Source organism: Aeromonas encheleia (genome assembly GCF_900637545.1).
Lineage (GTDB): Bacteria > Pseudomonadota > Gammaproteobacteria > Enterobacterales > Aeromonadaceae > Aeromonas > Aeromonas encheleia.
Genome location: NZ_LR134376.1, coordinates 277,501 through 334,354 on the forward strand (window position 1 = coordinate 277,501; position 56,854 = coordinate 334,354).

Here is a 56,854-nt window from a genome sequence, read left to right on the forward strand (position 1 = left end):
GGGGGGACGGAGAAGGCTAGGTGGGCCAGGCGACGGTTGTCCTGGTGAAAGTGCGTAGGCGGTATCTCTAGGCAAATCCGGAGATGCAACGCTGAGACACGAGACGAAGCCACTACGGTGGTGAAGCCATTGATGCCATGCTTCCAGGAAAAGCCTCTAAGCTTCAGATTACAAGTCATCGTACCCCAAACCGACACAGGTGGTCGGGTAGAGAATACCAAGGCGCTTGAGAGAACTCGGGTGAAGGAACTAGGCAAAATAGAACCGTAACTTCGGGAGAAGGTTCGCTCTTGACAGTGAAGTCCCTTGCGGATGGAGCAGTTGGGAGTCGCAGTGACCAGATGGCTGGGACTGTTTATCAAAAACACAGCACTCTGCAAACACGAAAGTGGACGTATAGGGTGTGACACCTGCCCGGTGCCGGAAGGTTAATTGATGGGGTTAGCGCAAGCGAAGCTCTTGATCGAAGCCCCGGTAAACGGCGGCCGTAACTATAACGGTCCTAAGGTAGCGAAATTCCTTGTCGGGTAAGTTCCGACCTGCACGAATGGTGTAACCATGGCCATGCTGTCTCCACCCGAGACTCAGTGAAATCGAATTCGCCGTGAAGATGCGGTGTACCCGCGGCTAGACGGAAAGACCCCGTGAACCTTTACTACAGCTTGGCACTGAACATTGAACCTACATGTGTAGGATAGGTGGGAGGCTTTGAAGGCGTGACGCCAGTTGCGCTGGAGCCGTCCTTGAAATACCACCCTTGTATGTTTGATGTTCTAACGCAGGGCCCTGAATCGGGCTCGCGGACAGTGCCTGGTGGGTAGTTTGACTGGGGCGGTCTCCTCCCAAAGAGTAACGGAGGAGCACGAAGGTTGGCTAATCCTGGTCGGACATCAGGAGGTTAGTGCAATGGCATAAGCCAGCTTAACTGCGAGACGGACAGGTCGAGCAGGTACGAAAGTAGGTCATAGTGATCCGGTGGTTCTGAATGGAAGGGCCATCGCTCAACGGATAAAAGGTACTCCGGGGATAACAGGCTGATACCGCCCAAGAGTTCATATCGACGGCGGTGTTTGGCACCTCGATGTCGGCTCATCACATCCTGGGGCTGAAGTCGGTCCCAAGGGTATGGCTGTTCGCCATTTAAAGTGGTACGCGAGCTGGGTTCAGAACGTCGTGAGACAGTTCGGTCCCTATCTGCCGTGGGCGTTGGATGATTGAAGGGAGTTGCTCCTAGTACGAGAGGACCGGAGTGAACGAACCTCTGGTGTTCGGGTTGTCACGCCAGTGGCACTGCCCGGTAGCTAAGTTCGGAATCGATAACCGCTGAAAGCATCTAAGCGGGAAGCGAGCCCTGAGATGAGTCATCCCTGACCCCTTGAGGGTCCTAAAGGGCCGTTGGAGACCACAACGTTGATAGGTGGGGTGTGTAAGCGCGGCGACGTGTTGAGCTAACCCATACTAATTACCCGTGAGGCTTAACCATACAACACCCAAGAAGTGTTCTGGGCCTTGTAGCAGATGAAGAACTACTTACTTAATTCAGTGATAGTGACCAAGCTAAGCGCTTAGTCGTTATTCACGTCAGCTTTCCGAGATTGAAGTTTTTGCCTGGCGGCCATAGCGCCGTGGAACCACCTGATCCCATGCCGAACTCAGAAGTGAAACGCGGTAGCGCCGATGGTAGTGTGGCATTCGCCATGCGAGAGTAGGACACTGCCAGGCACCTAATTAGACGACATTGTGCGCAGTACGATGTTGTGCCGAGAGGATGACACCTCGCTGAAACGGCAGACGATTTAGCAGAAGCTAGCCAAATTGCGGAGCGGTAGTTCAGTTGGTTAGAATACCGGCCTGTCACGCCGGGGGTCGCGGGTTCGAGTCCCGTCCGCTCCGCCAATGATTAAGAAGCCCAGTCGAAAGACTGGGCTTTTTTCATGCCTGTAATTTGCCAAATCTCCCCGATCTTACCCTCAGCTGCCTTGCCTCGGCGGCCTGTTTGCATCACCCCAGAGCCTTGGAGTGAGACAACTACAGGGGTTAGGAGCAACCAGCGTTACCCAGAAGCATTCAAGTCGATGCGGTTAAAAGGGGAGGGCTCTATGGAGGGGGCCATGCGCATTGACATAGTCTGCAGGCCTTGGGGCTCAAGCGATCTAGTAAAATTGCAGAGTGGCAATATGAGCGGTTCTGGGCAGTGTGCAAACCAAAGTCTGGGTAAGTTTCACCGTATAACTACAGAGCATAATGCTCTAGAAAGGTCGTCAGATGGTCGGCTAGCCAAGGACAGGGTCAGCCTGATGGTGCCCTACATGTGGTTTTAATGGCTGGTTAAGGCCGCCGCGATCAGCATGCCAGTGAAAGAATTAACGGGGATGGGGCGTTCTGGTTGCCTGGTCGAGCGGCAATAATGGCATGGCGGTGTGGGATCGGTGGTTATAGCGACGGAGCTGCTAACCCCTGATGCCAGGCATAAAGAAAAGGGGACGGCGGTTGCCGTCCCCTCAAGTCATCTAGTCCAGTCCATGAACTGCCATGCTCCCTGCAATCCCTGACTCTATCCTGTCCTTCGGATTATCCCCTTCCCAATCCGTTGAGGTGTCCTGTGGCCATCCTAGCCTGGCAATCGCTCCTGATTGCTTCACCTTCTCCATCCTGGAGGTGTCCGTTACCACATCCCGTGGTGTTCCTTGCGTCTTCCTGACAGATAACCACCCTGGTCATCTCGCTTCATCCTGAAGCCATTCCTTTCGCCTCCGGCGAGGTTCCTTTCATCCTGAAGAGCGGTAATCCGTACCACTCTGCCTCGTCCCGAGGTATCCACCACCGCATCCTGCGGTTGTCCTGTCGATCCTTGTGATAACCATCCGGGTTATCAGCCTCATCCTGAGGTGTTCCCTTTATGCGCTACCTCTGCATCCTGCCGAACCAGCGCCGTCCTTGTGAGACCCATACTAAGGCAATCGTGAGCAGGAACAAGGCGCGGAGCACCATAAGGCGTCGCCCACTACTGGATAGTTATTGCACAGAGAGGATTAGTTTTCTTATATATCATGATGTTAGTTAGTTTCTTAAGAAAGCATAACGCTCCCGGGATGGCTTCACGTACGGTTCAACACTGAGGGGTCTTACAGGGGGAATGGCGGATCTCTCACAACCAGATTGAGGGAGGAAAACGATGGTACAGAGTGCTCAATCAGGGGTGTAAGAGTTAAAAATTAATTGAACGAATATGCCTGAAAAGCATACAAAAAAGCCGAGACGAGGCTCGGCTTTTCATTATCAATGACAGAGTGCTATCAGCTGACCCGGGTACCCGGCGTCGGGTAGGCCTTGCGCAGTGACTCGGGGGCAAGAACTTCCAAGTTGCCACTCATGTTGTTCAGCCAGGAGCGGAACTCGGGCGTATCTTGCACCTCGGTCTCTACCACCACGCTGCGTTTGTCGTAGCGGGTCATGCGCGGGTTGTGGCCCGGGATCTGCCCATCTATCAGGGTCGGGCAGTTGGCATCGATACGACCAACGAAGCGGATCGGGCCGCTGACGTCCTGATAGCCCTGATCGCGGATCAGCTTCTGGATGTTGAACTCCTTCGGCTGGGTGGCGCTGAAGTTGGTCAGTTCCACGTTCTTGATGTGATCGAACGGGATGCCATACACCTTGGGATCCAGCTCGGACAGGGTGCAGAGCAGGGTCGGGCCATCCGGCTGGTTCAGGATACCGAGCGGATTGATGCGGTCATAGCACAGCCACACGGTACGTTCCTTGATGACACGCTGGATCTCGGCACTGAATTTGCGACCACGCCACAGGGCGTCGCGGATCAGGGTGCTGCGACGGATCTCCGGGTTGCCGGCAAAGGGACGAGGAGACTGATGCACGCTCTCGAGCCAACGTTCCGCCAGCTCGCTCTGGCTGTCGCGGATCACCTGGCCGGCCTTGTCGACCAGCGGGTTCAATTCGGTCAATACGCTCGCCGGCAGCAGCTGGCTCGCCTGGTCACTCCAGGTTTTCAGCGCCACTGCCAGGGAGAGCGGCATGATGTTGGCAAAGTCATTGAGACCATGGCGCTCAAAGCACCAGCCGTGCGGTTTGCTGCGCTCGTCCGAGGTGAGGTCGAACAACCCCATGCCGGACATCTCTTCCAGATCCCGTTGCACGGTACGCAGACTGACGTGTATGCCTTCTTCTTCCAGTTTTACCTGGAGTTGGCTGGCGGTCAGCTTGTAAGGGCGGTGCGGGATGCAACGCGCCAAGGTCAGTTGTCGTAACAGCTTCTTACTCATGGTGCATGCCTTCACTGGTTTAGCGTTGAGTGTATCCTAGCCATGACTTGCGACAGTATATGTCGCAAGTTTTGCTGCGACAACTGTCGCCATTTTCATACAAGATGAGATAACCAATTGATATAAATCATTAAATCGATATTGAAAGGGGTTGTTTGAGGCCTGTTTTTAGCCAAAAAAAGATGGAGTGCAGGGTTGCCCTTGTCGGCTGGGGGATAAAAGAGGCTGGAAATGGAGGGAGGGAGATGCGGTGAGGGCAGAGCCCTCACCGCTACGGGGCGTTGCTTCAGACCAGCCAGGACCAGGCAGACTTGGTGATGGCGGCACCCACCATGTAACCGAACACGGCAAGGGCCGCCAGGCCGGCGATCAGCTTCTGAGTACGGTAAGGACGCTTGAGCGCCATGACGCCTAGCCCGATGTAGAGCACCAGGGCGATCAGCTTGGCCATCAGCCAGGGTTGCTGGCCCGGGCTCATCTGCAGGGTCACCGCCAGCACCAGCCCGAACAGCAGTAGCAGGGTGTCGTTGATGTGGGGCAGGACCTTGAGCCATTTCTGTTGCAGGCGCGGGCTGCCGCCGAGGGCAAGGCACCAGCGATAGAGGAACAGCAGCACGCTGATCAGGGCCAGGGTCATGTGCAGGTGTTTGAGCAGGGGGTAATAGGCAATCATATTGCTTCCTTGTCGTTGTCGGGCAGACCGCTGTTCCAGTTGTGGGCGTGGGTACGCTCCTGTCCTTCCTGATCGTCTTGCAGCAGATCGGAGAGGATCTCCCGGTATTGCAGGCTCTTGTTGATATAGGTGTGCTCGTCGTCCAGATAGTTGACCTGCTCCCGCAGCAACCGGTTGTCATACTGCTTGAACATCTGGCCGGCGCGCCAGGCCTGGTTGGCCCGGAATCCCAGCTGGGTCAGGGCCTCCACCCCGAGATCCACGGCTGAGCCCAGGGTTTCCCGGTGCACGCTGTCGACCCCCTGGCGCAGGATCTCGTGGGCGTGGGGTCTGTCCTGGGCGCGCGCCAGTATTTTAAGGTGCGGGAAGTGTTTCTTCACCATCTCGATGACGGCGATCGAAGTGGCCGGATCGTTGACGGAGAGCACCAGCAGCTTGGCCTTGTGGGCGCCGGCGGCGTGCAGCAGATCGAGCCGGCTGGCATCGCCATAGAAGACCTGATAACCGTACTTGCGCAACATCTCGATCTGGCTGGCATCCTGCTCGAGTATGGTGGTGCCGATGCCGTGGCCATGCAGCAGACGGCCCACGATCTGACCGAAGCGGCCGAAGCCGGCGATGATGACGGGGTGTTCGACCAGCTCGGGCTGCTCGTGTTGCGGCACGTCGGCCTGGTTGCGGTAGTCAAACCAGGGCTGGATCACCCTGTCGTTGAGGATCAGCAGCAAGGGCGTCAGCGCCATGGAGAGTGCAACCACCAGGGTCAGCAGCGAGATGGTCTCGCTCGGCAGCACCTTGTTCTGGGTGGCGAACGAGAACAGCACGAAGGCAAATTCCCCCCCCTGCGCCAGCGCCAGCCCGAAGGTCCAGCGTTGGCCGGGCGAGATGCGGATGATGAGGCCCAGCGCCATCAGCACCAGCCACTTCAGGACCATCAGGCCGATCACCAGGGCCGGAATGAGCAGGGGATGCGCGGCAAACAGGCCGAAGTCGATGCCGGCCCCCACCGACATGAAGAAGAGGCCGAGCAGCAGCCCCTTGAACGGCTCTATGTCCGCCTCCAGTTCGTGGCGATACTCGCTGTCCGCCAGCACCACGCCGGCGAGGAAGGAGCCAAGGGCGGGGGAGAGCCCCACCGACTCCATCAGCACCGCGATGGCGATGACCAGCAGCAGGGCGGCGGCGACGAAGATCTCCCGCATGTGGGACTGGGCGATGGCGCGAAACACCGGCCGCATCAGGTAATGGCCGCCCAGCACTATGCCGGCGATGGCGGCGACCACCAGCAGCCCGTGCTGCCAGCCCGCCAGATCCGGGTTGCCGTTATTGACCACAGGGTTGATGGCCAGCAGCGGCAGGATCGCCAGTATGGGGATCACTGCGATGTCCTGGAACAGCAGCACCGCAAAGGCGGAGCGCCCGCTCTCGCTCTGCATCAGCTTGCGCTCCTGCAGGCTCTGCAGGACGATGGCGGTAGAGGAGAGCGCCAGGATGAGGCCGATGGCGAGCCCCTGTTGCCAGGGCAGACCGATGAGGCAAGCCACCCCGGTCAGGGCGGCGGTGGTGAGCAGTACCTGCAGGCCACCGGTGCCGAGGATGGGCCCCTTGAGCTGCCACAGCAGGGCGGGCTTGAGCTCCAGCCCGACCAGGAACAGCATCAGCACTACGCCGAACTCGGCGAAGTGCATCACATCCTTCTGCTCACCCACCAGGCCCAGCAGGAAGGGGCCTATGATGATGCCCGCCAGCAGGTAGCCGAGCACCGAGCCCAGCCCCCAGCGCTTGGCGAGCGGCACGGCGAGCACCGCCGCCGAGAGATAGATCAGCGCATCGAACAGCAATCCATGTCCCATTAGTCGGCCCTCCCTTCGAACCTGGCTGTCCGGCTCTGCTCATCGAGTCGGCAAAATAGCTGAGCGTGTTTCATGAGAGCACCTCCAGCAGGTCACGCAGATAGGCGCTCTCGCCGAGCTGGGCGGGGGTCAGTCGCTCGTCGCGCAGGGCGCACAGCAGTTGACGATAATCCTGCCCGCAGCGGTACAGCGCCTGGGGATCCTTGAGCTTGTGAAAGGAGTGGAGCACGAAGGGCGGTAGCCAGCTCATGCCGCACAGCTGCGCCGTCTGTTGGAAGGGCAGCAGGAAGTCGAGCAGCGGCCGGTTGTTGTAACCCGCGCTGCAGTAGGATTCGGGGGCACCGCCTGTGGTGATGGCGCTCAGCCACTGCTTGCCTGCGAGCGCATGGGCCTCGGGGCCATAGGCGTAGCCGTACTCCAGCACCAGATCCATCCACTCCTTCATGATGGCCGGGCAGGAGTACCAGTAGAAGGGGTGCTGGAAGACGATGAGATCGTGCTCCATCAGCAGCGTCTGCTCGCGCTTCACGTCGATGAACATGTCCGGGTAGCGATGGTAGAGGTCGTGTACTGTGACGCCATCCAGGCCTTCGATCGCCTGCAGCAGCTGTTTGTTGGCCCTGGAACTCTGCAGCGCCGGGTGTGAGAAGATAACCAGAATGCGTTTCATGGGGTCATAACCTGAGAGGAGACTCTTGTCCGCGAAAAGAAGATGCATCGAGCAGCGACGTTATCAAGAAGTGCCTGTTCCCGCCAGTGTCAGGGCGGATGGCGGCGGGCGTGTCGCCCGACAGAGGCGGTTCTTTTGGCACCGCTCAGCCTGGCCCAGTGTGTCATGTCCCATCCCCTATCTCATCCTCTTTTGATCTGCCGCAGGGGGGAGGCTTGACCCTCCCCCAGGGCCAAGGGTTACCATAGGCCTCCTTTGATTACTGAGTCATGTCATGGTTCTGACCCGTCGCCAACTCGCTCGCGCCCGCCGCTGGCTCCCCCTGTGGAGTCTGCTGATGGTGTTGATGTCGTTTGGCAGCCGGGCGGCGACCGATCTCTGCACCCTGACGCCCCATTGCAGCCAGAGTGAGCGCACCCTGGAGAAAGCCATGCCCTGCGGCAGCTTCACTTCGGCGCTCGCCATGACGGTGCTCACCGGCGGCGACCTGACGGTCGCCGTGCTGGAGCCGGACGCTCCGCGTTTCATCTCCCCCTCCCTGTTCATGCCGGACGCGCCGCTCGAGCGGCTCGAACGCCCCCCTCGCCAGTTCCGTTGAGTCGAGTCCCCCTGTTTTTTGGGTATTTCTTCTTATCTGAGGTGAGTTATGTACAAGTCCCTGTTACTGGCCGTGCTGGCCGGTACCGTCAGCTTCTCTGCCCTGGCGGCGGAGCAGATGACCGTCTACAAGTCCCAGTATTGCGGCTGCTGCAAGACCTGGATCAAGCACATGGAAGAGAACGGCTTTGAGGTCAAGGTCGTCGAAACCGAGCAGCTCGATCCCATCAAGCAGCAATACGGTATCACCCCGCAGCTGGCGTCCTGCCACACCGGGGTGGTGAACGGCTATGTGGTGGAGGGGCATGTACCCGCCGCCGACGTGCAGAAGCTGCTCAAGGAAAAACCGGCGATCCGCGGCCTGACCATTCCGGGCATGCCCCAGAGTGCGCCTGGCATGGATATTCCGGGTCAGCCCTATCAGGTGCTGAGCATCAGCGAGGAGGGCGCGACCAAGGTCTGGTCGAGCTACCCCGGCTGACGCACCCTGGTCATGAGCAGACACTACTCCATCATGTGAGGCACACCTGAGCGAACCCGTGTCGCTCATGGCCAGCACGAGAGGGCCGTCATCGCAGGATGGCGGCCCTTTTCCGTGGTTTTTGGCCGAATGTTTGGGGATCACTTGCAACCCAGAGCGACAAGGGGCAGATTGATCGCCAATTTATGATCACGGGGTTGAGAGCCAGATTTGCTAGCCTCGTTACCACGCAAACAGGGTGACCGGCAGCAGAGCGATCGTCAGTTTATGGCGCTAATACCCGGCCGCCTACCCTGCTACCGCGCAAAGGATGCGACATGTTCACCTTTTCCCGAGGGCTTCTGCTGCTGGCTTGCCTGGCCGCCGTTCCCTGTTCCTATGCCAATGAAGAGTCCGCCATGCCGACAAGCGAAACCCCTATCCAGCCGCCCGTGGCCGCCAAACACCCGCACTCCATGAAGAAACATGGGGATGTCCGGGTCGACAACTACTACTGGCTGCGGGATGACGAGCGCCAGAAGCCCGAGGTGCTGGATTATCTCAAGGCCGAAAACGCCTACACCGAGGCCATGCTCAAACCGACCAAGCCACTGCGCGATCAGCTCTACAAGGAGATGGTGGCCCGCATTCCCCAGCAGGATGAGTCGGTGCCCTATGTGAAGAACGGCTACCGCTACCAGACCCGCTACGAGCCGGGCAAGGAGTACGGCATCTACTCCCGCACCAAGCTGGGAGAGAAGGACGCCAGCCTGATGCTGGACAGCAACCAGCGCGCCGAGGGGCACGAGTTTTACTCTCTGGGCGCGCTGGAGGTGAGCCGCAACAACCGCTGGCTGGCGGTGGCGGAAGACTTCCTCTCCCGTCGTCAGTACCAGATCCAGTTCCTCGATCTGGAGAGCGGCAAGTGGGCGAGCGACAAACTGGAAAACACCTCGGGCAACCTGGTGTGGGCCAACGACAGCAAGACGGTGTTCTACGTGCGCAAGCACCCCAAGACCCTGCTGCCCTATCAGGTCTATCGCCACGAGCTCGGCTCGGACCCGGCCAAGGATCAGCTGGTCTATGAGGAGAAGGATGACACCTTCTATGTCAGCCTCTACGCCACCACCTCGGAAGACTTCATCGTCATCGCGCTCTCCAGTACCACCACGGGGGAGGCGCGGCTCATCGACGCCAACACCCCGACCCAGGCGCCGCGGCTGTTCCTGCCCCGTCAGGTGGATCACGAATACAGCCTGGACCACTACCGTGGCCGCTTCTACGTGCGATCCAACAAGGATGGCAAGAACTTCGGCCTGTACGAGACTAAGGAGAGCCCGGTGGATCGCTGGAAGGCGGTCATAGCCCCCAATCCGGACGTGCTGCTGGAGAGCTACGCCCTGTTCAAGGATTGGCTGGTGCTGGAGGAGCGCAGCAAGGGGTTGACCCGGCTGCGTCAGGTCAACTGGCAGAGTGGCGAGCAAAAAGAGATCGCCTTCGACGATCCCGCCTATGTCACCTGGCTCGCCTTCAACCCGGAGCCGGAGACCAGCGAGCTGCGCTATGGCTACTCCTCCATGACCACCCCCTCGTCCACCTATGAGCTCAACATGGACAGCGGCAAGCGCACCCTGCTCAAGCAGCAGGCGGTGGCGGGCTTCAAGCCGGCGCTCTATGCCAGCGAGCGGCTGTGGGTGACGGCCCGCGACGGCGTGGCCGTGCCGGTGTCGCTGGTCTATCGCAAGGATATGTTCAAGCAGGATGGTCAGAACCCGCTGCTGGTGTATGGCTACGGCTCCTACGGCGCCAGCATGGATCCCGACTTCAGCACCTCTCGCCTGAGCCTGCTGGATCGCGGCTTCGTCTACGCCATCGCCCACATCCGGGGTGGCGAGGAGCTGGGTCGCGGCTGGTATGAGGATGGCAAGCTGCTTAAAAAACAGAACAGCTTCCACGACTTCATCGACGTGACCGAGGCGCTGGTGAGCCAGGGCTATGGCGCCAGGGAGCAGGTCTACGCCATGGGCGGCAGCGCCGGCGGCCTGCTGATGGGGGCCGTCATCAATCAGGCGCCCCAGCTCTACCGTGGTGTAGTGGCTCAGGTACCGTTCGTGGACGTGGTCACTACCATGCTGGATGAGTCCATTCCGCTCACCACCGGGGAGTACGACGAGTGGGGCAACCCGAACCAGAAGCGCTACTACGACTACATGAAGGCCTACAGCCCCTATGACCAGGTCAAGGCGCAGGCCTACCCGAACCTGCTGGTCACCACCGGGCTGCACGACTCCCAGGTGCAGTACTGGGAGCCGGCCAAGTGGGTCGCCAAGCTGCGGGAGCTGAAGACCGACGACAACAAGCTGCTGCTCAGCACCGACATGGATGCCGGGCACGGCGGCAAGTCGGGCCGCTTCAAGGCCTATGAGGACATAGCGCTGGAGTTTGCCTTTATTCTGGATCTGGCCAAGCCGAAGGCATGAGAAAAGGCTAAGCGGTTGTTGCTGAACGCGACTCTGGTGCCTGGGACGGCGCCGATCCGCAGATGAGAACAGGCCGGTGAGGGCAACCCACCGGCCTGTGTTTTTATCTCGCAGCCAAACCCATAAGCCACCAAGCTTGAGGCCCTTGCCAGCCAAGGGCTGCAAAAGAATCTCCCCTCCATTTTCCCTCTGCCTGCATGAACAGATCCAATTAATCCATGACCTATTAATTGATGATCCAGTTCAAATTTCTCGCTATTTAAATCCAGCATTTTGCCATTTTGTTTGATTTATGTTGGCACTATGTGCCTAATCAAGGGGTTACCACTTTTGATCCGACCCTTTTCTGGTCGAATCGCCCTCGATCGGCATGACGCTGATTATCTCACCGCAGGATGATGGTGGCTTTGGGAAGAGCCGTTGGCGCTCGACCCTTTCCTCATATGAGGTCATATAGGCGGACCCAGTCTTGATGCGGGTCCGTCTCATATTCACCCGGGAATCGGGTGAGATAAATCAATGAAAAGGATGGAAAACATGAAAGGATTATCCTTGGCGTGCGCCTTGTCGGCTGCCCTGGTTGGCGTCTCCTTCGGCGGCCAGGTCCAGGCACAGGAACGCTTCGTGACGATCGGTACCGGCGGTCAGACCGGGGTCTACTACGTGGCGGGTCAGTCTATCTGTCGTTTCCTCAATCGCGGCGCCGCCGATCACCAGATCAAATGCAACGCCCCGGCCAGCGGCGGCGGGGTGGCCAACGTCAACGGCATCCGCAGTGGTGAATTCAACTTCGGCATCATGCAGTCCGACCACCAGTACAAGGCGATGAAGGGGCTGCCCCCCTTCCAGGCCGAGGGGGCCATGGACGACATGCGCGCCGTCTTCTCCCTGCAGAGCGAGGTGTTCACCATACTGGCCCGGCGCGACGCCAAGATCGCCAGCTTCGACGATCTGAAGGGCAAGCGCGTCAACATCGGCAACCCGGGCTCGGGCCAGCGCGACACCATGGAAGAGATCATGGCGGTCAAGGGCTGGCAGAAGAGCGACTTCGGGCTGGTCTCCGAGCTGAAGCCGGCCGAGCAGGCCTCGGCGCTGGGTGACAACAACATCGATGCCATGAGCTACTTCGTCGGTCACCCGAACGGGGCCATCCAGGAGGCCTCCACCACCACGGACGCCGTGCTGGTGCCGGTGACCGGGGCCGACATCGACAAGCTGCTGGCCGAGAAGAGCTACTACACCAAGGCCGAGATCCCCGGTGGCCTCTACAAGGGCAGCGACCAACCGACCCCGTCCATCGGCGGCAAGGCGGTGCTCTCCACCAGCGCCAAGGCCGATCCGGAAGTGGTCTATCAGCTGGTCAAGTCGGTGTTCGACAACCTGGATCGCTTCAAGCGTCTGCACCCGGCCTTCGCCGATCTGAAGGAAGCCGACATGATCAAGGTGGGTCTCTCAGCCCCGCTGCATGAAGGCGCCGCCCGCTATTACAAAGAGCGCGGCTGGCTCTGATCGCAGGCTCAAGGGCCTCTATCGTCTCTTCGACACCCGTCTGCCGCCCTGCCGCGGTAGCGGGTGTCGTGTCGTTGTACTCGTAGGCACAAGTTAACCCTATGCAAGAAAAACAACTCTCTACCGAGGAACTGATCGCCCAGGACGTGGGCGCTCGGCTGCCGCTCGGCCTCATGGGCTGGCTCATCACGGGGCTGGCGCTGGCCTGGTCCCTGTTCCAGCTCTGGATCGCCTCTCCGCTGCCCTTCATGCTGGGCTTCGGGGTCCTCAACGATACCGAAACCCGCGCCATTCACCTTAGCTTCGCCCTGCTGCTGGCCTATCTGGTGTTCCCGGCCTTCCGGCGTTCGCCCCGGGATAGGGTGCCGCTCGGCGATATCGCCCTCGGCCTGATCGCCGCCGGTGCGGCCGCCTATCTGTTCGTCATGTATGAGGCCCTGGCCCAGCGCCCCGGCAATCTCACCACCTCGGATCTGGTCACCGCCTGCATCGGTATCCCGCTGCTGCTGGAGGCGACGCGCCGTGCCCTTGGGCCCGCCCTGGCGGTGATCGCCCTGGTGTTCCTCGGCTACAGTCTGGCCGGTCCCTGGATGCCGGGGCTGCTGGCCCACCGCGGGGTGAGCTTCACCGCGCTGGCCAACCACCAGTGGATCACCACAGAGGGGGTGTTCGGCATAGCGCTCGGGGTCTCCACCAGCTTCGTGTTCCTGTTCGTGCTGTTCGGTGCCCTGCTGGAGCGGGCCGGCGCCGGTCACTACTTCATCCAGCTCGCCTTCAGCCTGCTCGGTCACCTGCGCGGCGGGCCGGCCAAGGCGGCCGTGGTCGCCTCGGCGCTGACCGGGGTCATCTCCGGCTCCTCCATCGCCAACGTGGTCACCACCGGCACCTTCACCATCCCCATGATGAAGCGGGTCGGTTTCTCCAAGGAGAAGGCGGGGGCGGTCGAGGTGGCCTCCTCGGTCAACGGCCAGATCATGCCGCCGGTGATGGGGGCCGCCGCCTTCCTGATGGTGGAGTACGTGGGCATTCCCTACGTCGAGATCATCAAGCACGCCTTCCTGCCGGCGACCATCTCCTACATAGCGCTGCTCTACATAGTGCATCTGGAGGCGCTCAAGCTCGGCATGGAGCCCATCGGCAACCACCAACCCAAGCCCTGGCTGCGCCGCCTGACCGGTTTCGCCTTCGGCGCCGCCCTGATCAGCGGCCTGTCGATGGCGGTCTATTACGGTCTGGGCTGGCTCAAACCGGCGCTGGGTGACTATGCCCTGCCGGGGGTCGCCCTGCTGCTGGTAGCCGCCTATCTGGGACTGCTCAAGATAGCGGCCAGCAATGAGCCGCTGCCCGCCGAGGATCCGGATCAGCCGCTGACCGAGCTGCCCAACACCCGCGCCGTGCTGCTATCTGGCCTGCACTTCCTGCTGCCGGTGGTGGTGCTGGTGTGGTGCCTGATGGTGGAGCGACTGTCGCCCGGGCTGTCGGCCTTCTGGGGCACCGTCATGCTGACCATCATACTGCTGACCCAACGGCCGCTGCTCAACTGGCTGCGCACCGACGGCAAGCACCACTACGGCTCGGCCCGCGATGGCCTGGTGGATCTGAGGGAGGGCCTGGTGGCCGGTGCCCGCAACATGATCGGCATCGGCATCGCCACCGCCACCGCCGGCATCATAGTAGGTGCCGTCTCCCAGACCGGGGTTGGCCTGGTGCTGGCGGATCTGGTGGAGTTCCTCTCCATGGGCAACCTGCTGCTGATGCTGCTGCTGACCGCCCTGCTGAGCCTGATCCTCGGCATGGGGCTGCCCACCACCGCCAACTACATAGTGGTGTCCAGCCTGCTGGCGCCCGTGGTGGTGACGCTCGGCCAGCAGAACGGCCTGATAGTGCCGCTCATCGCGGTGCACCTGTTCGTGTTCTACTTCGGCATCATGGCGGACGTGACCCCGCCGGTGGGGCTGGCGTCGTTCGCGGCGGCGGCCGTCTCCAAGGGGGATCCCATCAAGACCGGGATCACCGCCTTCTACTACAGCCTGCGCACCGCGGCGCTGCCGTTCCTGTTCATCTTCAACACGGATCTGCTGCTGATCGACGTGGACTTCGCCCACGGTGTGCTGATCTTCATGGTGGCCACCGTGGCCATGCTGATCTTCGCCGCCGCGACCCAGGGCTGGTTCCTGGCGCGCAGCCGCTGGTACGAGAGCGTGCTGCTGCTGCTGGTGGCCTTCACCCTGTTCCGTCCCGGCTTCTGGATGGACATGGTGCACGATCCCTACAGCGACACGGCGCCGGCCCAGTTCGCCCAGACCCTGGGGGAGGTGGAGGCGGAGAGCACCCTGCGGCTGCGGATCCAGGGGGAGGATGCGGTGGGCAAGCTGCGCCAATCCACAGTGCTGCTGGCGGTGCCGGCCGGTGCCGATGGCGAGGCCCGTCTCGCCAGCCTGGGGCTGGCCCTGTACGAGCAGGATGGCAAGACGCTGATCGACAGCGTCACCTTCGGCAGCCCGGCGGCGGCGGCCGGCATGGAGTTCGATCAGGAGATCCTCTCCGTCAAGGCGCCCACCGAACGCTGGCACAAGGAGCTGATGTGGTTGCCTGGCTTCCTGCTGTTTGCGCTGGTGGTCTGGCTACAGCGGCGACGAACCTTGCGTTAATCAACACCCACAATAAAAACGGCGCCTCGAAGGCGCCGTTTTCAATTCTTGGGGCGTTACTCTGGCTGCTGTTCTTGCAGCAGACTCAGGTTCTGCTGTTCCAGCGGGCTCAGGCCCAGCTGCTCGCAGGCTTGCTCGAAGCTGATCCCCAGATGACACATCATGATGTCGATAGCAGGCAGATAGTTGGTCATAGCTTGTTCCATGGTGATCCTTCAGACTCGTTTCTTATGCCCGAGCAATGACTGCGGGGCAATTAGACTTTAGGCGTAGACTGCTCATCTGCTGCGCACCCCTGCCACTCGGCGGGGGAATTTGTTACTCTTGCGAGCACTAAAGAGGTTGCCGTATGACAGCGAGCAACCGGTGAGGAGCAGGGCATGTTATTGAGTTTCTTGATCATCGCATCGGGCTGGTGGCATATCCGCGCAGCCTACGGCTCAGACTCCCGTCAGTTCTATATCAGCAAGCCGCTGACCATGCTGTTTATCATCGCCTTGGCGTTCGGTTACCAGAGTGACGACCATAACGGCTCCCATGCCTGGCTCCTGCTCGGCCTCTGCCTGTCGCTCGCCGGTGACGTGCTGCTGATGCTGCCAAGGGATCGCTTCATCCAGGGACTGGCGGCATTTCTTGTCGCGCACCTCTGCTACATCGTCGGCTTCGCCCAGGGGCCGCTGGTGCTGAAGCTGGTGGATGGCCTGATGTTGCTGCTGGTGGCCGGCCTGGTGTTCGGCCTGCTGTGGGGCCAGCTGGGGGAGATGAAGATCCCGGTGTTCTGCTACATGCTGGTGATCATCGGCATGGCCTGGGTGGCGGCAGGCGCCTGGCATGCCTCCCTGACGGCGGGCAGCGCCGCCGCACTGGTGGGGGCCCTGATGTTCCTGTTCTCCGACAGCATGCTGGCGCTGGACAGATTCCGCCGGCCCTTCCCCCATGCCAAGGCCTGGATCATGAGCAGCTACTTCGCCGCCCAGTTCCTGATCGCCGCCTCGCTGGCGGGATAGGGCGGGACGTCATCCCTCGCCTGCGAGTGCGCATCCGGCGGGTGGGATGAAGAATCTCCAGCCAGAAAAAAACGGGCCAGTCGGCCCGTTTTTTTATTGTCATGACTCCAGCGGCTCCCCATTGGCCGGCTTGGGGGCCGGCTGCTTGAGCAGCAGCATCAGGGCGCTGGCGATGAGCAGGAAGATCCCCATCACGTAGAACACCTGGTTGTAGGCCATGATGGCCGCCTCCCGCGAGATGGTGTTGGAGAGCATGGCCTGGGCCTGCTGCTGCGCCAGCTCGGGGCCCGAGCCCTGCGCCATCATGCTCTGGGTCAGCTGCAACAGATAGCTCTGACCCTCGATGCTGGTGGCGGCCAGGGTGCTGCTGATCTGGCTGAAATGGATGCGGGTATCGTTGTCGATCAGGGTGGCGATGATGGCGATGCCGAAGGCGCCCCCCAGGTTGCGCAGCACGTTGAGCAGGGTCGAGGAGGAGGGGATCTCCTCCGGGCTCAGGCTGGCGGTGGCCACCAGGGAGAGCGGCACCATGACGAAGGGCTGGCCCAGCGCCCGCACGATCAGCGACTGGATCAGCTGGGGTCCGGCGTAGTCGGCGCTCATGTTCACGTTCATAAAGCAGCTCACCCCGAAGATCAGGAAGCCGAAGCTCACCAGATAGCGCGGGTCTATCCTGGTGACCAGCTTGGGCACCAGCGGCAGCACCAGCAGCTGCGGCAGCCCCATCCACATCAGCACCTCACCTATCTCCAGCGCGTTGTAGTTGTGGATCTGGGTCATGTAGAGCGGCAACACATAGATGGAGCCCATCAATCCCATGCCCAGCACCAGGTAGGCGAAGCAGGCCAGCGCGAACCGCGGGCTGTGCAGCAGCCGCAGGTTGACCAGCGGATGGCGCCGCAGCAACTGGCTGATGACGAAGAACACCAGCGCCACCACGGAGATGACGGTGAGCCGTACTATGAAGCTGGAACCGAACCAGTCCTCTCTGTTGCCCTCCTCCAGCACCACCTCCAGCAGGCCGAGGCCCACCGCCATGGTGACGATGCCGATGAGGTCCACCCGCTTGATCACCTCCCAGTCCACCGGCTTCCGGTCCAGGCCATGGGCCAGCATGGCCATCACCAGCAGGCCGGGCGGCACGTTCAGATAGAAGATGTAGTGCCAGGAGAACTGCTCGGTCAGCCAGCCGCCGAGGGTCGGCCCTATGGTGGGCGCGAAGGTGGCACAGAGGCCAAACAGCGCCATGCCGGTGGCGCGCTTGTGCAGCGGCAACAGGCTGATGATCAGGGAGAAGGCCATGGGGATGAGGGCGCCGCCGGTGAAGCCCTGCAGGGCCCGGAAGACGATCATGCTGGTGAGGTTCCAGCTGAACGAGCAGAGCACGGAGGCGACGATGAAGGCGCCGGTGCTCCACAGCATGTAGCGGCGCACGCTCAGGCCACGGCTCAGCCAGCCACTGAGCGGGATGGCGATCATCTCGGCCACCAGATAGGAGGTGGAGATCCAGGAGCTCTCGCTCAGGGTGGCCGACAGGGCCCCCTGAATGTCCTTCAGGGAGGCGTTGGTGATCTGGATGTCGAGGATGGCCATGAAGGCGCCGATGAGCCCCCCCATGACCGCGATCCAGTTGCGACGCGGGATGGGTTCCATCAGTGGGCGGCCACCACGGCTTCAGAGGCCTGGCTGTCCAGGTTCACCCCGCTGGCCGGGGCGGCGGGCTCAGTGCTTGCCAGCCGGTCCGGCGCGGCGGTGCGGGTATCCACTATCACCTCGGTGGAGAGGCCCGGCCGCAACTTGCCGGCCAGCAGGCCCGGCTCGGGGATGCGGATCTTGACCGGGATCCGCTGCACTATCTTGGTGAAGTTGCCGGTGGCATTTTCGGGAGGCAGCAGGGCGAACTTGGCGCCGGTGGCGGGGGCCAGGCTGTCGATGATGCCCTCGACCGGTTGATCCGGGTAGGCATCCAGGATCACCTCCACCCTCTGGCCCGGCTGCATGTGTTGCAACTGGGTCTCCTTGAAGTTCGCCTCGACCCAGACTTGCTGCAGCGGCACCAGGCTGGCGACCTGCATGCCGGACTGCACGTAGAGCCCTTCCCGCAGGCTGCGCTTGCCGATGATGCCGTCGGCCGGGGCCCGCAGCTCGGTGTAACCGAGTTCCAGTCTGGCCTGTTCCAGCTGAGCTTCACTCAGGGCCAGTCTGGCCAGATTCTGCTTGGCCTCCGCATCCAGCACCAGCAGGCGCTCACGGGCCGCCTGCAGGGCCGCCTTGGCCTCCTGCAGCAGGGCCTGGTTGACGCGCAGGCCGGCCTGCACCTCGTCCAGGTTGTCCTGGGAGCTGTAGTGGCGCTGATTGAGCTGGCCGACACGATGCACCTGCTGCTGGGAGCGCACCTGCTCGGCCTCGGCCGAGGCGACCTTGGCCTCGGCCTGACGGATCAGGCTCTGCTGCTGAGTGCGGGTGGCGGCCAGGTTCTCTGCCGTCGCCTGGTTGAGGTGCAGGTCGGCCTCGGCCTCGATCACCTTGGCTTTATATTCCCGACCGTCCAGCCGGGCGATCAGCTGACCCGCCTTCACCTCCTGGTTGTCGGTCACCAGCACCTGGCTGATGTAGCCGGGCAGCTTGGAGCCGATGCCGGTCACCTCGCTCTGCAGATAGGCGTTGTCGGTGCTCTCAAAGTAACGGGCGTGCAGATACCAGTAGCCGGCAAACAGCATGCCGAACAGGGCCAGCAGCAGGGCGGCCAGCAGGGGGATTTTCTTGTGTTGACTCATTGTGTGGGGTTTCCTGAACTGAGGGGCGCAGGCTAACATCGGCAGACTGTTTCGATTAGTATCGCTTTATGAGATATACAGTTGCACTGGTGGGACAATGGACCTAAATGCTGCCTTAATACTGGTGCGCATCGTCGACAAGGGCTCCTTCACGGCGGCGGCCCGGGAGCTGGGCATGACCAAGGCGACGGTCAGCCGTCGCATCGCCGAGCTGGAGCAGCGGCTCGGCGTGCGCCTGCTCTATCGCTCCACCCGACAGCTCACCCTGACCGAGGCGGGGGAGCAGTACTACCTGCGCTGCAGCAAGGCGGTGGAGGAGCTGACCCAGGCCGAGCTGATGCTGAGCGCCAGCCAGCAGGAGGTGACCGGCACCCTCAAGCTGGCCGTGCCCATAGAGACGGGGCAACTGGTGGTGGGTCGGCTGGTGGCCAACTTCCTGCAGGCCTATCCTGGCCTGCGAGTGGATCTGGAGCTGACCAACAGAGTCGTGGATCCCATCAACGAAGGGCTGGATGCCATAGTGCGGATCGGTGACATGAGCGACTCCAACCTGGCGGCACGGCGGCTGTGGAGCTCGGATCGCGTGCTCTGCGCCAGCCCGGCCTACCTGGCCAACAACCCGCCGATCACGCGGCCGGAGGATCTGTTGCTGCACGAGCGGGTGGCGGTCAGCAGTGGTTTTCTCTCCTCCCACTGGTGCTTCGAGGCAGAGGGGCGGGAGGTGTTGGTGGATCCGCGCTCCCGCTTCCAGGTCAACAACATCACCTGTGCCAGGGAGGCCGCCAAGGCCGGGCTGGGGATAGCCGCGCTGCCCGTCATGATCTGCCACGAGGAGCTGGCCAGCGGGGCCCTGGTGGCCCTGTTGCCGGGCTGGCAGCAGCCCAGGGTGCCCATCTATCTGCTGTTCCCGGAGCGGCGGCTGATGCCGAGCAAGTTGCGGGTCTTCATCGACTTTCTGGTCGAGAATGGGGCCGAGTACGGCATCGACAGCCTGCGGTGAAGGCGCACGAATGCACGGCTTCCCGCTGGCGGGGTTGGTGCGTGACGACGATGATATGAAGACGAGCCGTTGTGAGAACGAGACATGGAACAGTGGATTGACTTGTATCGGGCCTCCCATTCGCTGGAGGCCCGCGCCCTGAAATGATGGTGGCGCTGGCGCCGTCGGTGCATCGACAAGCGGTTGCGAGGAGAGGATATATGGAGCAGTGGATTAACTTGTATCGGGCCTCCCATTCGCTGGAGGCCCACGCGCTGAAAGGGGCATTGGAGGTGGAAGGCGTGCGGGTGCGGCTCAGTGGGGAGGGCTTGTCGGGCGCGCTGGGGGAGCTGCCGGTGGATCTGTTGCAGGTCACCCTGCTGGTGCCTGCCGAGGATCGCAGCCGGGCGGGCAAGGTCATCGAGCGTTACCAGCAGCGCCAGGGCAATGGCTGGCTCTGTGGCCAGTGCGGGGAGGAGAACGGCGCCAACTTCGATATCTGCTGGCGTTGCCGCCATGATCCGCACGATCACTGATCATTTGCATTCACCAGGGCCCGCCAGCGGGCCCTGGTCTTGTTTGCCTGTCTCAGCGCAGGGTGAAGTCGATATCCTCCCCCGCGTTGGGGTCGTGATAGGTCGCCAGATCCAGCTCCCCTTCGCTGCGGGCGATCAGCACGGACACCAGAATATCCCCCGAGACGTTGACCGTGGTGCGGGCCATGTCGAGCAGGCGATCGATGCCGGCGATGAGCGCTACCCCTTCCAGCGGCAAGCCCACCGCGGTCAGGGTCAGGGTCAGCAACATGAGCCCGGTGCCCGGGGTGCCCGCTGTGCCTATGCTGGCCAAGGTCGCGATGCTGATGATGGTCAGGTAATCCACCAGGTGCAGATCCACGCCAAACGCCTGCGCCACGAACAGCGCCGTCACCCCTTGATAGAGCGCGGTGCCGTCCATGTTGATGGTGGCACCTATGGGCAGCACCTTGGCGGTGATGGCGGGGGAGACCCCGAGCCGGCGTTCGGCGCAGGCTAGGCTGACGGGCAGGGTCGTGCTGCTGGAGCTGCTGGTGAAGGCGATCGCCTGGGCATCGAGGATGCTTCTGAAGTAGTGCAGCGGATTGAGGCGAGCCAGCAGGATCAGCAGGCTGCTGTAGACGCCGAGCACGTGCAGCAGGCAGCCGAGGTAGACGGCTCCGATCACCTTGAGCAGCGGCAGCAGCAGATCCAGCCCGTACTTGCCGGTCATCCAGGCCATCAGGGCGCAGACGCCGTAAGGGGCCAGGGCCATCACCATCTGGGTCAGCTTGAACATGCCCTCCGCCAGGGCGGTGAAGAAGCGGATGGCGGGACGACCACGCCGGCCGGTGGCGTTGAGGGCGAGGGCGAGGGCCACCGCGAACACTATCACCTGCAGGATCTTGCCATCCACCATGGCCTGGATCGGGTTGCGCGGCACCAGATGGCTGAGCACGCTGGCCAGGGTCGGTTGCACCACCACACCGGTCCGCTCGTAAGGCCCCATATTGGCGCCCATGCCGGGCTCCAGCAGCCAGCCCATCATCAGTCCGATGCAGATGGCGATGGCGGTCGAGCACAGATAGAGGCCGATGGCCTTGCTGCCGATCCGATCCAGAGTCTTGCCCTTGAGCAGGGAGGTGAGGCCGGCGATGACGGAGCAGAAGATGAGGGGCACCATCAGCATCTGTATGGTGTTGACGAACAGGACGCCGATGGGCTTGAGCAGCAACGCCTGCTCGCTGAAGCCGAGCCCGAGCCCAATCCCGGTCAACATGCCGATCAGGGTCTTCAACCAGAGCGGGCGGCGGGTCCAGATCCGCCAGGGCTTGAGGGCCAATCCATGGAACAGCATGACGCCAATGTCCTTATTTTCTAACTGCGACGGCAAAAAGGGGCGCCAGTGTAGCCATCCCCTGTTCAGGTTGCCACTTTATCGACAAAGTGGCGCTCACGGCCAGCTCGGAGGTCGGGAAATCGGCACTTTATTGGCTTACATCAAGATAGGGGGGCCCGACTCGGGCTTTAATTGGCATCCTATATGATGATTAATGAGGTTTGAGATGTCTCAATCGATACACGGTCACGAAGTGATGGAGATGATGCTGGCGCAGGACGGCCAATTTACCCGGGCCAGCCTCAAGCAGGCGATCGACAGCCGCTTCGGCGCCGATGCCCGCTTTCACACCTGCAGCGCCAGCGAGATGGATGCCGAGGCCCTGATCGACTTCCTGGCCAAGCGCGGCAAGTTCATCGAATCCGGGCAGGGTTTCCAGACCCGGGCCGACAAGATCTGCCAGCACGGTTGATCCCCGCGGCGGGCACAGCCCTGGTGCTCGCCGAATCCCCTGCCCTTTGTTATATTTCGCCCTCTCTCCCCCCTGTTGAAGGCTTAGCCTGGGCGTTGTATGGATACTTTCTCCGCTGCCGTCATGTTGTTTTTGATCATGGATCCGCTGGGCAACCTGCCAGTCTTCCTCTCCATCCTGCGTCATGTCGATCCCAAGCGGCGACGCAAGGTGATGATCCGGGAGCTGCTGTTCTCCTTGGCCATCATGCTGGGCTTCCTGTTCGCCGGTCAGCAGATCCTGAGTTTCCTCAATCTGCGCCAGGAGGCGGTGAGCATAGCGGGGGGCATAATACTGTTCCTCATCGCCATCAAGATGATCTTCCCGACCCCGGGCGGGGTGACCGGGCTGGCGGCCGGGGAGGAGCCCTTCCTGGTGCCCATGGCCATCCCGATGATCGCGGGTCCCTCCATCCTGGCCTCTCTGCTGCTGCTGGCGAATCAGGAGCCGACCCGGATGGCGGACTGGTCCCTCGCCCTGTTGCTAGCCTGGGGCGCCAGCGCCGTGATCCTGATGTTCTACGAGGTGTTCAACAAGCTGCTGGGTGAGCGAGGACTCACCGCCGTGGAGCGGCTGATGGGGATGCTGCTGGTGATGATCTCGGTGCAGATGCTGCTCGACGGCGTGCACCATTATCTGGACGTGACCGGTCAGGGCTAAGCCGGCCGGAGCCTTGTCTCAGGGCTGACCGACGGCCGAGGTCTCCAGCTTGCTCAGGATGAGGGCGAGCAGGGTCTCCCGCAGCCAGCGGTGGCCCGGATCCTCCTCGTGGCGCTGATGCCAGATCAGCAGGTGGGAGATGCTGTCCAGCGCTATGGGCAGCGCCAGCGGCACCAGCGGGTAGACCTGGGTCGCATGGCGGGCATAGAGCTTGGAGAGGGTCACTATCATGTCGGAGTGCATCCCCATCCGCAGCGCCGCTTCGAACGAGGGCACCGTCGCCTCTATCCGGCGATAGAGATCCAGCTCCGCCAGCTTGTGATCCAGCATCCAGCGATCCCGCCCCTCGCAATAGGTCTGCACATGGGGATAGGCCAGGTAGCGGGCGAGATCCCATTCGCGCTCGTGCAGCGCCGGATGATCCTGCTGCACCAGACAGGTGAGGCCATCGATGGCGAGCAGCCGCTGGCAGATGCTGCCGGGCAGGGTATCCAGCCGGTAGTCCGAGGTGATGCAGTTCTCCCGCACCGTGAAGGCGATGTCCACCTGGCCCTGGCTCATCGCGGTCAGGCTGTGCTCCGTCCACTCCTCGTAGCGCAAGCGGATGCCCGGCGCCTGGCGCTTGAGCTCGCTCAGATAGAGGGGGGCGAACAGGGTGAAGGCGCTGTCCATGCTGGCGATGACGAACTCCCGCTCGGTGCTGGCCGGATCGAACGCCGGTGGCTGGATCAGGTTGTCCAGCGACAGCAGTATGGGTTGCAGCTGTTGCTGCAGGCCAAGGGCGCGCGGGGTGGGCTCCAGCCCATGGGCCGCGCGCACGAACAGGGGGTCGTCGAAGGTTTCCCGCAGGCGGCCGAGGGCCTTGCTGACGGCCGACTGACTCAGGTGAAGACGGCGGGCGGCCCGGCTGCCATTGCGCTCTTCCAGCAATACTTGCAGGATAATCAACAGATTAAGGTCTATGCGCCCGAGCTGTTCCAGCAGCATGATATGAATCCTCTTCAATTCTAAGATGAATTTATACCATTTGTTTTCATATCTTGGCGACCCTATGCTCGAGTCGTCTCTCGCCTTAGAGGGTGGCTGGTACAGGATGTAGCGGTTGAGGGGACAAGTAGCACAGACTCATACGGCGGCCAATGGCCGCCGTATTTTTTTGCGTGATTTATTTGCCAACTTGCACCTGCCTTGATTTTGCCCAACAATCGTTGCGCCTTCTTTTGATACAAACAATGGGTATCTATCAGTCAGGAGTATCCCGATGGGACTCGGTGGAATTCATATCTGGCATTTGTTGATCCTGCTCGTGGTCGTGGTCGTGGTGTTTGGCAGCAAACGCCTGGCCGGCGCCGGTGAGGATCTGGGCACCGCCATCAAGGACTTTCGTAAAGCCTTGCGTGACGATGAAGTAAAGCCGAAATAAGTGGGAGTTGAGTGATGTCTGTAGACGAGAAAGTCGAATTGAATGAAACCTGCGACAGCTGCGGCTGTTTCGCCGAGATTGGCACCATCATAGGTGAAGGCGACGATGTGATGGAGCTGGTGATCGAGGCCGCGGCCGAAGCCGATGCCCGCGCCAAGCTGGCGGCCTATGAGGCGCTGGCCAAGCAGGTCACCGCCGAGGCCGAGATCAGCAGCGAGCTGAGCCAGGGCGCCGATGGCGTGATCCTGAAAGCCCGCCTGCAATTCACCTGCACCGCCGAGAAGCTGATTTTCGAGATGCGTGCCCGCTCAATCTGAGCCCCCTGAGGATACGGCAGGCCTGCCTGCCGTATTGAGCCTCCAGCCACAGTTCCCCGTTCTATAGTGAGTTATCTCCAGATGACTCAGCCCGAGACGAGTCGGCCAATGGCAGGCGACGGCATGATGCGGCGGCGAGGGCGCTCTGCCCTGTCCCCCTATCCCATAACGAAGCATCCTGCCGACGAACCGCCGGGCGCGAGCCGGTCAACCTGCAGGCGACAACATGCTGACGCAGCGATGGCGCCCTGCGCTGAGCCCCGGGTTCCGGTGCGAGTTATCCTGCCAAGGCACAGCCTGCCGTGGACTGACCAACGGCAGGCGATGGCGTGATGATGCGACTATGGACCCAGCCCTGAGCCCCGGGTTTTATTGTTAATCATCCTGCCAAGAAACAGTCCGGCGCGAGTCGGCCAACGGAAGGCGACGACATGATGACGCGGCGATGGATCTGGGGCCTGCTTGCCCTCTGGTATCTTCCCCTGCTGGCGGCCGATCTCAAGCCGCAGCTCTTGCCCCAACCCGGGGATCTCGAACACATACTGCAAAAGAAAGAACTCAGGGCCCTGGTGGTCTATGAGCGGGGCTTCTTCTTCTTCGACAAGGGCGCCCAGTACGGCATCCTTGTCAATCAGCTGCAGGGCTTCGAGCGCTGGCTGAACCAGCGTTATCTCGCCAAGGATAAGCTCAAGCTCAAGATAATCTACATCCCGGTGCGTCAGGACAAGCTGCTGGATTACCTCGCCGAGGGGCGCGGCGATCTGGTGGCGGCCACCATGACGGTGACGCCGACCCGGCGCGAGCAGGTGACCTTCTCCCGCCCGCTCATCTCGCCCATCGAGGAGTGGGTGGTGAGCCAGCGCGATCTGCCCGGCTTCAACCGCATCACCCAGCTGTCGGGCCGGCGGATCTGGGTACGTGCCAGCTCCAGCTACTACGAGAGCCTGCACCAGCTCAACTGGCTGTTCCGCGAGCTGGGGCTGCCCCCCGTCTACATAGAGACGGTGCCGGAATACCTGCAGGATGGGGATCTGTTGGAGATGGTGGCGGCCGGCATCATACCGCTGACCGTCACCGACAGCTTCAAGGGGCGGATCTGGCTCGGCATGATAGGCGGGCTCAAGGCCCACAAGCTGATCCCGTTGCGGGACAAGGGGCGCAGCGCCTGGGCCCTGCGCAACAACAGCCCCGAGCTGCTCAAGGCGGTGAATGCCTATATCTCGGAGTCAAGCAAACGCACGCTCTTCAGCGACATGACCCTGCGCCGCCTGCTGGCGCAGAGTGACCAGATGAGCAACATCTTGGCGCCGGATCCCATGGGCCGGCTGTCGACCATCCGCAAGGTGCTGGAGACGCAGGCGGACAAATACCAGCTGGACTGGCTGATGCTGGCGGCGCTGGCGTACAAGGAGTCCGGGCTCAATCCCAATGTCCGCTCCAACCGGGGGGCGGTCGGCATCATGCAGTTGCTGCCGAGCACAGGTGGCGAGGTGGGGATCCGCGGTGCCCGGCTCACCAGCCTGGAGGGCAACGTGGAGGCGGCCTGCCGTTACATGCGGCTGATCCTCGACACCTACTTCAACGATCCCGGAATGGATCGGCTCAACCGCCACCTGTTCGCGCTGGCGGCCTACAACGCGGGCCCCAACCGGGTGCAGGCGCTGCAGGCCAAGGCCAGGGCCAGGGGACTTGATCCGAATGTCTGGTTCGGCAACGTGGAGCAGCTGGTGGCCAACGAGGTCGGTCAGGGGCCCATCAACTACGTCGGCACCATCTACAAATATTACGTGGCCTATCGCTTCAGCCTGCCCCAGCTGGAGGGCAAGTCCGACGCCATAGAGGCGGCCCAGCCCTGAGCGCTCAACACCGGTCGGGGGCGCGATCCCGGATGCAGGCGGCCTCCCAGCCTTGGTCCCGGTGCAGCATGTACCAGGGAGATGGTTGTCCGGCCGGGATGGGATCCGGCTGGCTGGCTTGCGGCCTATGGCCGAGGGAGGGGCGGTCACAGAGTTCCATGCGCGACTCCTTGATTCGTTGCGATCAGGGCGGTTGCCTGGGTTATGCCATGGCCAGATGACAAGGAGATGACCCTGATCCCCGCCGAATTCGCCCTGCTCGACGATCCTGGTGCGGCCCTGAAGGCGCGCTGCCAGCTGATCCGCGCGGCCCGCAGCAGGATCCAGGCCCAGTACTACAGCTGGGAGGAGGACGGCAGCGGCAAGCTGTTGCTGTCCGAGTTGTTGCATGCGGCCCGGCGGGGGGTCCGGGTCCAGCTGCTTATCGACGATCTCTATGCCGGCGACAACCGCTTCCTGGAGATGGTGGCGCATCAGCCCGGCATCGAGGTGCGGCTGTTCAATCCGTTCTGGCTCAGGGGCTGGCGCCGGCTGACCCTGCTGTTGGAGGGGCTGCTCAGCTTCAGACGCATCAACCACCGCATGCACAACAAGCTGCTGCTGGTGGATGGCTGCCAGATGGTGATAGGTGGCCGCAACATCGGCGATCGCTACTTCGGGCTGGGGGCGCCGCCTCACTTCGTCGATCTGGATCTGCTCTGTCGGGGCCCCCTCTGCCGGCAGGCCGGGCAGGGCTTCGGGCTGTTCTGGCACAGCCGCTGGAGCCATCCGATCCGGCGCCTGTTGCGCCGCGCCCTGCTGCCCGCCGAGATAGAGGCGGTGAACGACTTCCTGCTCACCCTGACCGATCCGGCGGTGGCCGCCGTCTACGATCTGCCCGCCAGCCTGTTTGATGAAGAGCCTGTCCCCCTGCGCTGGCATCCGGGGCAGGGGGAGTGCTGGTTCGATCGGCCCGGCAAGGGGCTGGTCTCCCGGCCGACCACGGCGCCCCTGCTGGGGCGCAAGCTGGCCGGCAACCTGGGCACCCTGCGGTTGGTGAGCCCTTACCTGATCCTGACGCGCGGGCTGCGTCGTCAGCTCAAGCGGCAACGCCAGGCGGGGATGGCGATAGAGATACTGACCAACTCCCTGGCCAGCACCGATGTGCCGCTGGTGTACGGCGCCTACCGGCGCCACCGCCCCTGGCTGGTGCGGCAGGGGATAGCGCTGGCCGAGCTGGAGAGCGAGGCGCTCAGCCTGCATGCCAAGCTGATCCTGATGGGCGACGAAGAGGCGCTGCTCGGCAGCTTCAATCTGGATCCCCGCTCCCTGCTGCTCAACACCGAGCTGATGCTACATCTGCGCTGCCCCGCGCTCTGCGCCGAGCTGCAGCAGTGGCTGGCGAGGTGGCAACAGGCATCGGTCCAGCCGGTGCCGGCCCCTCCTTCGGCGCTGCGGCGCCTGCTGGCCCGGCTGAGCGACTGGCTGCCGCTGCACCCCTGGCTGTGACGGGGCCCATTTGTGCGAGATCTCGCAAAGCCTTGTGCGCCTTCGAGGATAGCCTTTGCCATCCAACGCCGGATTTCGATTTTATCGTATTGTTTTTAATCACTTTCTATCTTGATATGAATCGAGCCGGCTCCATGCTGTTTGCATACAAGTTCGTATAAAACGGTTTTTTATTTTATTTAACTGCGTAGTATTTCAGTTGCAAGGACAAACACGGCGGCTGGTCCGTCGTGCGGGAGAGGGTGATGAGGGAATTGGTCGGCCGGATTGCTCTGGCAGACAGCCACTTCGGCTCGGGAGCGGAAACCCGTGAAGTGGAATCAGTACCCGTTATTGCCGGATCCCAATATGGAACATGCTATTTGCGAGGGGGTGACATGCGAATGTCGCCCCATTTTTTATGTCGAAAGGTCACCTGGCGCTCATGAAAAGACCGCCAGCGGGCGGTCTTGGGCAATCAGGTCTATTGGTCTGCCACCTCAGGCGATGCCGGCCAGCAGGCGACTCCAGTTGCGTTTGCCGGCGAGGAAGCCATCCCGCAGGTTGCGATACTCCAGCTGCAGCTTGAATCTATCGTAGCGGGCCAGCGCCTTGCGCTTGCGCTGCTCCAGCAGCAGCTTGCGGCTGGCGTAGTAGTGCTGGAGCTGCAGGCTCAGCTTGTCGTACTCCTCTTGCAGCAGTGCCTGCCACAGCTCCCTATCCTCTTCCTTGCGCAGCTTCGCCTGGGCGCGCTTGAGCTGCATCTCCAGCCTGGCCAGCTCGATCCGCTCCTCCGGGCAGGCGCGCAGATCCCTGGCCAACCCGCACCAGGCGGCGCAGCGGATCAGCCACTTGGTCGGATCGAACTGCCACCAGTGGATGCCGTTGCGGTAGTCGTTCTCGAACAGGTGATGGAAGTTGTGATAGCCCTCGCCGAAGGTGAAGAAGGCCAGGATGCCGTTGTCCCGCGCGCTGTTGCGATCGGTGAAGGGCTGGCTGCCCCAGATGTGGGCAAGGGAGTTGATGAAGAAGGTGGTGTGGTGGGTCATCACCATGCGCAGCGCCCCCGCCAGCAGCAGCATGCCGAGCAGATCGCCGTGGATCAGGCCGAGCAGCAGCGGGATGCCGATGTTGGTGCCGAGGGTCAGCGCCAGATAATGCTTGTGCTGGAAGGCGACCACAGGGTTGTTCTGCAGATCCCGCACATTGCTGTAGTCGTGGTAGGTCTCGCGCTGGTATTCCCGCAGCATCCAGCCGATGTGGGAGTACCAGAAGCCGCGGCCCGCGCTGTAGGGATCCTTCTGGTTGTCATCCACGTGGCGATGGTGGCGGCGGTGATCGGACGACCAGTGCAGCGCCGAGTTTTGCAGGGCGAGGGCGCCGCCGATGGCGAAGATCCATTGCAGGATAGGGTGTGCCTTGTAGGCCTTGTGTGACCAGAGCCGGTGATAGCCTGCGGTGATGGAGATGCCGCAATAGCAGAACAGCAGCAGGAAGCAGAGCCACTGCCAGAGGTCGTAGCCGTGGCTCAGTCCGTACCAGGGTACCGCAATCAGTGCGGTCAACCCGGAGAGGGCGAACAGCAGGGTGTTGGTCATGATGATCGGGGGGCGGTCCATTTCACTCGGCTCCTTTCAGCGAACAGCTGTTCACTATTCTCCACCGGGCCGGAATGGGGGTCAATGGTAAAAAAGTCGGCAACAAACCTGATCCAGCCCCCGCCTTCGGGTTATCATCTGGCCTCGCTAATCTCAAGGTGACGGTTTTCGTGGGTATTCGCGCGCAACAGAAAGAAAAAACCCGGCGTACGCTGATCGAGGCGGCGTTCAGTCAACTCTGTGCCAACCGCAGCTTCTCCAACCTCAGCCTGCGGGAAGTGGCACGGGAGGCGGGCATAGCGCCGACCTCCTTCTACCGTCATTTCCGTGACATGGAGGAACTGGGACTGACCCTGGTGGACGAGGGTGGCCTGACTCTGCGCCAGCTGATGCGCCAGGCGCGCCAGCGCATCGCCGGTGGCGGCAGCGTCATCAGCACCTCGGTGCAGACCTTCATGGAGTTCGTCGAAAACAACCCGAATATCTTCCGTCTGCTGTTGCGTGAGCGCTCCGGTACCTCGGCGGCTTTCCGCCAGGCGGTGGCGCGCGAGATCCAGCATTTCATCGCCGAGCTGACCGATTATCTGGAGGCGACCACGGAAGCGCCACGGGAGGAGGCCTACATTCAGGCCGAGGCCATGGTGACCATCGTCTTCAGCGCCGGTGCCGATGCCCTCGACATGACCACGGAAGAGTGCCGGGCGCTGTCCGATCGCACCATCAGCCAGCTGCGGATGATCGCCATGGGCGCCGAGGTCCAGAATCGCAAGCGCCGCGAACCCCTCTCTTAAGTTAAGGATGGACAGTCTCATGCGTGAACCGAACGCGATCCCGAAGAAACCCCTGCTGCTGGCCCTGCTTATCGGCATCTGCGGGGATGCCTTCCTGTCGGTGCTGACCGCATCGGCCGTGCCCTTCTCCTTCTTCCCCCTGATCGCCCTGCTGCTGGCGGCCAACCAGCTCTATCAGCTCTATCGCCACCAGCCCATGGTCGGCAACACCCCCAGCTGCATCCTGCTCTGCTTCTTCATCGGGGTGTTCGGCCACTCGGCGCTGATCAAGGTGCAGTACCCTGAGCTTGGCAGCAATTTCTTCTCGCTGATCGCCATGCTGCTGTTGCTCGCCGTGCTCTCCATCAGGCTCGGGATCAGCGTGGGGAAAAAAGTGAAGGAGTGACGAGTCACTCCTTCAGGGTCGGTTGCGAGGGGAGAAGCTAGTCTTCCCGAGGCGGCGTCCCGCCCTTCTGCCTGGCGTCTATGATGGCCTGCAGCTTGGCGCGGATCTCCATCATGCCAAACACACCGAAGATCAGCACCTGGGTGAATTCGAGGCGAGTTACCGCGAAGTAGGGCTTGCAGGCGGCCTTGATCATGCTGGCCTGCACCCAGTGCATCAGGATCACGATCACGCCGCAGACCGGCAGAAAACCGTTCAACTTGCCCGGCAGGGTACCCGCCAGCGCGAGCACTACCCCTAGCCAGAAGAACAGCAGCAGTCCCATCGCCACCAGATTAAAGAAGCGCTTCATTGTTCATCTCCCGCACATAGAGTTGATAGCAGACCTGACCGGCCTGCTTGTCCTTGAGTAGTTGCCAGTTGGCAGGCAGGGCCAGGTCGTCCATCTCCTTTTCCCGTTCAAGATAGATGAGCGCATCCGCTGCCAGCCAGCCGCGCTGCTCCAGTAGCTCGCACACCTGGGGCAACAGTTCGCGCCGAAACGGCGGATCGAGGAACACCAGATCGAAGGGGGTCACCGGGCCTTGCAGCCAGCTGACCGCATCGGCCTGGATCACCTTGCCCTGCTGACTGCCCAGGGCGGCCAGGTTCTTCCTGAGCTGCTCGGCCGCGCCCTTGTCCATCTCGATCAGCGTCACCTGCTCGGCATAGCGCGACAGCGCCTCCAGTCCCAGGCCGCCGCTGCCGGCAAACAGATCGAGACAACGGGTGCCACGGACATGGGGCGCCAGCCAGTTGAAGATGGTCTCCTTGACGCGATCCGTGGTGGGTCTGAGTCCTTCCACATCCCTGACCGGCAATTTTCGACCCTTCCACTGGCCGCTGATGATTCTTACAAAGCCCGCTTTTCCCTGCGGAACCGGGCTTTTATGAGGGCTGCTAGGGCTGGATTTCACTCTGGGCATCGCGTTTCGTCGTCAGAAAATAAAGTGTTAGTATAAGGCGGTTCATTTTTATGCCGACCCACCGAGGGACGGCTATCTTAGCAGTCAGCCAACGAAGTGAGTATTTTTTAGATGGCAAAAGGTTTGTTTTCCTGGCTGGGTTTCGGCCGCAAGAAAGAAGAGGCTGAGGCCGTCCAATCACAGGCCCCCGCAGCCACCCCGGCTGTCGCCGAGCCCGAGGCCACTGCTGCCCCCGCTCCCGTCGCTGATATTCCCCTGACCGAGGCCCCTGCTGCACAGCACGAGGCGCCGCTGGCGACGCCCGACGAAGGCCCGCTGGTGGTGGAGGAGCCTGCCTCCGAACTCGAGCCCGTCATCGTCAATGAGGCACTGATCGCCGATGCGGTCGCCGAGGAAGAGGCGCGTGTTGCCGCCGAGGTCCAGGCCGCGGAAGCCGCGCGTGTTGCCGCCGAGGCGCAGGCCGCAGAAGCCGCACGCATCGCTGCCGAGGCTCAGGCCGCAGAAGAGGCGCGCATTGCCGCCGAGGCTCAGGCCGCAGAAGCCGCACGCATCGCTGCCGAGGTTCAGGCTGCGGAAGAGGCGCGCATTGCCGCCGAAGCTCAGGCCGCGGAAGCCGCACGCATCGTTGCCGAGGCTCAGGCCGCGGAAGAAGCTCGTATCGCCGCCGAGGTTCAGGCCGCGGAAGCCGCACGCATCGCCGCCGAGGCGCAGGCCGCAGAAGCCGCGCGCGTTGCTGCCGAGGCTCAGGCCGCAGAAGAGGCGCGTGTTGCCGCCGAGGTTCAGGCCGCGGAAGCCGCTCGCATTGCCGCCGAGGCTCAGGCCACGGAAGAGGCTCGCATCGTTGCGGAGGCCGATGCCGCCGCTCTGGCCAACTTGCCGCTGGCCGCCAAGGTTGACGACGACACCCAGGACAAGCCGCAGCGGGAGGGCTTCTTCGCTCGCCTCAAGCGCAGCCTGGTGCGCACCAGAGAGAACATAGGTTCCGGCTTCTTCGGCCTGTTCCGTGGCAAGAAAATCGATGATGAGCTGTTCGAGGAGCTGGAGACCCAGCTGCTGACGGCGGATCTCGGCGTAGACACCACCAGCCGCATCATCGAGGGGCTGATCCAGCACGCGGATCGCAAGCAGCTCAAGGATGCCGAGGCGCTCTATGGCCTGCTCAAGCAGGACATGGGCGCCATGCTGGCCCAGGTCGAGAAGCCGCTGGTGATCGACACCAGCAAGAAGCCCTACGTGATCCTGATGATCGGCGTCAACGGAGTGGGCAAGACCACCACCATCGGCAAGCTGGCCAAGCAGTTCCAGGCCGAGGGCAAGAGCGTCATGCTGGCCGCCGGTGATACCTTCCGTGCCGCCGCGGTCGAGCAGCTGCAGGTGTGGGGCCAGCGCAACAAGATCCCGGTGATCGCCCAGCATACCGGCGCCGACTCCGCCTCCGTCATCTATGATGCCATCGAGGCCGCCCGTTCACGGGGCGCCGACGTGCTGATCGCCGATACCGCCGGCCGCCTGCAAAACAAGAGCAACCTGATGGAAGAGCTCAAGAAGGTGGTGCGGGTGATGAAGAAGCTGGATGAAGAGGCACCTCACGAGATCATGCTGACCCTGGATGCGGGCACCGGCCAGAACGCCCTGAGCCAGGCCAAGCTGTTCAGCGAGGCGGTGGGCCTGACCGGCATCACCCTGACCAAGCTCGATGGCACCGCCAAGGGCGGCGTCATCTTCGCGGTGGCCGACAAGTTCCAGATCCCGATCCGTTACATCGGGGTGGGCGAGGGGATAGACGATCTGCGCCCCTTCGTCGCCAACGACTTTATCGAGGCACTGTTCAGTCGCGATGAATAAGCGCCACTCGCCCCGACCCAGGTCGGGGCTTGTCAATGTCAGGGATCCGTTATGATTCGTTTCGATAAGGTCAGCAAGGTATACAGCGGTGGCCACCAGGCGCTGCAGAAGGTCAGCTTCCACCTGCGCAAGGGGGAGATGGCCTTCCTGACCGGCCACTCGGGGGCGGGCAAGAGTACCCTCTTGAAGCTCATCAGCGTGATGGAGCGGCCGACCGATGGTCGCGTCTTCTTCCACGGTGACGACGTCAGCCAGATCAAGCGGGGCCAGATCCCCTATGTGCGCCGCCAGATCGGCATGATCTTCCAGGATCACCGGCTGCTGATGGACAGAACCGTGTTCGACAACGTGGCGCTGCCGCTGGTGATCGATGGCTATAGCCACGGTGACATCAACAAGCGGGTCGCGGCGGCGCTGGACAAGGTGGGGTTGCTCGGCAAGGAGCGCTACCAGCCACGCATGCTGTCCGGTGGTGAACAGCAGCGGGTCGGCATCGCCCGCGCCATCGTCAACAAGCCGCCGCTGCTGCTGGCGGATGAGCCGACCGGCAACCTGGATCCCCAGCTCTCCATGGACATCATGCGGCTGTTCGAGGAGTTCAACCGCTTCGGGGTCTCGGTGCTGATCGCAACCCACGATCTCGGGCTCATCGCCCGCATGCGTTACCGCACCCTGACCCTCAAGGCGGGTCGCATGTATTCGCAAGAGCAGGAGGAGAGCTGATGGCCATCGTTCGTCATAAACAACCTTTGCTCCGGCGGCTGGGCATGTACTGGGTGGATCACGCCCGCCAGGCCTTCTCCAGCATGGGCGAGCTGTGGCGCAATCCGCTCGCCTCCCTGATGACGCTGGCGGTGCTCGGCGTCAGTCTGGCGCTGCCCTCCTGCTTCCATGTGCTGCTGAAGAACGCCGAGGTGGTGGAAGGCAGCTGGCAGACCAGCTCCCAGATCTCCCTCTATCTGCGCAAGGATCTGCCCGAGCAGAGCATCCTCGACATGAAGCAGCGGATCCTGCTCTATCCCGAGGTGGAGTCCGTCACTTATATGAGTAGGGACGAGGCGCTGAAGGAGTTTCGCGAGATCTCCGGCTTCGGCGATGCGCTCGACTACCTCGACAGCAACCCGCTGCCGCCGGTGCTGAGCGTGATCCCGGATCCCCGCTGGCAGAACCCGGAAGGGGCCGCCGAGCTGCTCGCCAAGCTGGAGAATGAGCCAGGCGTCGAGCAGGGCAAGCTGGATCTGCAGTGGCTGACCCGGCTGCAGGGCATCATGAACCTGCTGCGTCACACCATCACGGGTATAGCGGTGTTGCTGCTCTCCGCGGTGCTGCTGATCGTCGGCAACACCCTGCGCCTGAACATCCTCAACCAGCGCTCCGAAATCGAGGTGCTCAAGCTGGTGGGGGCGACAGATGCGTTTATTCATCGCCCCTTCCTGTACACCGGCATCTGGTTCGGGGTCATCGGCGGCATGCTGGCCTGGTGGCTGACCGAGGTGATGGTGATCTGGAGCGAGGGGGTGGTGAAGGAGCTGGCCGGGCTTTACAACAGCAACTTCCGGCTGGTGGGGATGGGGGCGGTCGATGGCTTCAATCTGATACTGCTCGGCGCCTTGCTGGGGCTGATTGCATCCTGGTTTTCGGTGCACAGACACATTCGCGACATAGAACCGTCCTGATTAATTTGCCATCACCGCAAAGCACTGGATTTTGAGAACTGGATCAAGTAAAAGAATGGCCCGTTTCTGGCACAGCTCCAGTTCAGGGAGTAATCTGAACGATACTGCTCCGCAGGCGTCGCTGGATCCTGGGAAGGATCTTGGGAACCTTCTGATTTATAAGCAGTCTATTTAATGCGACAGAATGTATACGGGTGTGGCCCCTCTGCCTTGCTCGTCTGACTTGGCAAGCATGTGAAGGTTGCGAGCTCCGCAACAATGGACTTAGCATGCTACTTTTCAGGGGTCCTTCACTGTGACCCCTTTTTTTTGACTGTTCATTTATGATTCATCCAGTCGACTTAAGATAAGCCGGGTTCACGCCGGGGTTGTTTGATGCGGCCCGCAGAACGGCATCCGGTCAGTAGACAGACCCTCTCAGGGTGTTAGACTGATTCGATTGAAAAGTAAGAGGTAGAACATGGGAACTTCATTGCAGCGCACTATGGCCCTGATTCCGCAAGGTAGTCTGGAAGGCTATATCCAGGCAGTAAACTCTATTCCGGTGCTGAGCGCAGAGGAAGAGCGTGAGCTGGCGACGCGTTTGCAGCAGGATGGCGATCTCGAGGCTGCCCGTCAGCTGGTCATGTCTCACCTGCGTTTTGTCGTTCACGTGGCCAAGAGCTACGCCGGCTATGGCCTGCCCCAGGCCGATCTGGTCCAGGAGGGCAACATCGGCCTGATGAAGGCGGTCAAGCGCTTCGACCCGAGTGTCGGGGTGCGACTGGTCTCCTTCGCCGTGCACTGGATCAAGGCCGAGATCCACGAATATGTCCTGCGCAACTGGCGCATGGTCAAGGTGGCGACCACCAAGGCGCAGCGCAAGCTGTTCTTCAACCTGCGTAAATCCAAGAAGCGTCTTGGCTGGTTCAGCCATGACGAGGTGCAGGCCGTCGCCGCCGATCTGGGGGTCTCCCCGACCGATGTGACCGAGATGGAAGCACGGATGAGCAACTACGATCAGGCCTTCGATCTGGTCGGTGATGATGAAGACGAGGGTGGCTTCGCCCCGGTGCACTATCTGGAAGACAAGTCTTCCGATCTGGCCGCCACCATCGAGAACGACAACTGGGACAGCCATGCCTCTCGCCGTCTGAGTGCGGCCCTGGCCACCCTGGACGAGCGCAGCCAGCACATCATCCGCGCCCGCTGGCTGGATGAGGAGAGCAAGACCACCCTGCAGGAGCTGGCCGATACCTATGGTGTCTCCGCCGAGCGGGTGCGTCAGCTCGAGAAGAACGCGCTCAAGAAGCTGAAAGACGCCATGGATGCCTGAGGGCATACTCTCGTAACAAGCAGGGCCTGATGGCCCTGTTTTTGTTTCGCGACTATCTGGTGTTACCCCTTGCCTCCGATACCATCGAATATGGTATGTTGCCGCCACTCACATCTAGGGAGAGCAGATAGTGAAACTGTTGAACGACCTGTTTACCAAAAACCGCGAGTGGGCGGAACGGCTCAAGGCCGAAGATCCCGAGTTCTTCGCCACCCTCTCCGCCCAGCAGGCGCCCGAATATCTCTGGATCGGCTGCTCCGACAGCCGGGTGCCCGCCAACCAGCTGATGGGCCTGCTGCCGGGGGACGTCTTCGTCCACCGCAACGTCGCCAACCTGGTGGTGCACACCGACTTCAACTGCCTCTCGGTGCTGCAATACGCGGTCGAGGTGCTCAAGGTGAAGCACATCATCGTCTGTGGCCACTACGGCTGCGGTGGCGTGCGGGCGGCCATGAAGAACGAGGAGCTGGGGCTCATCGACAACTGGCTGCGCAACATCAAGGATGTCTACTTCAAGTATCGTGACGAGCTCGATGCCATCGAAGATGAGCACGAGCGCCACGACTACCTGTGCGAGCTGAACGTGGCCGAGCAGGTGGCCAACGTCTGCCACACCACCATCATCCAGAACGCCTGGCGCAAGGGTCAGGAGCTGGCGGTGCATGGCTGGATCTACGGCATCAAGGACGGCTTGCTGCACGATCTGGATCTCTGCGTCAGCGGTCCCGAGCAGATCCCGGATGTCTACCGCGCCTGGCCGGACATGCGTCCGCCCCACCGCCGCCGCTGAGGAGCCTGCCATTGGCCCCCGCCCTCTACCTCCAGATCAAGCAGCACATCCTCGATGGTATCCGCGAACGCCACTATCAGGCGGGAGACAGGATCCCGACCGAGGCGGCCCTGTGCGACCAGTTTGCCGTGAGCCGGATGACGGTCAACAAGGCGCTGCGGGAGCTGGTGGCCGAAGGTTGGCTGGTGCGCACCGCGGGCTCCGGCAGCTTCGTGGCGGACCGGCGGGCCGAGTCGCCGCTGCTGGCCATTCGCAACATCGCCGACGAGATCCGCGAGCGTGGCAGTCAGTACAGCGCCAGGGTCATCCGCCTGCAGCGGCAGGCCGCCGACGAGAAGGTGGCGGTGCGGCTCGGGCTGCGGGTGGGGGCGCCCACCTTCCACAGCCTCATCGTCCACGAGGCCGATGGGGAGCCGCTGCAGCTGGAGGAGCGCTTCGTCGATGCCGAGCGCCTGCCGGGCTATGGCGAGCAGGACTTCACCCAACAGACGCCGAACAGCTATCTGATGGAGGTCTGCCCGCTCTCCGAGATGGAACACGTGGTGGAGGCCGTGCTGCCGAGCGCCGGTGAGGCCGGGCTGCTGCAGGTGCGGGTCGATACCCCCTGCCTGCTGCTGCATCGCCGTACCTGGTCGGATGGCTATCTGGTTTCCTACGCCAGGCTGCTCTCGCCCGGCTCCCGCTACAAGCTGAGCTCCAAGACCCGCCTCATCTGATTGTATATACATATCTTGTTTGCGGAGCCCACCCTTAGGTGGGCTTTTTTGTGGCTAAACTCTAATGAAATGGCTGTTATCAAGATGTGAATTAGATCCTATCTTTCTCGCCAGAGATCGGATATAAATTATTGTATATACATTTCGAGGTCGGTATGAACAAGGAACTGTTGAACTGCGAGCGGGTCTGGCTCAACGTGACACCCGCCACCCTGCGCCCCGATCTGGCCGACTACGGTCTGCTGGAACCCCACGCCCTCGGTGTCCACGAAGGCAAGATCCACGCCCTGGTGCCCATGCAGGATCTCAAGGGGCCGCACCCCGCCCACTGGCGCGACATGAAGGGCCGGCTGGTGACACCCGGCCTCATCGATTGCCACACCCACCTCATCTTCGCCGGCAGCCGTGCCGAAGAGTTCGAACTGCGTCAGCGGGGCGTGCCTTACGCCGAGATCGCCCGCAAGGGCGGTGGCATCCTCAGTACTGTGCGCGCCACCCGCGCCGCCAGCGAGGATCAGCTCTATGAACTGGCGGTGCCGAGGATCAAGTCCCTGATCCGGGAAGGGGTCACCACGGTCGAGATCAAGTCCGGCTACGGCCTCACCCTGGCGGATGAGCTCAAGATGCTGCGGGTCGCCCGCCGGCTGGGGGAGGCGCTGCCTATCCGGGTCAAGACCACCTTGCTGGCCGCCCATGCGGTGCCGCCCGAATACCGCGACGATCCTGACTCTTGGGTCGAGACCATCTGCCAGGAGATCATCCCGGCCGCCGCCGAGGCGGGCCTGGCGGATGCGGTAGACGTCTTCTGCGAACACATCGGCTTCTCGCTGGCCCAGACCGAGCAGGTCTATCTGGCGGCGGATCAATACGGCCTGGCGGTGAAGGGCCACATGGATCAGCTCTCCAACCTGGGGGGCAGCACCCTGGCCGCCCACTTCGGCGCGCTCTCGGTGGATCACCTCGAGCACCTGGACGCCGCCGGGATCCAGGCCCTGGCCCACCGCTGCGTGGTCGCCACCCTGCTGCCCACCGCCTTCTACTTCCTGAAAGAGACCAAGTTGCCACCGGTCGAGGCGCTGCGCCGCGCCGGGGTGCCCATGGCGGTCTCCTCCGACATCAATCCGGGCACGGCCCCCATCGTCTCCCTGCGCATGGCCATGAACATGGCCTGCACCCTGTTCGGCCTGACGCCGGTGGAGGCCATGGCCGGGGTGACCCGCCACGCCGCCCGCGCCCTGGGCGAGCAGGAGCGATTGGGGCAACTGCGAGTGGGCATGCAGGCCGACTTCCTGATCTGGAACTGTGCCCACCCGGCCGAGCTCAGCTACCTCATCGGCGTCGATCAGCTGGTGAGCCGGGTACTGAATGGCGAGGAGACGCTCCATGGCTGAGTTGAATGGCATTGACATGACGGTCTGGCAGGGGCGCCGGGATCCGGAAGATGGTGAACTGGCCCTGCGCTGGCACGACCGCGTCCAGCCTTGGCAAACGGATGCCGCGCCCGGCGTGGCCCTGGTGGGCTTCGCCTGCGACGAGGGGGTGCGCCGCAACAAGGGGCGAGTGGGGGCCGCGAGCGCGCCGCACGCCATTCGCAAGCTGCTGGCCAACACCGCCTGGCATCTGGGGCGGCCGGTCTACGACGGCGGTGATGTGGCCTGTGATGACGGCGATCTCGATGCCGCCCACAACCGCCTGGCCGAGCGAGTCGCGAGCCTGCTGGCCGAGGGGCACTTCCCGCTGGTGCTGGGCGGGGGCCACGAGGTGGCCTTCGGCAGTTGGAGCGGCCTCAACCGTCATCTGGCGGGCAAGGGCCGGGTCGGCATCATCAACCTGGATGCTCACTTCGACCTGCGGATGAAGCAGGAGCAGGCGAGCTCCGGCACCCCCTTCTTCCAGATCGCCGAGCAGTGCGCCGCCCAGGGTAGCCCCTTCCACTACGCCTGCCTCGGGGTGGCCGAGACGGCCAACACCCAGGCCCTGTTCGCCCGCGCCGATGGGTTGGGGGTCTGGTATGAGCTGGACGAGGCCATGACCCAGCGCGAGCTGCCCGAGCTGCTGAACGGCCTGGATGCCTTCATCGCCCGCTGCGATCACCTCTATCTGACCATAGATCTGGACGTGTTGCCCGCAGCCGTCATGCCGGGGGTGAGCGCCCCCGCCGCCCGCGGCGTCGAGCTGGCGGTCATCGAACCCCTGATCGCCCATATCCGGGCCAGCGGCAAGCTCAGGCTCGCCGATCTGGCCGAGTACAACCCGACTCTGGATCAGGATCAGCGCAGCGCCCGCGTGGCCGCCCGCCTGATCCATCAACTCACCAAGTAGCCAGCCGACTCGCCGGGTGCCAGCAGCGCCCATGATGGCGGCGACATTGATAAAACAAGGAGTGTGTATGTCTGAGCAACACCAGGATCCCCGTCAGGACCCGAGCCGAGTCATCCGTGCCCCCCGTGGCACGACGCTGACCGCCAAGAGCTGGCTCACCGAGGCGCCGCTGCGGATGCTGATGAACAATCTGGATCCGGAAGTGGCCGAGCATCCCCAGTCGCTGGTGGTGTATGGCGGCATCGGCCGCGCCGCCCGCAACTGGGCCTGCTACGACAAGATCGTCGAGGTGCTGACCCGGCTCGAGGAAGACGAGACCCTGCTGGTGCAATCCGGCAAGCCGGTCGGGGTGTTCCAGACCCACAAGGATGCGCCGCGGGTGCTGATCGCCAACTCCAATCTGGTGCCGCACTGGGCCAACTGGGAGCACTTCAACGAGCTCGATAAGAAAGGCCTCATGATGTACGGCCAGATGACGGCCGGCTCCTGGATCTACATCGGCACCCAGGGGATAGTGCAGGGCACCTACGAGACCTTCTTCGCGGTGGCGAACCAGCACTTCAACGGCGAACCCAAGGGCCGCTGGATCCTGACCGGTGGTCTGGGGGGCATGGGCGGCGCCCAGCCGCTGGCCGCCACCATGGCCGGCTTCTCCATGATCGCCGTCGAGTGCGACGAGACCCGCATCGATTTCCGCCTCAAGACCCGCTACGTCGACAAGAAGGCCCACAGCCTGGATGAGGCGTTGGCCATGGTCGAGGAGGCCAAACGCAGCGGCAGCGCCGTCTCCGTCGGCCTGCTCGGCAACGCTGCCGACGTGTTCGCCGAGCTGGTGGCTCGTGGCATCACCCCGGACGTGGTGACCGACCAGACCTCGGCCCACGACCCGATCCACGGCTACCTGCCCCAGGGCTGGAGCGTGGCGCAGTGGCGCGCGCTGCAAAAGTCCGCGCCCCAGGAGGTGAACCAGGCGGCCCGTCACTCCATGGCGCGCCAGGTGGAAGCCATGCTGACCCTGCAGTCCCGTGGCGCCGCCACCCTCGATTACGGCAACAACATCCGCCAGATGGCACTGGAAGAAGGGGTCAAGAACGCCTTCGACTTCCCCGGCTTCGTGCCCGCCTACATCCGTCCGTTGTTCTGCGAGGGCATTGGCCCCTTCCGCTGGGTGGCGTTGTCCGGTGACCCGGAAGACATCTACAAGACGGATCAGAAGGTGAAGGAGTTGATCCCGGACGATCCCCACCTGCACAACTGGCTCGACATGGCCCGCGAGCGCATCGCCTTCCAGGGCCTGCCGGCGCGGATCTGCTGGGTCGGCGTCAAGGATCGGGTACGCCTGGGCCTCGCCTTCAACGAGATGGTGAAGAGTGGCGAGCTCAAGGCCCCCGTGGTGATCGGTCGCGATCACCTGGACTCCGGCTCGGTGGCGAGCCCGAACCGGGAGACCGAATCCATGCTGGATGGCTCGGACGCCGTCTCCGACTGGCCGCTGCTCAACGCCCTGCTCAACACCGCCGGCGGCGCGACCTGGGTCTCGCTGCATCACGGTGGCGGGGTGGGTATGGGCTTCTCCCAGCACTCGGGGGTGGTGATCGTCTGCGACGGCAGCGATGACGCCGCCAGGCGCGTCGGCCGGGTGCTGCGCAACGATCCTGCCACCGGCGTGATGCGCCATGCGGACGCCGGCTACCCGATTGCCATCGATTGTGCCCATGCGGCGAAACTGGACTTGCCCATGCTGGCTGCTGCCGGCAAAGGAGAGAAATAAGATGTTTGAACTCAACCTGTTACCGGGCAAGCTCTGCCTCGCCACCCTGCGCCGCGTCAGCCGCGAGCCGGTTCATATCAGCCTGGATCCGGCGGCGCTGCCGGGGATCCACGCCTCCGCCGCCGTCGTCACCAAGGTGATCGAGCAGAACCGGGTGGTGTATGGCATCAACACCGGCTTCGGCCTGCTGGCCAACACCCGCATCCCGGTGGAGCAGCTCGACGAGCTGCAGCGCTCCATAGTGCTCTCCCACGCCGCCGGCATCGGCACCTACATGGATGACGCCACGGTGCGGCTGATGATGGTGCTCAAGGTCAACTCCCTGGCCCGCGGCTTCTCCGGCATCCGGCTGGAGGTGCTCGAGGCGCTGATGACGCTTATCAACGCCGAAGTCTATCCGGTGGTGCCGAAGAAGGGCTCCGTCGGCGCCTCCGGCGATCTGGCGCCGCTGGCTCACATGAGCTGTCTGCTGATTGGGGAGGGCAAGGCCCGCCACAAGGGCGAGCTGATGGACGCCGCCACGGCGCTGAAGATCGCCGGCCTCAAGCCCATCTCCCTGGCGCCGAAAGAGGGGCTGGCGCTACTGAACGGCACCCAGGCCAGCACGGCCTTCGCGCTGGAAGGCCTGTTCCATGCCGAGGATCTGTTCGCCGGCGCCATCACCATAGGCGCCATGAGTGTGGAGGCGGCGCTCGGCAGCCGTCGCCCGTTCGATGCTCGCATCCATGAGGTGCGCGGCCAGCGCGGTCAGATCGACGCGGCCGCCTGCTACCGCCAGCTGCTGGTGGACGGCAGCGAGATCGGCATGTCCCATCACAACTGCGAGAAGGTGCAGGATCCTTATTCCCTGCGCTGCCAGCCCCAGGTGATGGGGGCCTGCCTGGCCCAGATCCGCCACGCCGCCGAGGTGCTGGTGTGCGAGGCCAATGCGGTCTCCGACAACCCGCTGGTGTTCGCCGAGGATGAGGAGATCCTCTCCGGCGGCAACTTCCACGCAGAACCCGTGGCCTTCGCCGCCGACAACCTGGCGCTGGCCATCGCCGAGATCGGCTCGCTGTCGGAGCGCCGGATGGCGCTGCTGATCGATTCGCGGATGTCGGGCCTGCCCGCCTTCCTGGTCAACAACGGCGGCGTCAACTCCGGCTTCATGATCGCCCAGGTCACCTCGGCGGCGCTCGCCTCCGAGAACAAGAGCCTGGCTCACCCGGCCTCGGTGGACAGCTTGCCCACCTCCGCCAACCAGGAGGATCACGTCTCCATGGCCACCTTCGCCGCGCGCCGGCTGGTGGACATGGCGGAGAACACCCGCGGCATACTGGCGGTCGAGCTGCTGGCCGCCGCCCAGGGGCTGGATTTCCGGGCCCCGCTGCGCAGCACCGAGCTGATCGAACTGGCCAAGGGGCGGCTGCGCGAGCAGGTCAGCTTCTACGACAAGGACAGGTACTTCTCGCCGGACATCGAGGCCGCCGCCGCCCTGCTGGGTGCCGCCAGCTACAACGATCTGATCCCGGCCGGGGTGCTGCCCAGCCTCTAAGCCTTGGCGGTGCATCCGCGACGGCTCATAACAAAAGACCGCCCCTGTGGGCGGTCTTTGCGTTTCTGGCGTTGGCTGAATGCGGTTATTCGTGTTCGAACATCAGGAACAGATGGGCCATGAACAGCATCGGATGAGAGCTGGCGCCGTTCATTCGTGCTCGAACATCAGGAACAGATAGACCACGAACAACACCAGGTGGGTGGCACCGTGCAATGCATTGGTGCGACCGCTGCTGAAGGTGACCTTGCACACCATCAGGGTGGTGATGAGCAGCACCATGTCGGCGGTGGAGAGGCCGAGGCGCACCTCCTGCCCCAGCAGGGCGCCGATGAACAGCACCGAGGGGACCGTCAGGGCTATGGTCGCCAGCACGGAGCCGAAGTAGAGATTCATGGCGCGCTGCAACTGGTTGTTGAAGGCCGCCTTGATGGCGCCGACCGCCTCGGGCGCCAGCACGATACAGGCCACGATGAAGCCGCCGAGGGCAGGGGGGGCCGACATGACCTGGACACCATGGTTGATGGGGATGGCCAGCGTCTTGGCCAGCAGGATCACCACCAGCAGGAAGGCGAGCAGCAGCAGGGTGTGGTAGACGTTGCTGCGCAGTATGCCGTGGTGCTCCTCGTGATCCTCATGGTCGCTGTCGACGAAGAAGTGGCTGTGGCTGCGGGTCTGGATCAGCAGGAAGACGCCGTAGAGCAGCACGGAGATGATGATCAGCATCCAGGACATGGCGCTGGACATGCTGCCCAGGGTGCCGCCCCGGGTGAAGTTCGGCAACACCAGGCAGAGCAGGGCCAGCGGTATGATGGCGACCAGATAGGATTTCACCCCATCCAGATTGAAATTCTGGGTGTGATAACGCCAGCCGCCAAACAGCAGGGTGAAGCCCACCAGGCCGTTGGTCACCAGCATCACCACGGCGAACATGGTATCGCGGGCCATCACGGGGTTGGGCTCGCCGGTCAGCATGACGGAGGAGATCATCACCACCTCGAGGGAGATGACCGACAGGGTCAGGATCAGGGTACCGAAGGGCTCACCCAGCTTGATGGCCAGGGCATCCGAGTGACGCACCACGGAGAAGATGGCCCAGGTGACGATGGCGAGCAGGGCCAGTGACACCGGCAGGTAGATCGCGAGCGGAGTCGCCTCTGTCAGCAGGTCGCTGCCCAGCGTCTTGAAAAACAGCAGGGTCAGCAGGCCAACGGGCAGGGCAATCTCTTGCCGGATAAATGACTTCATAGGCAGTGGTTCTCATCTCAGGGCGGCATGAGCCGACGGGGGACAGGGATCTGTGCGCATGGATCGCGACAGATGGACACATGATAAGGGCTGTTGTCCGGTTCGGGAAAAATCATTTTCAGGGCGGGGCACCGGCCGGCGGCGGGGTTGCCGCCCGGGAAGGGGCCGCGGGCGCCATGCCGCGCCTGCGGGGAGAGATCAGGGGAAAATGGCTAGCGGTGACCCTGCTGCCACTCCAGCAACTCGTGCAGTGGCATGGGGCGGGCGAACAGGTACCCCTGAATGAGGTAAACGCCATGCTGGCCGAGGTAGTCGACCTGCTCCTGGGTCTCGACTCCCTCGGCGATCATCTCCATGTCGGACTTCAGGCCGAAGGCGATGATGGCGTCCAGCAGGTTGCGCTTGGGATCGTCCGTGCCGATGGAGTCGACGAACATCTTGTCGATCTTGATCTGGCGGATGCCGAGCTGCTGGAGGTAGGCGAAGCCGCCATAGCCGGTACCGAAATCGTCCAGCTTGAAGTGATAGCCCTTCTCCTGCAGCAGGGTGATCTCGTGGGTGGCCGCCGCTATGTCCACTATGGGCTCACGCTCGGTGAGCTCGAAGGTGAGCCGGGTCGGGGAGGGCCAGTCGTAGCGCTGCAGCTGATCGCGCAGGAGCGAGTGCTCGATGTGGGCGGCGACCAGATTGACGCTGACCCACTGCTCAGGCGCCAGTTGCGGCAGATCGGCGATCACCCTGTCCAGCAGCTGCTCCGTCATCGGCAGGATCAGCCCCTGCTCCTCCGCATAGGCGATGAAGGCGCCGGGGGAGGTGAACTCGCCCCCCCTGCGCCAGCGCAGCAGCGCCTCGAAGCCGACCACGCGCCGGGTGCGGCTGTCGACGATGGGCTGGTAGAAGGGGACGAACTCCTGGCGTGCCAGCCCGGTGTGCAGCAACCCCTTGAGGGAGCGCCGGTAGTTGCGCAGCAACCAGTAGCAGACGAGCAGCAGCCCCCCCAGCGCGGTGCCTGCCCAGAGGCCGCCCTTGAAGGCCAGGGCCAGGGCATGCTCCCGCAACGCCCGACCGGCCCACAGGGTCTGCTGCATCTTGCTGGAGGTGGGAGTAAAGCTCAGGCTCTGGCTGTCGGCTTCCTCCCTGATGGCCTGCTCGCCGCGGGGGAACAGTTTGTGGCGGGAGATGCCGGGCACCAGCGGGGTGAACTCGAGGTAGAAGCAGCCGGCACAGGGTTGCTGCAGTATGGTGTGGCTCCAGCTGTTGCTCAGTACCCAGTAGGCGAGGTTGCCCTGGCGCTTGAAGAACACCACCAGCTCCTGCTCGGTATCATACTCGGGCGCCGTGGCGGTCAGCCCGAAGGTGCTGTCGGCGGTCTCGGAGAGGGAGTCCGCATCGATGAGCGGCAGGTCCGGCCCCAGGCTGGAGCACCCCTTCCCCGAGGCCAGTCGCAGCCCCTGCAGGCGGATATGTCGGTTGTAGTGCTTGGGATCCCGCAGCAGGTTCATGTCCTGCTCGCCGCAGTCGAAGGCAAATTGCACCAGCTGATCGTCGATCCCCTCTTCCAGCGCCTGCTGGCGCTCCGCCATGGTGGTCTCTATCTCGGCGCGCTTCTGCTGCAGCAGGTAGTGGGCCAGCATGTCTCCCGTCAAACGACTCAGTGACAGGCAGATCAGGATCGGGAGGACGAGCAGCAAGGGGCTGATCCAGAAGGGAGAAATCCGTTTCAAGGGGTACCTGCTCGACGAAGGTGGGTGGAGCATCCAGAGTATGTGATCGGCGCGTGTCAGCATAGTGGATTAGCTGCATCGATTTGACAGCAGCAGAAACGGCGATGCATCCCTTGGCTAACTAGATGATTAATATTGTTTTCGCAACCTGAGTGGTGAAAAATCAATCGCCGACCTGTCATATCTAACAATTGTCCAGCTTATCTGAACTGGTTTAGAGTAGCCCTGCGGTTTGACTCACCGTGTGTTCAATACTCCTGTATCTATTTTTGTCAGTAGCACAGAGTGTTAGTTTTGATATTGAGTGTTTCTTTTGGTCCCCACTGTGGGACCATTTTTCTGTCCGCGAGTCAGCCTTTCCCGCCTTTTTGCCCACTCCCAGCCCCTGGCTCCCACCCGGGAGAGGCCTGCACGCGCGTCGCTTAATTACAAAAGCGGGATCTTCATCCGTAGGCGGGTTTTGACCAAGGCTGATACCATGAGGCCATATGGATGCTGTCGGCTACGGAAAGGCACATGAAACTGACTACTCAGCTCGTCTCGTTTATTACTCTGTGCGTGATCGCGGCCATGACCATGGTGTTGCTCGGCGGGGTGTTCAGTTTTCGTCAGATGGGCATGGAGCTGCAGCAGAACCGGGTCGACTCCCTGGTGGAGATCATCGACAAGCAGCTGGGCGCGGCCGACGATCCGCAGGATCTTGCCCGCTGGCTGCCGTCGCTGCTGCGCTCTGCCCACGTGGTCGAGCTGGAGATCCGCCAGGACAAGCAGCGGGTCTACTGGTTTCGCGATGTGCAGCAGCAGACCGACGAGAGCCTGCTGATCCCCTATAGCCAAACCATTCCCCATCAGCTCGGCATGCAGGCCGATTTCAAGCTGGACCGGCCGTTCAAGGAGTTTGAGTACTCCATGCAGGCCATGTCCGGCATCTCCTTCGGGGTCTTCATCGTGGTGTTCGGGCTCTGGTACTCCATCCGCTGGCTGCGGCTGCAGCTGCGCGGTGCCGAGTTGCTGGCCGAGCGGGCCCAGCTGATCCTGGATGGCAAGCTCACCAAGCTGGCCCATGATCCGGCCGACGAGTGGCCCGCCTCCGCCAGCCAGGCGATCGACCACCTGCTGGCGGAGCTGGCCGACGCCCGCAAGGAGCGCAGCCGGTTCGACAACTTCATCCGCAGCAACGCCTTCGTCGACAAGGCGACCGGCATCGGCAACCGTCTGTTCTTCGATAACCGGCTGGAGAGCGCCATCATGGAGGCGAGCGTGATCAGCGGCGGTGTGCTGCTGATCGAGCTGGCCGGCCTGGAAGAGCTGGATCCCGAGCTGACCGGGCGCCAGAGCCAGGAGCTGCTGATGGAGGCGAGCGCTTCTATCGGCACCTTCGTGCGCAAGCACAACGGCGCCCTGCAGGCCCGCTACGCCGGCCAGGTGTTTGCCGTGCTGCTGCCCAACATGTCCGAGAGCGAGATGGTGGACGGCGCCAGCCAGCTGCTCAAGAGCCTGCAACGGCTGCACTGGCCCGAGTCGGTCAATGCCGAGACCGCCGTCTACCTCGGTGCCGTCTGTTATCAGGGGCGGGACTCGCTGCTCAAGGTGCAGGAGGAGGCCGAGCTGGCGCTCAAGAGCGCGCGGCTGCAGGGCCACACCGGCTGGTTCCTCTACGAGAAGCTGTTGGATGAGGAGCCGAGCAGCAAGGGCACGGTGCGCTGGCGCACCCTCATCAACCGCCGCATCGAGGAGCAGGGCATCTATTTCTATCTGCAGCCGGTGCAGCAGGAGCGGGATCAGGTGGTGTTGCAACAGGAGCTGTCGATCCGGATCCGCGACGAGCAGGATCGGGAGCTGCAGGCCGGGGTCTTCATGCCGATGGCGGAGAAGGCCGGGCTGCTGCTGCCGCTGGACAAGCTGGTGGTGGCCCAGACCCTGCGCCTGCTGCGCCAGCGCCAGGAGCCGAGTTGCCCCATCAGCCTGTCGCTCTGCGCCCAGAGCCTGCTCAATCGTGAGTTCCAGCGTACCCTCTTCTTCGATCTGTTCCAGCTGCCGCGCAGTATCAATGAGAATCTGGTGCTGCAGCTGTCGGAGGCCCAGGTGACCCGCCACTACGAGGCCCTAAAGCGGCCGCTGCGGGCGCTGCGCATGCTGGGTTGCCAGCTGGCCATCGATCACGCCGGGCAGGATGTGGTGAGCACCCAGTACATCAAGGAGTTCGAGATCAACTTCCTCAAGCTCCATCCCAGCCTGGTGCGAGAGATCCACAGCCGTCAGGTCAATCAGATGGCGGTGCGCAGCCTGGTCGGCGGCTGCGCCAACACCCAGACCCGGGTGATCGCCGTGGGGGTGGAGAGCGGTGACGAGTGGAAGATGCTGCGCCACCTCGGGGTGCACGCCGGCCAGGGGCCCTGGTTTGCCGAGCCGACCTGGCTGGTGATGGACACGGCCGAGGCCTGATCTCGCTGTGACGGGGCCGCCCTCAGAGGCGGCCCTGCTCTCTCAGGCCCGCCAGCCCTTGCAGGCCACCGGTATGAATGAAGACGATCTCGCTGCCACGGGGGATGTGACCGGCGGCCAGCTCCCGGAACAGGCCCCACATCGCCTTGCCGCTGTAGATGGGCTCGAGCGGCAGACCGGTCTGCGCGCTGAACGCCTGCACCCACTGCCACAGGGCCGGGCTGAACTTGGCATAGCCGCCGTCGTGGTGATCCAGCGCGATCCGCCAGCCGGCGGTGCCGGCCGCCGCGGGATGGAGGCGGCAGACCTCGTCATGGATGAAGCCCCCGCCCTTCAGGACGGCGATGGCGAGGATCTGCTCCTGCGCCCGCTTGCCCGCGACCAGGCCGGCCAGGGTGCCGCCGCTGGCACAGGGCAGCACCCAGAGATCCGGCGAGAAGGGCACCTCGGCCACTAGCTCGGCGACCCCGGGAATGGCCAGCGGACCGCTGCCACCCTCGGGCACGAGCAGGCTGTCAGGGACCATGAACTGAGCCAGCCAGTCGGGATCCTGGCGCCGTCTGTAGCTCTGCCGGTCCACAAACACGAGCTCCATGCCCCAGCCCCTTGCCGCGCTCAGGGTTGCGTTGCTGACGGCCTCGGGTTCACCGCGTATGATGCCGGTGGTGCGCAGCCCCGTCAGATGGCCCGCCGCCGCCAGGGCGTGGATGTGGTTGGAGTAGGCCCCCCCGAACGAGATCAGCCGGGTCTTGCCCAGCGCGTCGGCCTGCTGCAGCTGGTACTTGAGCTTGCGCCACTTGTTGCCGGAGAGAAGCGGGTGGATCAGGTCGTCCCGCTTGCACCAGAGTCGCACCCCCTGGGCGTCCAGCAGGGGATGCTGGAGCTGGTGCAGTGGCGAGGGGATCCGGCCGGCGACCCCTTGAGCGCCCTCCCGGGGCAAAGCGTTGGCCGATATGGTGTCATTTTTCATAAATATGGAGGCTAATAGCCTGTTTATGTTAAGGTTTAACCCGTTTCATGCAGTCAGGTACAGGTCTCAATGAAGTCACTGTTTCGACGTTCGCCACCCGCTCACCAGGTCGGACTCCTGCTGGCCAGCGACCGCATCCTGCTGGCGTGCGTGGGACAGCCTCCCGTCTTTACCAGCCGTGCCATCAATGGCCCCCACGAGTGGCAGCAGGCCATGGGCGAGCTGTTCAACCAGCACGGCCTGGCCAAGTCTAAGGTGCGGGTCGCCCTCGCCGCCAGCCTTTATCAACAGATCCAGATCGACAAGCCCGCCGTGCCCGACGCCGAGATGGCCGGGGCCCTGCCCTGGGCCATCAAGGATTTCGTCAACGAACCCGTGCTGCAGCTCGCCATGGACTATGTGGATCTGCCCACGCCACCGGCCGGCCGGCCGCGCATCAACGTGATCTGCGTGCCCAAGAGCCGGGTGCAGCAGCTGGTGGAGGCGGTCAACGGGGTGGCGAGCCTGGAGGCTATCGTCAGCGACGAGCTGGCCATGACGGCCCTCTACGAGGCGGATCAGTCGGTGCGCATGCTGCTGTGGCAGCCCAGAGGGCAGGATCTGCAGCTGCTGGTGTTCCATCAGGGCGGACTCTGCTTCTCGCGCCAGCTGCGTGGCTTCGGCGCCCTGACCGGCGCCCAGGAACCCGATCGCGATCTGCTCGATGGACTGACCCTGGAGATCCAGCGCTCCCTCGACTATCTGGCGGGCCAGCTCAAGCTGCCGGAGCCGGGTCAGATGCAGCTCGCCATCGGCTCCCCCTTCATCGGCACTCTGGTGCGCCACCTGGAGCAGGCGTTCGGCTTCCCGGTATCGGCCATGGCCAACAAGGCGATACTGGCTGGCGTGGAATATCTCTCCGCCTACGGCGCCGCACTGGGGGCAGAGTCATGACCCCTGCTACCCATCTCCTCCCCATGGTCAACGAGAGCGCATGGCTGGCTGGTGTCGAATACCTCTGTGCCTATGGCGCCGCGCTGGGGGCTGAACGATGAAGCGTCATATCAACCTCTACGGCCCCGAATTTCGTCCCCGGCGCCAGTGGGCCAGCCTCAATCAGATGGCGCTTGCCTGGGGCATCGGCCTGGTGCTGATGCTGATCGTCGGCCTCGGCTACGCCTGGCAGCAACAGGGCGTCAGCCGTGAGCTGGCCCAGGTGCGGGCGGCGCTCGATGTGCGGCGCGGCGAGGCCAAACGGCTCGATGCCGAGCTAGCCCGTCATCAGGCCGACGGCCTGCTGCAACAGCAGCTCATCGCCAGGCAAGAGGAGCTGAGCGCCATGCAGGGGTTGATGCGCCAGCTGGGCAGCCTCTCCCTGCAAAAATCCCAGGGCTACGCCGGCGTGATGGCGGATCTGGCCCGCCTGCGCGACCCCCGCCTCTCCCTGCAGCGGATCGAGATCAGCGGCGGCCACATCAATCTCTCCGGGTTTGCCGAGCGCAGCCAGGATGTCCCCGCCTGGGTCAATCGTTTCAAGCAGACGCCCTCCCTGGCGGGCAAGCAGTTTGGCGAGCTGACCCTGAGCCGCGACAAGGAGGGCCGGCTGGCCTTCCAGCTCAGCGGCATAGCGCAGGAGAAGCCCTGATGGACATGAAAGCACAATGGCAGGCCTGGGCGCAGCAGGTCGCCGCCTTCAGCCTGCGGGAAAGGGCCATGATACTGCTGACCGGGCTGATCCTGCTCGGCGCCGCAGGCATCTACGGCTGGCTGGATGCCGCCGATACCCGCCTGAGCCAGGATCGACTGGCATTGACGGCGGCGCAGCGGGATCTGGAGATATTGGATCTTGAGAATCAGGGCAAGCAGGCCCGCCTGGCGCGGGATCCCGACGCGCAGGTGCGGGAACAGCTTGGCCAGGTGGAAACCAGCCTCGGCAGGCTGGACGCCGAGCTCAAGGCCCAGACGGTGGATCTGATCCCGGCCCACGAGATGCCGGCCGTGCTGGAGGCGCTGCTGTCCCGCTCCGCCAACCTGCACATGCTGGCGCTCAGCTCCCTCAAGCCTGAGCCCTTGATGGCGGGGGAGCAGTCGGTCAATCTGTTCAAGCACGGCATCCGGCTCGAGCTGGAGGGCGGCTACTTCGATGTCTACCAGTACCTGAAAGCGCTGGAGTCACTGCCTCGCCACTTCTACTGGCAGGGCTTCGACTACCGGGTGATCGCCCATCCCAAGGCGGCGGTGGCGATGGAAATTTACACCCTCAGCACCAGCAAGGAGTTTATCCGTGGCTAAGTGGCTGACAACATACGGGGCCGGATTTATCTGGCTGGCGCTGTGGGCCTGCCTGCTGAGCCCGCAGGCCCGGGCCGAGGTGCTGCAGGATCCCACGGCGCCGCTGGCCGGCATGAGCACGGGCGCCGCCCCGGACAAGGGGGCCGGCCTGCCCCGATTGCAGAGCATCATCTTGGGCAATGGGCCGGCGCTGGCGGTGCTCAATGGTCAGAGTTATCGGGTCGGTCAACTGATCGAGGGCTATCGGCTGCTCTCCATCAGCGCCGATGCCGTGGTGCTGGAGAAGGCGGGCAAACGCCAGGCGCTGACCCTGTTCGGCAGCAAGATCAGGATGTGAAGTCGGTGCCGTGCAGAAGGTCACGGGCCGGTTTTATCGAGTTTAATTGCGAGTCAGGTGCACTAACTACATGAAAAAACACCATTTATGCCTGCTTCCCCTCGCGTTGGCGGTGGCAGGTTGTACTACCTACAAGCATCCGGATCCGGTGCAGGCCAAGGACGCCCTCAAGCAGGCCATGACCGAGCAGAACCAGACTTCGCCCCTGACCACCCTGCCCCCCTCGGTGCAAAGCGAACTGCTGCAGCTGGATCGGATCCCGCAGCCGGTGGCGGTGCCGGAGAAGCGGCTGCGCATCGCGGCCCATGATGTCGATGCGGTCGAGTTCTTCGGCTCCCTGTTCAAGGGCTCCCGCTACAGCGTGGCGGTGCACCCCGGGGTGGCGGGTTCCATCTCGGTGGAGTTGAAGGATGTGACCCTGCAGGAAGCGCTGGCGGTGGTGGGCGACATGTATGGCTTCGACGTGCAGCGCAAGGGCAACGTCTTCCATGTCTACCCGGCCGGCCTGCGTACCGAGACCATACCGGTCAACTACCTGATGATGTCCCGTCGCGGCCTCTCCCGCACCTCGGTCAGCACCGGCGGCGTCACCGCCAATGACAGCAACGATAACGGCAATAACAACAACTTCGACAGCGGCAACAATAACAGCAGCAGCAACAACAATAACAACGGCAGCAACAACGGCTCCTCCTCCAACGGCAACAGCGACAACAGCAACGGCACCCGCATCGAGACGGACAGCAACAACGACTACTGGACCGATCTGCGCGAGGCCTTGCAGACGCTGATCGGCACGGGCGAGGGACGGGCCGTCATCACCAGCCCGCAGGCGGGCCTGGTCACGGTGCGCGCCTATCCCGGCGAGCTCAAGGCGGTGCGCGACTTCCTGGAGCAGTCCGGCGAACACCTCAAGCGCCAGGTGGTGCTGGAGGCGCGGATCCTGGAGGTTGCCCTCAACGAAGGCTATGAGCAGGGGGTGGACTGGAACGGCCTCTCCGCCACCTGGGACGGCAACAAGGGGATCATCGGCGGTGGCAGCCTGGGCGGCAGCCAGGTCGGTGCCAGCAATCCCATCTTCAATACCATAGGGGGCGGTGCCGGCTTCAAGATCTCGGATGGTAACTTCGTGGTGGCCGTTGACCTGCTCAAGACCCAGGGCGACGTGAACACCCTCTCCAGCCCGAGAGTCACCGCGACCAACAACCAGAAGGCGGTGATCAAGGTGGGCACGGACGAGTATTTCGTCACCAACGCCTCGACCACCACCACCACCTCGGGCAACTCGGCGCCCATCGTCACCCCCAACGTGGAGCTGACCCCCTTCTTCTCCGGCATAGCGCTGGACGTGACGCCACAGATCGATGAGGCCGGCCGGGTGCTGCTGCACATCCACCCCTCCGTCATCGACACCGAGGAGCAGAGCAAGACCATCAACGTCGGCACGGCGGATCCCCTGGTGCTGCCGCTCGCCAAGAGCTCCATCCGCGAGTCGGATACCGTGGTGCAGGCCAACAATGGCGACATCATCGTCATCGGCGGCCTCATGAAGACCGACAAGCAGGAGATCGTCAGCAAGGTGCCGCTGCTCGGCGACATCCCCTGGGTCGGTGAGGCCTTCACCAACCGCAGCGAGAGCACCAAGAAGGTCGAGCTGGTGATCCTGCTCAAGCCGACCGTGGTGGAGAAGGATACCTGGCAGAAGGAGCTGCAACGCTCCTCCGAGCTGCTCGACAAATGGTATCCGCCCGAGGACTAAGCATGACTCGCGCCCCGCTCGTACCCGCTCGTCGGCTCTCGGTCGCCGCTCACCTGTCCGCTGACGCGCCGGGGGAGAGCCCATGTATTTGAGCCACTTCGGCCTGCGGGAGGCACCGTTCGGCCTGACCCCGAATACCGGCTTCTACTACGGCCTGCCGCCCCATGAGGAGGCGCTGCAGGTGCTGAACTGGGCGCTGGCGCAGGGGGAGGGCTTCATCAAGGTGACCGGCGAGGTGGGCACCGGCAAGACCCTGCTCTGCCGCAAGCTGCTGGGGGAACTCGGCTCGGAGGCGCGCCCGGTGCGCCTGGCCTGGCTGCCCAATCCCCATCTCACGCCGGGCGAGCTGCGTGCCGCCCTGGCGCTGGAGCTGGGGCTGTCGATGCGGGATCAGGGGGAGCTGGATCTGACCGATCGCATCCATCGCCACCTGATCGCCCTGCATCAGCAGGGTCAGCGGGTGGTGGTGCTGATCGACGAGGCGCAGGCCCTGCCGGATGAGACGCTCGAGGCGATCCGGCTGTTCGGCAACCTGGAGACGGAGTCGAGCAAGCTGCTGCAGATAGTGCTGTTCGGTCAACCCGAGCTGGATGCGCGGCTGGCCAGGCCCCACCTGCGCCAGCTGCGCCAGCGCATCGGCTTCTCCTACTGCCTGCGCGCCCTGCGCGTCGATGAGACCCGCGCCTATGTGGATCATCGGCTGCAGGTCTCCGGCTATCGCGGTGCGCCGCTGTTTGAGGGCCGTGCCCTGCGCCTGCTGTGGCGGGCGTCCCGCGGGGTGCCGCGGCTCATCAACGTGCTGGCCCAGAAGTGCCTGATGCTGGCCTACGGCCGTGGGATGCGCCGGATCGGCCCCCGTCTGGTGCGCCTCGCCATCCGCGATACCGAGGACGCCAGCCGCGGCTCCTTAGTGCGCTGGTGGCCGCTGCTGTTGCTGCTGGGCGCTGCCCTGGCCTACGGAGTCTGGCCATGAGCGTGATCAATCAGATGCTCAAGGATCTGGAGCAGCGCCAGCAGGGCGAGGGCACCGCCATCTATGTGGCACCGGTGCGCCAGCAAGGCTGGTGGATGCTGGTGCTGACCCTGCTGTGCGGGCTGGCCCTTGGCATCCTGGGCTGGCGTTCCTGGATCTACTGGCAGCAGAGCCAACGGGTCGATCCCCCGGTCACCCAGATCGATGCGCCGCTCGCGCCTGATGCCATAGTCCAGGCCGCGTCTGTGGCATCGATGACGCAGGAGCCGGCGGCGGTCGCTGTGGCCTTGCCGGTCCCGCAGGGGATGCCGGACGAGCCGGTGCAGTCGACCTCTGCGCCAATCGCCGAGGCCCCGGCGCCGCAGGAACTACCGGATCAGGAGGGCGATTACCTTATCCCGAGCGACGAGGAGCTGCAGCCGGATCTGCAGGCCGAGCTGGCGGCGGAGCAGGAGGCAGTCATGGCCCCGCCGCCGCGCAAGCCCGGGATATTGAAGATCGAGACGGTGGAGCTCTCCGCGCCCGAGCTGGCGGCCCTGGCCGAGCGCAAGGCCACCACCGCCATGGCCAAGGGCCAGTTGCGGGAGGCGCAGGACAACTACTACCAGGTGCTGGCCCATGATCCCCACAATCAGGGGGCGCGCGAGCAACTGGCGGCCCTGCTCTATGGCGAGGGTCGGCTGACCGAGGCCGGGCAGGTGCTGGAAGAGGGGCTCAGTCTGGCGCCTCAGCAGGCCGATTTCCGGCTGTTGCTGGCGCGGGTGGCCATAGGCGCGGGGGACAGGCCCAAGGCGCTCGGCTGGCTGAGTGGCCTCCAGCCGGAGATCGCCAACAACCTGGACTATTACGCCACCTGGGCCGGGCTGGCCCAGGAGCTGGGCCAGAATGCCGAGGCGGCAGATCTCTACGTCAAGCTGCTGCGCCAGCAGCCGGACCAGGGCCGCTGGTGGCTCGGGCTCGGCGTGGCCGAGGATGGCCAGGGCCACGGCCAGCGCGCCCTCGATGCCTATCGCAACGCCCAGCTGCACGGCAACCTCGGCGAGGCATCGGCCCGCTGGCTGGAACAACGCATCGCCCAGCTGGCCCCATAGGTACCGGTTCGTAGGTTCGATTAGGGTCGCCTAATCGGACGCGGTGGCGGCGGTGTCATCACGGTAATCGGCGTAATCAGAATTAGGAATTTGGAGTAGCAATGGCACAACCCAGACTGAAAATGCGGCTCGGCGATCTGCTGGTGCAGGAGCAGATCATCTCCGATGATCAGCTGCAGCTCGCCCTGCAGCAGCAGCGTCAGACCGGCCGCAAGCTGGGGACCACCCTGATCGATCTCGGCTTCATCAGCGAGGTGCAGCTGCTGCAGTTCCTCGCCCGTCAGCTGGACGTGCCCTTCTT

50 protein-coding genes, 1 tRNA gene, 2 rRNA genes and 1 pseudogene (2 of these 54 running past the window's edge) are annotated in these 56,854 nt (G+C 63.1%); 38 read left to right on the top strand and 16 right to left on the bottom strand.

Annotated features, from left to right (window positions below; translation table 11 throughout):
* The 3 genes from EL255_RS01285 to EL255_RS01295 form a co-directional block, all read left to right on the top strand.
* Positions 1-1,483, top strand: a 23S ribosomal RNA gene (locus EL255_RS01285); it begins 1,407 nt to the left of the window's first position.
* Between the two features lie 124 nt (positions 1,484-1,607).
* Positions 1,608-1,722: ribosomal RNA gene (gene rrf, locus EL255_RS01290) — 5S ribosomal RNA — on the top strand.
* A 97-nt stretch (positions 1,723-1,819) separates the two neighbouring features.
* Positions 1,820-1,896 (top strand) — tRNA-Asp (locus EL255_RS01295).
* Between the two features lie 1,400 nt (positions 1,897-3,296).
* On the opposite strand, the gene EL255_RS01300 is transcribed toward EL255_RS01295, so the two are convergent.
* The 4 genes from EL255_RS01300 to kefF all read right to left on the bottom strand — a co-directional run bounded on the left by EL255_RS01300 (position 3,297) and on the right by kefF (position 7,479).
* On the bottom strand, positions 3,297-4,283 hold the full coding sequence (locus EL255_RS01300) for a helix-turn-helix transcriptional regulator (protein WP_042651831.1): 987 nt from the start codon (positions 4,281-4,283) through the stop codon (positions 3,297-3,299).
* A 286-nt stretch (positions 4,284-4,569) separates the two neighbouring features.
* Complete coding sequence (locus tag EL255_RS01305; RefSeq protein ID WP_042651832.1) at positions 4,570-4,956, bottom strand: SirB2 family protein; 387 nt, start codon at positions 4,954-4,956, stop codon at positions 4,570-4,572.
* A complete protein-coding gene (kefC, locus tag EL255_RS01310) occupies positions 4,953-6,809 on the bottom strand; it encodes a glutathione-regulated potassium-efflux system protein KefC (RefSeq protein ID WP_042651833.1) in 1,857 nt (618 codons plus the stop codon). The genes EL255_RS01305 and kefC overlap by 4 nt, the downstream gene beginning before the upstream one ends.
* A 70-nt stretch (positions 6,810-6,879) precedes the next feature.
* Positions 6,880-7,479 (bottom strand): glutathione-regulated potassium-efflux system oxidoreductase KefF, encoded by a 600-nt coding sequence (gene kefF / locus EL255_RS01315; protein WP_042651834.1) that lies wholly within the window; start codon positions 7,477-7,479, stop codon positions 6,880-6,882.
* Positions 7,480-7,753: 274 nt separating this feature from the next.
* Here kefF and EL255_RS01320 point away from each other — a divergent pair, with 274 nt between their 5' ends.
* From EL255_RS01320 to EL255_RS01340, 5 genes are all read left to right on the top strand, one after another.
* The gene (locus tag EL255_RS01320; RefSeq protein WP_042651835.1) at positions 7,754-8,077 is read left to right on the top strand and encodes a hypothetical protein; all 324 of its coding nucleotides are present in this window, start codon (positions 7,754-7,756) and stop codon (positions 8,075-8,077) included.
* A 48-nt stretch (positions 8,078-8,125) separates the two neighbouring features.
* Complete coding sequence (locus EL255_RS01325) at positions 8,126-8,557, top strand: DUF411 domain-containing protein (RefSeq protein ID WP_042651836.1); 432 nt, start codon at positions 8,126-8,128, stop codon at positions 8,555-8,557.
* Positions 8,558-8,874: 317 nt separating this feature from the next.
* On the top strand, positions 8,875-11,016 hold the full coding sequence (locus EL255_RS01330) for a S9 family peptidase (protein WP_042651837.1): 2,142 nt from the start codon (positions 8,875-8,877) through the stop codon (positions 11,014-11,016).
* A 537-nt stretch (positions 11,017-11,553) separates the two neighbouring features.
* Positions 11,554-12,525 (top strand): TAXI family TRAP transporter solute-binding subunit, encoded by a 972-nt coding sequence (locus tag EL255_RS01335; RefSeq protein WP_042651838.1) that lies wholly within the window; start codon positions 11,554-11,556, stop codon positions 12,523-12,525.
* A 101-nt stretch (positions 12,526-12,626) separates the two neighbouring features.
* Positions 12,627-15,176, top strand: a complete 2,550-nt coding sequence (locus EL255_RS01340) for a TRAP transporter permease (protein ID WP_042651839.1) — start codon at positions 12,627-12,629, stop codon at positions 15,174-15,176.
* Positions 15,177-15,232: 56 nt separating this feature from the next.
* Here the strand turns inward: EL255_RS01340 and EL255_RS01345 are convergent, their stop codons facing one another.
* Positions 15,233-15,382 carry a hypothetical protein gene (locus EL255_RS01345; RefSeq protein WP_126623231.1) on the bottom strand — a complete coding sequence of 50 codons (150 nt, stop codon included), beginning with the start codon at positions 15,380-15,382 and terminating at the stop codon, positions 15,233-15,235.
* 174 nt (positions 15,383-15,556) lie between these two features.
* Between EL255_RS01345 and EL255_RS01350 the strand changes: the two genes are divergently transcribed.
* Positions 15,557-16,183, top strand: coding sequence for a lysoplasmalogenase (locus tag EL255_RS01350; RefSeq protein WP_042651840.1), 627 nt, complete (start codon positions 15,557-15,559; stop codon positions 16,181-16,183).
* A gap of 99 nt (positions 16,184-16,282) precedes the next feature.
* Here the strand turns inward: EL255_RS01350 and EL255_RS01355 are convergent, their stop codons facing one another.
* Positions 16,283-17,836: a DHA2 family efflux MFS transporter permease subunit gene (locus tag EL255_RS01355; protein ID WP_042651841.1), complete on the bottom strand. Its 1,554-nt coding sequence runs from the start codon at positions 17,834-17,836 to the stop codon at positions 16,283-16,285.
* 89 nt (positions 17,837-17,925) lie between these two features.
* Positions 17,926-18,960 (bottom strand): annotated as a pseudogene (locus tag EL255_RS01360) (HlyD family secretion protein); the annotation flags it as partial.
* Positions 18,961-19,057: 97 nt separating this feature from the next.
* Here EL255_RS01360 and EL255_RS01365 point away from each other — a divergent pair.
* Both EL255_RS01365 and EL255_RS01370 read left to right on the top strand, forming a co-directional pair.
* Positions 19,058-19,960 carry a LysR family transcriptional regulator gene (locus EL255_RS01365; protein WP_042651842.1) on the top strand — a complete coding sequence of 301 codons (903 nt, stop codon included), beginning with the start codon at positions 19,058-19,060 and terminating at the stop codon, positions 19,958-19,960.
* A 200-nt stretch (positions 19,961-20,160) separates the two neighbouring features.
* Positions 20,161-20,475 carry a putative signal transducing protein gene (locus EL255_RS01370; protein ID WP_042651843.1) on the top strand — a complete coding sequence of 105 codons (315 nt, stop codon included), beginning with the start codon at positions 20,161-20,163 and terminating at the stop codon, positions 20,473-20,475.
* 52 nt (positions 20,476-20,527) lie between these two features.
* Here the strand turns inward: EL255_RS01370 and EL255_RS01375 are convergent, their stop codons facing one another.
* Positions 20,528-21,811: a dicarboxylate/amino acid:cation symporter gene (locus EL255_RS01375; protein WP_042651844.1), complete on the bottom strand. Its 1,284-nt coding sequence runs from the start codon at positions 21,809-21,811 to the stop codon at positions 20,528-20,530.
* Positions 21,812-22,019: 208 nt separating this feature from the next.
* On the opposite strand from EL255_RS01375, the gene EL255_RS01380 reads away from it, so the two are divergent.
* Positions 22,020-22,265: a YecH family metal-binding protein gene (locus tag EL255_RS01380; RefSeq protein WP_042651845.1), complete on the top strand. Its 246-nt coding sequence runs from the start codon at positions 22,020-22,022 to the stop codon at positions 22,263-22,265.
* A 99-nt stretch (positions 22,266-22,364) separates the two neighbouring features.
* The gene (locus tag EL255_RS01385) at positions 22,365-22,964 is read left to right on the top strand and encodes a YhgN family NAAT transporter (RefSeq protein WP_042651846.1); all 600 of its coding nucleotides are present in this window, start codon (positions 22,365-22,367) and stop codon (positions 22,962-22,964) included.
* An 18-nt stretch (positions 22,965-22,982) separates the two neighbouring features.
* On the opposite strand, the gene EL255_RS01390 is transcribed toward EL255_RS01385, so the two are convergent.
* Positions 22,983-23,951 (bottom strand): LysR substrate-binding domain-containing protein, encoded by a 969-nt coding sequence (locus EL255_RS01390; protein ID WP_042651847.1) that lies wholly within the window; start codon positions 23,949-23,951, stop codon positions 22,983-22,985.
* A 274-nt stretch (positions 23,952-24,225) separates the two neighbouring features.
* Between EL255_RS01390 and tatA the strand changes: the two genes are divergently transcribed.
* The 3 genes from tatA to EL255_RS01405 all read left to right on the top strand — a co-directional run bounded on the left by tatA (position 24,226) and on the right by EL255_RS01405 (position 26,560).
* Entirely contained in the window at positions 24,226-24,387 is a 162-nt protein-coding gene (tatA, locus tag EL255_RS01395; protein WP_042651848.1) for a twin-arginine translocase TatA/TatE family subunit, read from the top strand.
* A gap of 14 nt (positions 24,388-24,401) precedes the next feature.
* Entirely contained in the window at positions 24,402-24,704 is a 303-nt protein-coding gene (locus tag EL255_RS01400) for a YfcZ/YiiS family protein (protein WP_042651849.1), read from the top strand.
* Between the two features lie 434 nt (positions 24,705-25,138).
* Entirely contained in the window at positions 25,139-26,560 is a 1,422-nt protein-coding gene (locus tag EL255_RS01405) for an MltF family protein (protein ID WP_042652172.1), read from the top strand.
* 4 nt (positions 26,561-26,564) lie between these two features.
* Here the strand turns inward: EL255_RS01405 and EL255_RS21295 are convergent, their stop codons facing one another.
* Positions 26,565-26,720 (bottom strand): hypothetical protein, encoded by a 156-nt coding sequence (locus EL255_RS21295; RefSeq protein WP_170175988.1) that lies wholly within the window; start codon positions 26,718-26,720, stop codon positions 26,565-26,567.
* Positions 26,721-26,794: 74 nt separating this feature from the next.
* Here EL255_RS21295 and EL255_RS01410 point away from each other — a divergent pair, with 74 nt between their 5' ends.
* A complete protein-coding gene (locus tag EL255_RS01410) occupies positions 26,795-28,048 on the top strand; it encodes a phospholipase D family protein (protein ID WP_042652173.1) in 1,254 nt (417 codons plus the stop codon).
* A gap of 479 nt (positions 28,049-28,527) precedes the next feature.
* On the opposite strand, the gene EL255_RS01415 is transcribed toward EL255_RS01410, so the two are convergent.
* On the bottom strand, positions 28,528-29,646 hold the full coding sequence (locus EL255_RS01415; RefSeq protein WP_042651850.1) for an acyl-CoA desaturase: 1,119 nt from the start codon (positions 29,644-29,646) through the stop codon (positions 28,528-28,530).
* Between the two features lie 149 nt (positions 29,647-29,795).
* Here EL255_RS01415 and fabR point away from each other — a divergent pair, with 149 nt between their 5' ends.
* Together fabR and EL255_RS01425 are read left to right on the top strand one after the other, a co-directional pair.
* Positions 29,796-30,416 carry an HTH-type transcriptional repressor FabR gene (gene fabR / locus EL255_RS01420; protein WP_042651851.1) on the top strand — a complete coding sequence of 207 codons (621 nt, stop codon included), beginning with the start codon at positions 29,796-29,798 and terminating at the stop codon, positions 30,414-30,416.
* A 19-nt stretch (positions 30,417-30,435) separates the two neighbouring features.
* Positions 30,436-30,801, top strand: coding sequence for a YijD family membrane protein (locus tag EL255_RS01425; RefSeq protein ID WP_126623233.1), 366 nt, complete (start codon positions 30,436-30,438; stop codon positions 30,799-30,801).
* A gap of 37 nt (positions 30,802-30,838) precedes the next feature.
* On the opposite strand, the gene EL255_RS01430 is transcribed toward EL255_RS01425, so the two are convergent.
* Positions 30,839-31,153 (bottom strand): DUF1145 domain-containing protein, encoded by a 315-nt coding sequence (locus tag EL255_RS01430; RefSeq protein WP_042651853.1) that lies wholly within the window; start codon positions 31,151-31,153, stop codon positions 30,839-30,841.
* Entirely contained in the window at positions 31,137-31,766 is a 630-nt protein-coding gene (rsmD, locus tag EL255_RS01435) for a 16S rRNA (guanine(966)-N(2))-methyltransferase RsmD (protein ID WP_042651854.1), read from the bottom strand. The genes EL255_RS01430 and rsmD overlap by 17 nt, the downstream gene beginning before the upstream one ends.
* Before the next feature lie 111 nt (positions 31,767-31,877).
* Here rsmD and ftsY point away from each other — a divergent pair, with 111 nt between their 5' ends.
* From ftsY to hutH, 10 genes are all read left to right on the top strand, one after another.
* Positions 31,878-33,611: a signal recognition particle-docking protein FtsY gene (gene ftsY, locus EL255_RS01440; protein WP_042651855.1), complete on the top strand. Its 1,734-nt coding sequence runs from the start codon at positions 31,878-31,880 to the stop codon at positions 33,609-33,611.
* Positions 33,612-33,662: 51 nt separating this feature from the next.
* The gene (gene ftsE / locus EL255_RS01445; protein WP_042651856.1) at positions 33,663-34,334 is read left to right on the top strand and encodes a cell division ATP-binding protein FtsE; all 672 of its coding nucleotides are present in this window, start codon (positions 33,663-33,665) and stop codon (positions 34,332-34,334) included.
* Positions 34,334-35,287, top strand: a complete 954-nt coding sequence (gene ftsX / locus EL255_RS01450; RefSeq protein WP_042651857.1) for a permease-like cell division protein FtsX — start codon at positions 34,334-34,336, stop codon at positions 35,285-35,287. The genes ftsE and ftsX overlap by 1 nt, the downstream gene beginning before the upstream one ends.
* 460 nt (positions 35,288-35,747) lie before the next feature.
* The gene (gene rpoH, locus EL255_RS01455; protein WP_042651858.1) at positions 35,748-36,602 is read left to right on the top strand and encodes an RNA polymerase sigma factor RpoH; all 855 of its coding nucleotides are present in this window, start codon (positions 35,748-35,750) and stop codon (positions 36,600-36,602) included.
* Positions 36,603-36,732: 130 nt separating this feature from the next.
* Positions 36,733-37,392: a carbonate dehydratase gene (gene can / locus EL255_RS01460; protein WP_042651859.1), complete on the top strand. Its 660-nt coding sequence runs from the start codon at positions 36,733-36,735 to the stop codon at positions 37,390-37,392.
* An 11-nt stretch (positions 37,393-37,403) separates the two neighbouring features.
* Complete coding sequence (gene hutC, locus EL255_RS01465) at positions 37,404-38,108, top strand: histidine utilization transcriptional repressor HutC (protein ID WP_042651860.1); 705 nt, start codon at positions 37,404-37,406, stop codon at positions 38,106-38,108.
* Between the two features lie 155 nt (positions 38,109-38,263).
* Positions 38,264-39,499, top strand: a complete 1,236-nt coding sequence (hutI, locus tag EL255_RS01470; RefSeq protein WP_042651861.1) for an imidazolonepropionase — start codon at positions 38,264-38,266, stop codon at positions 39,497-39,499.
* On the top strand, positions 39,492-40,430 hold the full coding sequence (gene hutG, locus EL255_RS01475; RefSeq protein WP_042651862.1) for a formimidoylglutamase: 939 nt from the start codon (positions 39,492-39,494) through the stop codon (positions 40,428-40,430). Before hutI ends, hutG begins: the two co-directional genes overlap by 8 nt.
* Before the next feature lie 67 nt (positions 40,431-40,497).
* Positions 40,498-42,201, top strand: a complete 1,704-nt coding sequence (gene hutU / locus EL255_RS01480; protein ID WP_042651863.1) for a urocanate hydratase — start codon at positions 40,498-40,500, stop codon at positions 42,199-42,201.
* 1 nt (position 42,202) lies between these two features.
* Positions 42,203-43,735, top strand: a complete 1,533-nt coding sequence (hutH, locus tag EL255_RS01485; protein ID WP_042651864.1) for a histidine ammonia-lyase — start codon at positions 42,203-42,205, stop codon at positions 43,733-43,735.
* A gap of 150 nt (positions 43,736-43,885) precedes the next feature.
* Here hutH and EL255_RS01490 read toward each other — a convergent pair whose 3' ends face one another.
* Positions 43,886-44,983, bottom strand: a complete 1,098-nt coding sequence (locus EL255_RS01490; protein ID WP_042651865.1) for a calcium:cation antiporter — start codon at positions 44,981-44,983, stop codon at positions 43,886-43,888.
* 212 nt (positions 44,984-45,195) lie between these two features.
* Positions 45,196-46,740, bottom strand: coding sequence for an EAL domain-containing protein (locus tag EL255_RS01495; protein WP_084228257.1), 1,545 nt, complete (start codon positions 46,738-46,740; stop codon positions 45,196-45,198).
* A 483-nt stretch (positions 46,741-47,223) separates the two neighbouring features.
* Between EL255_RS01495 and EL255_RS01500 the strand changes: the two genes are divergently transcribed.
* On the top strand, positions 47,224-49,152 hold the full coding sequence (locus EL255_RS01500; RefSeq protein WP_042651867.1) for an EAL domain-containing protein: 1,929 nt from the start codon (positions 47,224-47,226) through the stop codon (positions 49,150-49,152).
* 22 nt (positions 49,153-49,174) lie between these two features.
* On the opposite strand, the gene EL255_RS01505 is transcribed toward EL255_RS01500, so the two are convergent.
* Positions 49,175-50,122 (bottom strand): 1-aminocyclopropane-1-carboxylate deaminase/D-cysteine desulfhydrase, encoded by a 948-nt coding sequence (locus EL255_RS01505; protein ID WP_084228234.1) that lies wholly within the window; start codon positions 50,120-50,122, stop codon positions 49,175-49,177.
* Between the two features lie 69 nt (positions 50,123-50,191).
* Between EL255_RS01505 and EL255_RS01510 the strand changes: the two genes are divergently transcribed.
* From EL255_RS01510 to mshE, 8 genes are all read left to right on the top strand, one after another.
* The gene (locus EL255_RS01510) at positions 50,192-51,055 is read left to right on the top strand and encodes a type IV pilus biogenesis protein PilM (protein ID WP_042651868.1); all 864 of its coding nucleotides are present in this window, start codon (positions 50,192-50,194) and stop codon (positions 51,053-51,055) included.
* Positions 51,056-51,152: 97 nt separating this feature from the next.
* A complete protein-coding gene (locus EL255_RS01515) occupies positions 51,153-51,746 on the top strand; it encodes a PilN domain-containing protein (protein ID WP_042651869.1) in 594 nt (197 codons plus the stop codon).
* Positions 51,746-52,393: a type IV pilus inner membrane component PilO gene (locus EL255_RS01520; RefSeq protein ID WP_042651870.1), complete on the top strand. Its 648-nt coding sequence runs from the start codon at positions 51,746-51,748 to the stop codon at positions 52,391-52,393. Before EL255_RS01515 ends, EL255_RS01520 begins: the two co-directional genes overlap by 1 nt.
* Entirely contained in the window at positions 52,386-52,730 is a 345-nt protein-coding gene (locus EL255_RS01525) for a SctD/MshK family protein (RefSeq protein ID WP_269471666.1), read from the top strand. Before EL255_RS01520 ends, EL255_RS01525 begins: the two co-directional genes overlap by 8 nt.
* Before the next feature lie 70 nt (positions 52,731-52,800).
* Positions 52,801-54,489 carry a pilus (MSHA type) biogenesis protein MshL gene (gene mshL, locus EL255_RS01530; protein ID WP_042651871.1) on the top strand — a complete coding sequence of 563 codons (1,689 nt, stop codon included), beginning with the start codon at positions 52,801-52,803 and terminating at the stop codon, positions 54,487-54,489.
* Positions 54,490-54,571: 82 nt separating this feature from the next.
* A complete protein-coding gene (locus tag EL255_RS01535; protein ID WP_042651872.1) occupies positions 54,572-55,462 on the top strand; it encodes an ExeA family protein in 891 nt (296 codons plus the stop codon).
* A complete protein-coding gene (locus EL255_RS01540; protein WP_042651873.1) occupies positions 55,459-56,553 on the top strand; it encodes a tetratricopeptide repeat protein in 1,095 nt (364 codons plus the stop codon). Before EL255_RS01535 ends, EL255_RS01540 begins: the two co-directional genes overlap by 4 nt.
* Positions 56,554-56,654: 101 nt before the next feature.
* On the top strand, positions 56,655-56,854 hold the 5' end (the start) of the coding sequence (gene mshE, locus EL255_RS01545) for an MSHA fimbrial ATPase MshE (protein ID WP_042651874.1). It continues 1,513 nt past the right edge of the window; the window shows 200 of its 1,713 coding nt (coding positions 1-200); its start codon is at positions 56,655-56,657; its stop codon lies off the right edge, out of view.

Excerpts from the sequence above, each read along its gene's own strand:
- rsmD (WP_042651854.1), bottom strand. The coding sequence starts at position 31,766 with ATGCCCAGAGTGAAATCCAGCCCTAGCAGCCCTCATAAAAGCCCGGTT.
- EL255_RS01540 (WP_042651873.1), top strand. The coding sequence starts at position 55,459 with ATGAGCGTGATCAATCAGATGCTCAAGGATCTGGAGCAGCGCCAGCAG.
- EL255_RS01365 (WP_042651842.1), top strand. The coding sequence starts at position 19,058 with ATGGACCTAAATGCTGCCTTAATACTGGTGCGCATCGTCGACAAGGGC.
- hutG (WP_042651862.1), top strand. The coding sequence starts at position 39,492 with ATGGCTGAGTTGAATGGCATTGACATGACGGTCTGGCAGGGGCGCCGG.
- ftsX (WP_042651857.1), top strand. The coding sequence starts at position 34,334 with ATGGCCATCGTTCGTCATAAACAACCTTTGCTCCGGCGGCTGGGCATG.
- EL255_RS01330 (WP_042651837.1), top strand. The coding sequence starts at position 8,875 with ATGTTCACCTTTTCCCGAGGGCTTCTGCTGCTGGCTTGCCTGGCCGCC.
- EL255_RS01520 (WP_042651870.1), top strand. The coding sequence starts at position 51,746 with ATGGACATGAAAGCACAATGGCAGGCCTGGGCGCAGCAGGTCGCCGCC.
- EL255_RS01400 (WP_042651849.1), top strand. The coding sequence starts at position 24,402 with ATGTCTGTAGACGAGAAAGTCGAATTGAATGAAACCTGCGACAGCTGC.
- EL255_RS01370 (WP_042651843.1), top strand. The coding sequence starts at position 20,161 with ATGGAGCAGTGGATTAACTTGTATCGGGCCTCCCATTCGCTGGAGGCC.
- EL255_RS01380 (WP_042651845.1), top strand. The coding sequence starts at position 22,020 with ATGTCTCAATCGATACACGGTCACGAAGTGATGGAGATGATGCTGGCG.
- EL255_RS01535 (WP_042651872.1), top strand. The coding sequence starts at position 54,572 with ATGTATTTGAGCCACTTCGGCCTGCGGGAGGCACCGTTCGGCCTGACC.
- EL255_RS01385 (WP_042651846.1), top strand. The coding sequence starts at position 22,365 with ATGGATACTTTCTCCGCTGCCGTCATGTTGTTTTTGATCATGGATCCG.
- kefC (WP_042651833.1), bottom strand. The coding sequence starts at position 6,809 with ATGGGACATGGATTGCTGTTCGATGCGCTGATCTATCTCTCGGCGGCG.
- hutU (WP_042651863.1), top strand. The coding sequence starts at position 40,498 with ATGTCTGAGCAACACCAGGATCCCCGTCAGGACCCGAGCCGAGTCATC.
- EL255_RS01300 (WP_042651831.1), bottom strand. The coding sequence starts at position 4,283 with ATGAGTAAGAAGCTGTTACGACAACTGACCTTGGCGCGTTGCATCCCG.
- EL255_RS01325 (WP_042651836.1), top strand. The coding sequence starts at position 8,126 with ATGTACAAGTCCCTGTTACTGGCCGTGCTGGCCGGTACCGTCAGCTTC.
- EL255_RS01405 (WP_042652172.1), top strand. The coding sequence starts at position 25,139 with ATGACGCGGCGATGGATCTGGGGCCTGCTTGCCCTCTGGTATCTTCCC.
- EL255_RS01430 (WP_042651853.1), bottom strand. The coding sequence starts at position 31,153 with ATGAAGCGCTTCTTTAATCTGGTGGCGATGGGACTGCTGCTGTTCTTC.
- EL255_RS01340 (WP_042651839.1), top strand. The coding sequence starts at position 12,627 with ATGCAAGAAAAACAACTCTCTACCGAGGAACTGATCGCCCAGGACGTG.
- EL255_RS01500 (WP_042651867.1), top strand. The coding sequence starts at position 47,224 with ATGAAACTGACTACTCAGCTCGTCTCGTTTATTACTCTGTGCGTGATC.
- EL255_RS01320 (WP_042651835.1), top strand. The coding sequence starts at position 7,754 with ATGGTTCTGACCCGTCGCCAACTCGCTCGCGCCCGCCGCTGGCTCCCC.
- EL255_RS01350 (WP_042651840.1), top strand. The coding sequence starts at position 15,557 with ATGTTATTGAGTTTCTTGATCATCGCATCGGGCTGGTGGCATATCCGC.
- hutI (WP_042651861.1), top strand. The coding sequence starts at position 38,264 with ATGAACAAGGAACTGTTGAACTGCGAGCGGGTCTGGCTCAACGTGACA.
- EL255_RS01490 (WP_042651865.1), bottom strand. The coding sequence starts at position 44,983 with ATGAAGTCATTTATCCGGCAAGAGATTGCCCTGCCCGTTGGCCTGCTG.
- EL255_RS01505 (WP_084228234.1), bottom strand. The coding sequence starts at position 50,122 with ATGAAAAATGACACCATATCGGCCAACGCTTTGCCCCGGGAGGGCGCT.
- EL255_RS01335 (WP_042651838.1), top strand. The coding sequence starts at position 11,554 with ATGAAAGGATTATCCTTGGCGTGCGCCTTGTCGGCTGCCCTGGTTGGC.
- EL255_RS01375 (WP_042651844.1), bottom strand. The coding sequence starts at position 21,811 with ATGCTGTTCCATGGATTGGCCCTCAAGCCCTGGCGGATCTGGACCCGC.
- tatA (WP_042651848.1), top strand. The coding sequence starts at position 24,226 with ATGGGACTCGGTGGAATTCATATCTGGCATTTGTTGATCCTGCTCGTG.
- EL255_RS01305 (WP_042651832.1), bottom strand. The coding sequence starts at position 4,956 with ATGATTGCCTATTACCCCCTGCTCAAACACCTGCACATGACCCTGGCC.
- rpoH (WP_042651858.1), top strand. The coding sequence starts at position 35,748 with ATGGGAACTTCATTGCAGCGCACTATGGCCCTGATTCCGCAAGGTAGT.
- mshL (WP_042651871.1), top strand. The coding sequence starts at position 52,801 with ATGAAAAAACACCATTTATGCCTGCTTCCCCTCGCGTTGGCGGTGGCA.
- hutH (WP_042651864.1), top strand. The coding sequence starts at position 42,203 with ATGTTTGAACTCAACCTGTTACCGGGCAAGCTCTGCCTCGCCACCCTG.
- EL255_RS21295 (WP_170175988.1), bottom strand. The coding sequence starts at position 26,720 with ATGGAACTCTGTGACCGCCCCTCCCTCGGCCATAGGCCGCAAGCCAGC.
- EL255_RS01510 (WP_042651868.1), top strand. The coding sequence starts at position 50,192 with ATGAAGTCACTGTTTCGACGTTCGCCACCCGCTCACCAGGTCGGACTC.
- EL255_RS01415 (WP_042651850.1), bottom strand. The coding sequence starts at position 29,646 with ATGGACCGCCCCCCGATCATCATGACCAACACCCTGCTGTTCGCCCTC.
- EL255_RS01355 (WP_042651841.1), bottom strand. The coding sequence starts at position 17,836 with ATGGAACCCATCCCGCGTCGCAACTGGATCGCGGTCATGGGGGGGCTC.
- ftsY (WP_042651855.1), top strand. The coding sequence starts at position 31,878 with ATGGCAAAAGGTTTGTTTTCCTGGCTGGGTTTCGGCCGCAAGAAAGAA.
- kefF (WP_042651834.1), bottom strand. The coding sequence starts at position 7,479 with ATGAAACGCATTCTGGTTATCTTCTCACACCCGGCGCTGCAGAGTTCC.
- EL255_RS01425 (WP_126623233.1), top strand. The coding sequence starts at position 30,436 with ATGCGTGAACCGAACGCGATCCCGAAGAAACCCCTGCTGCTGGCCCTG.
- EL255_RS01515 (WP_042651869.1), top strand. The coding sequence starts at position 51,153 with ATGAAGCGTCATATCAACCTCTACGGCCCCGAATTTCGTCCCCGGCGC.
- EL255_RS01495 (WP_084228257.1), bottom strand. The coding sequence starts at position 46,740 with ATGCTCCACCCACCTTCGTCGAGCAGGTACCCCTTGAAACGGATTTCT.
- EL255_RS01390 (WP_042651847.1), bottom strand. The coding sequence starts at position 23,951 with ATGCTGCTGGAACAGCTCGGGCGCATAGACCTTAATCTGTTGATTATC.
- EL255_RS01345 (WP_126623231.1), bottom strand. The coding sequence starts at position 15,382 with ATGGAACAAGCTATGACCAACTATCTGCCTGCTATCGACATCATGATG.
- ftsE (WP_042651856.1), top strand. The coding sequence starts at position 33,663 with ATGATTCGTTTCGATAAGGTCAGCAAGGTATACAGCGGTGGCCACCAG.